General features: G+C 54.1%; 54 protein-coding genes, 3 tRNA genes and 2 pseudogenes. 26 read left to right on the top strand and 33 right to left on the bottom strand.

Features of this window, described 5'->3' with window-relative positions; all coding sequences use genetic code 11:
- Together ACOTX2_RS01485 and ACOTX2_RS01480 are read right to left on the bottom strand one after the other, a co-directional pair.
- Nucleotides 1–278: pseudogene (locus tag ACOTX2_RS01485) on the bottom strand (fumarate hydratase); the annotation flags it as partial.
- A gap of 52 nt (nucleotides 279–330) precedes the next feature.
- Complete coding sequence (locus ACOTX2_RS01480) at nucleotides 331–1,839, bottom strand: anion permease (protein WP_074133615.1); 1,509 nt, start codon at nucleotides 1,837–1,839, stop codon at nucleotides 331–333.
- A gap of 608 nt (nucleotides 1,840–2,447) precedes the next feature.
- On the opposite strand from ACOTX2_RS01480, the gene ACOTX2_RS01475 reads away from it, so the two are divergent.
- Both ACOTX2_RS01475 and ACOTX2_RS01470 read left to right on the top strand, forming a co-directional pair.
- Nucleotides 2,448–5,228, top strand: coding sequence for a flavocytochrome c (locus ACOTX2_RS01475; protein WP_063147759.1), 2,781 nt, complete (start codon nucleotides 2,448–2,450; stop codon nucleotides 5,226–5,228).
- A gap of 58 nt (nucleotides 5,229–5,286) precedes the next feature.
- Nucleotides 5,287–6,249, top strand: a complete 963-nt coding sequence (locus tag ACOTX2_RS01470) for an FAD:protein FMN transferase (RefSeq protein ID WP_063147760.1) — start codon at nucleotides 5,287–5,289, stop codon at nucleotides 6,247–6,249.
- Here ACOTX2_RS01470 and dcuR read toward each other — a convergent pair.
- Together dcuR and ACOTX2_RS01460 are read right to left on the bottom strand one after the other, a co-directional pair.
- Nucleotides 6,230–6,949, bottom strand: a complete 720-nt coding sequence (gene dcuR, locus ACOTX2_RS01465; RefSeq protein WP_063147761.1) for a two-component system response regulator DcuR — start codon at nucleotides 6,947–6,949, stop codon at nucleotides 6,230–6,232. The genes ACOTX2_RS01470 and dcuR overlap by 20 nt on opposite strands.
- Nucleotides 6,946–8,562: a sensor histidine kinase gene (locus ACOTX2_RS01460; RefSeq protein WP_045308599.1), complete on the bottom strand. Its 1,617-nt coding sequence runs from the start codon at nucleotides 8,560–8,562 to the stop codon at nucleotides 6,946–6,948. The genes dcuR and ACOTX2_RS01460 overlap by 4 nt, the downstream gene beginning before the upstream one ends.
- 153 nt (nucleotides 8,563–8,715) lie before the next feature.
- On the opposite strand from ACOTX2_RS01460, the gene ACOTX2_RS01455 reads away from it, so the two are divergent.
- Nucleotides 8,716–9,579, top strand: coding sequence for an N-acetylmuramic acid 6-phosphate etherase (locus tag ACOTX2_RS01455; protein ID WP_023300495.1), 864 nt, complete (start codon nucleotides 8,716–8,718; stop codon nucleotides 9,577–9,579).
- Nucleotides 9,580–9,634: 55 nt separating this feature from the next.
- Here the strand turns inward: ACOTX2_RS01455 and ompC are convergent, their stop codons facing one another.
- Nucleotides 9,635–10,801, bottom strand: a complete 1,167-nt coding sequence (gene ompC, locus ACOTX2_RS01450; RefSeq protein WP_023300494.1) for a porin OmpC — start codon at nucleotides 10,799–10,801, stop codon at nucleotides 9,635–9,637.
- A 284-nt stretch (nucleotides 10,802–11,085) separates the two neighbouring features.
- Here ompC and ACOTX2_RS01445 point away from each other — a divergent pair, with 284 nt between their 5' ends.
- From ACOTX2_RS01445 to ACOTX2_RS01435, 3 genes are read left to right on the top strand one after another with little or no spacing between them, the layout of a single operon-like run.
- Nucleotides 11,086–11,787: a phosphohydrolase gene (locus ACOTX2_RS01445; RefSeq protein WP_023306528.1), complete on the top strand. Its 702-nt coding sequence runs from the start codon at nucleotides 11,086–11,088 to the stop codon at nucleotides 11,785–11,787.
- 43 nt (nucleotides 11,788–11,830) lie between these two features.
- Nucleotides 11,831–13,264 carry a DNA cytosine methyltransferase gene (locus ACOTX2_RS01440; RefSeq protein WP_100148665.1) on the top strand — a complete coding sequence of 478 codons (1,434 nt, stop codon included), beginning with the start codon at nucleotides 11,831–11,833 and terminating at the stop codon, nucleotides 13,262–13,264.
- Nucleotides 13,245–13,736 (top strand): very short patch repair endonuclease, encoded by a 492-nt coding sequence (locus tag ACOTX2_RS01435; RefSeq protein ID WP_022648562.1) that lies wholly within the window; start codon nucleotides 13,245–13,247, stop codon nucleotides 13,734–13,736. The genes ACOTX2_RS01440 and ACOTX2_RS01435 overlap by 20 nt, the downstream gene beginning before the upstream one ends.
- Here ACOTX2_RS01435 and yedA read toward each other — a convergent pair.
- Complete coding sequence (gene yedA, locus ACOTX2_RS01430; protein ID WP_058646935.1) at nucleotides 13,708–14,622, bottom strand: drug/metabolite exporter YedA; 915 nt, start codon at nucleotides 14,620–14,622, stop codon at nucleotides 13,708–13,710. The genes ACOTX2_RS01435 and yedA overlap by 29 nt on opposite strands.
- A 175-nt stretch (nucleotides 14,623–14,797) precedes the next feature.
- Here yedA and ACOTX2_RS01425 point away from each other — a divergent pair, with 175 nt between their 5' ends.
- From ACOTX2_RS01425 to dgcQ, 3 genes are all read left to right on the top strand, one after another.
- Nucleotides 14,798–15,712 (top strand): DUF808 family protein, encoded by a 915-nt coding sequence (locus tag ACOTX2_RS01425; protein ID WP_169441341.1) that lies wholly within the window; start codon nucleotides 14,798–14,800, stop codon nucleotides 15,710–15,712.
- Between the two features lie 77 nt (nucleotides 15,713–15,789).
- Nucleotides 15,790–15,972 carry a YodC family protein gene (locus tag ACOTX2_RS01420; RefSeq protein WP_022648559.1) on the top strand — a complete coding sequence of 61 codons (183 nt, stop codon included), beginning with the start codon at nucleotides 15,790–15,792 and terminating at the stop codon, nucleotides 15,970–15,972.
- A gap of 84 nt (nucleotides 15,973–16,056) precedes the next feature.
- Nucleotides 16,057–17,757, top strand: a complete 1,701-nt coding sequence (gene dgcQ, locus ACOTX2_RS01415; RefSeq protein WP_063147763.1) for a cellulose biosynthesis regulator diguanylate cyclase DgcQ — start codon at nucleotides 16,057–16,059, stop codon at nucleotides 17,755–17,757.
- Here the strand turns inward: dgcQ and ACOTX2_RS01410 are convergent.
- Together ACOTX2_RS01410 and yodD are read right to left on the bottom strand one after the other, a co-directional pair.
- Entirely contained in the window at nucleotides 17,742–18,542 is an 801-nt protein-coding gene (locus tag ACOTX2_RS01410) for a mannosyl-3-phosphoglycerate phosphatase-related protein (protein WP_063146287.1), read from the bottom strand. The genes dgcQ and ACOTX2_RS01410 overlap by 16 nt on opposite strands.
- A gap of 296 nt (nucleotides 18,543–18,838) precedes the next feature.
- On the bottom strand, nucleotides 18,839–19,066 hold the full coding sequence (gene yodD / locus ACOTX2_RS01405) for a YodD family peroxide/acid resistance protein (protein WP_017383339.1): 228 nt from the start codon (nucleotides 19,064–19,066) through the stop codon (nucleotides 18,839–18,841).
- A gap of 128 nt (nucleotides 19,067–19,194) precedes the next feature.
- Here yodD and dsrB point away from each other — a divergent pair, with 128 nt between their 5' ends.
- A complete protein-coding gene (gene dsrB, locus ACOTX2_RS01400; protein WP_003859583.1) occupies nucleotides 19,195–19,383 on the top strand; it encodes a protein DsrB in 189 nt (62 codons plus the stop codon).
- Between the two features lie 98 nt (nucleotides 19,384–19,481).
- Here dsrB and rcsA read toward each other — a convergent pair whose 3' ends face one another.
- From rcsA to fliF, 14 genes and pseudogenes are all read right to left on the bottom strand, one after another.
- A complete protein-coding gene (rcsA, locus tag ACOTX2_RS01395) occupies nucleotides 19,482–20,105 on the bottom strand; it encodes a transcriptional regulator RcsA (protein ID WP_022648556.1) in 624 nt (207 codons plus the stop codon).
- 290 nt (nucleotides 20,106–20,395) lie between these two features.
- A pseudogene (gene fliR, locus ACOTX2_RS01390) lies at nucleotides 20,396–21,188 on the bottom strand (flagellar biosynthetic protein FliR); the annotation flags it as partial.
- A gap of 6 nt (nucleotides 21,189–21,194) precedes the next feature.
- Complete coding sequence (gene fliQ, locus ACOTX2_RS01385; protein WP_003859587.1) at nucleotides 21,195–21,464, bottom strand: flagellar biosynthesis protein FliQ; 270 nt, start codon at nucleotides 21,462–21,464, stop codon at nucleotides 21,195–21,197.
- A 10-nt stretch (nucleotides 21,465–21,474) separates the two neighbouring features.
- On the bottom strand, nucleotides 21,475–22,212 hold the full coding sequence (gene fliP / locus ACOTX2_RS01380; protein ID WP_022648554.1) for a flagellar type III secretion system pore protein FliP: 738 nt from the start codon (nucleotides 22,210–22,212) through the stop codon (nucleotides 21,475–21,477).
- Nucleotides 22,212–22,586 (bottom strand): flagellar biosynthetic protein FliO, encoded by a 375-nt coding sequence (fliO, locus tag ACOTX2_RS01375; protein WP_022648553.1) that lies wholly within the window; start codon nucleotides 22,584–22,586, stop codon nucleotides 22,212–22,214. The genes fliP and fliO overlap by 1 nt, the downstream gene beginning before the upstream one ends.
- A 2-nt stretch (nucleotides 22,587–22,588) precedes the next feature.
- Complete coding sequence (gene fliN / locus ACOTX2_RS01370; protein ID WP_003859592.1) at nucleotides 22,589–23,002, bottom strand: flagellar motor switch protein FliN; 414 nt, start codon at nucleotides 23,000–23,002, stop codon at nucleotides 22,589–22,591.
- Entirely contained in the window at nucleotides 22,999–24,003 is a 1,005-nt protein-coding gene (gene fliM, locus ACOTX2_RS01365; RefSeq protein WP_006811158.1) for a flagellar motor switch protein FliM, read from the bottom strand. Before fliM ends, fliN begins: the two co-directional genes overlap by 4 nt.
- Before the next feature lie 4 nt (nucleotides 24,004–24,007).
- Nucleotides 24,008–24,478 (bottom strand): flagellar basal body-associated protein FliL, encoded by a 471-nt coding sequence (gene fliL / locus ACOTX2_RS01360; RefSeq protein ID WP_003859598.1) that lies wholly within the window; start codon nucleotides 24,476–24,478, stop codon nucleotides 24,008–24,010.
- 106 nt (nucleotides 24,479–24,584) lie between these two features.
- Nucleotides 24,585–25,799 carry a flagellar hook length control protein FliK gene (gene fliK, locus ACOTX2_RS01355; protein ID WP_063147764.1) on the bottom strand — a complete coding sequence of 405 codons (1,215 nt, stop codon included), beginning with the start codon at nucleotides 25,797–25,799 and terminating at the stop codon, nucleotides 24,585–24,587.
- Nucleotides 25,796–26,239 (bottom strand): flagellar export protein FliJ, encoded by a 444-nt coding sequence (gene fliJ / locus ACOTX2_RS01350; protein WP_006811155.1) that lies wholly within the window; start codon nucleotides 26,237–26,239, stop codon nucleotides 25,796–25,798. Before fliJ ends, fliK begins: the two co-directional genes overlap by 4 nt.
- A gap of 21 nt (nucleotides 26,240–26,260) precedes the next feature.
- The gene (gene fliI, locus ACOTX2_RS01345) at nucleotides 26,261–27,631 is read right to left on the bottom strand and encodes a flagellar protein export ATPase FliI (RefSeq protein ID WP_032624018.1); all 1,371 of its coding nucleotides are present in this window, start codon (nucleotides 27,629–27,631) and stop codon (nucleotides 26,261–26,263) included.
- Nucleotides 27,631–28,338 (bottom strand): flagellar assembly protein FliH, encoded by a 708-nt coding sequence (gene fliH, locus ACOTX2_RS01340; RefSeq protein WP_022648550.1) that lies wholly within the window; start codon nucleotides 28,336–28,338, stop codon nucleotides 27,631–27,633. The genes fliI and fliH overlap by 1 nt, the downstream gene beginning before the upstream one ends.
- Nucleotides 28,331–29,329, bottom strand: a complete 999-nt coding sequence (fliG, locus tag ACOTX2_RS01335; protein ID WP_003859608.1) for a flagellar motor switch protein FliG — start codon at nucleotides 29,327–29,329, stop codon at nucleotides 28,331–28,333. The genes fliH and fliG overlap by 8 nt, the downstream gene beginning before the upstream one ends.
- Nucleotides 29,322–31,004 (bottom strand): flagellar basal-body MS-ring/collar protein FliF, encoded by a 1,683-nt coding sequence (fliF, locus tag ACOTX2_RS01330; protein WP_022648549.1) that lies wholly within the window; start codon nucleotides 31,002–31,004, stop codon nucleotides 29,322–29,324. The genes fliG and fliF overlap by 8 nt, the downstream gene beginning before the upstream one ends.
- Before the next feature lie 228 nt (nucleotides 31,005–31,232).
- Here fliF and fliE point away from each other — a divergent pair, with 228 nt between their 5' ends.
- Together fliE and yedD are read left to right on the top strand one after the other, a co-directional pair.
- Nucleotides 31,233–31,547, top strand: a complete 315-nt coding sequence (fliE, locus tag ACOTX2_RS01325) for a flagellar hook-basal body complex protein FliE (RefSeq protein ID WP_022648548.1) — start codon at nucleotides 31,233–31,235, stop codon at nucleotides 31,545–31,547.
- Nucleotides 31,548–31,622: 75 nt separating this feature from the next.
- Nucleotides 31,623–32,036, top strand: a complete 414-nt coding sequence (yedD, locus tag ACOTX2_RS01320) for a lipoprotein YedD (protein ID WP_022648547.1) — start codon at nucleotides 31,623–31,625, stop codon at nucleotides 32,034–32,036.
- 507 nt (nucleotides 32,037–32,543) lie between these two features.
- On the opposite strand, the gene amyA is transcribed toward yedD, so the two are convergent.
- The 4 genes from amyA to fliD all read right to left on the bottom strand — a co-directional run bounded on the left by amyA (nucleotide 32,544) and on the right by fliD (nucleotide 36,354).
- Nucleotides 32,544–34,031 (bottom strand): alpha-amylase, encoded by a 1,488-nt coding sequence (amyA, locus tag ACOTX2_RS01315; RefSeq protein ID WP_063843758.1) that lies wholly within the window; start codon nucleotides 34,029–34,031, stop codon nucleotides 32,544–32,546.
- A 98-nt stretch (nucleotides 34,032–34,129) separates the two neighbouring features.
- Complete coding sequence (fliT, locus tag ACOTX2_RS01310) at nucleotides 34,130–34,501, bottom strand: flagella biosynthesis regulatory protein FliT (RefSeq protein WP_006811148.1); 372 nt, start codon at nucleotides 34,499–34,501, stop codon at nucleotides 34,130–34,132.
- On the bottom strand, nucleotides 34,501–34,911 hold the full coding sequence (fliS, locus tag ACOTX2_RS01305; RefSeq protein WP_003859616.1) for a flagellar export chaperone FliS: 411 nt from the start codon (nucleotides 34,909–34,911) through the stop codon (nucleotides 34,501–34,503). Before fliS ends, fliT begins: the two co-directional genes overlap by 1 nt.
- Nucleotides 34,912–34,941: 30 nt before the next feature.
- Nucleotides 34,942–36,354, bottom strand: a complete 1,413-nt coding sequence (fliD, locus tag ACOTX2_RS01300) for a flagellar filament capping protein FliD (RefSeq protein WP_023300484.1) — start codon at nucleotides 36,352–36,354, stop codon at nucleotides 34,942–34,944.
- 269 nt (nucleotides 36,355–36,623) lie between these two features.
- Between fliD and ACOTX2_RS01295 the strand changes: the two genes are divergently transcribed.
- From ACOTX2_RS01295 to sdiA, 8 genes are all read left to right on the top strand, one after another.
- Nucleotides 36,624–37,949 (top strand): FliC/FljB family flagellin, encoded by a 1,326-nt coding sequence (locus ACOTX2_RS01295; RefSeq protein ID WP_023300483.1) that lies wholly within the window; start codon nucleotides 36,624–36,626, stop codon nucleotides 37,947–37,949.
- Nucleotides 37,950–38,112: 163 nt separating this feature from the next.
- Nucleotides 38,113–38,832 (top strand): RNA polymerase sigma factor FliA, encoded by a 720-nt coding sequence (locus ACOTX2_RS01290; protein ID WP_003859623.1) that lies wholly within the window; start codon nucleotides 38,113–38,115, stop codon nucleotides 38,830–38,832.
- A gap of 54 nt (nucleotides 38,833–38,886) precedes the next feature.
- The gene (gene fliZ, locus ACOTX2_RS01285; RefSeq protein WP_022648543.1) at nucleotides 38,887–39,438 is read left to right on the top strand and encodes a flagella biosynthesis regulatory protein FliZ; all 552 of its coding nucleotides are present in this window, start codon (nucleotides 38,887–38,889) and stop codon (nucleotides 39,436–39,438) included.
- Nucleotides 39,439–39,524: 86 nt separating this feature from the next.
- The gene (tcyJ, locus tag ACOTX2_RS01280) at nucleotides 39,525–40,325 is read left to right on the top strand and encodes a cystine ABC transporter substrate-binding protein (protein ID WP_023300481.1); all 801 of its coding nucleotides are present in this window, start codon (nucleotides 39,525–39,527) and stop codon (nucleotides 40,323–40,325) included.
- Nucleotides 40,326–40,428: 103 nt separating this feature from the next.
- Nucleotides 40,429–41,415, top strand: coding sequence for a D-cysteine desulfhydrase (dcyD, locus tag ACOTX2_RS01275; protein ID WP_063843759.1), 987 nt, complete (start codon nucleotides 40,429–40,431; stop codon nucleotides 41,413–41,415).
- A 21-nt stretch (nucleotides 41,416–41,436) separates the two neighbouring features.
- Nucleotides 41,437–42,105 carry a cystine ABC transporter permease gene (gene tcyL, locus ACOTX2_RS01270; protein WP_022648540.1) on the top strand — a complete coding sequence of 223 codons (669 nt, stop codon included), beginning with the start codon at nucleotides 41,437–41,439 and terminating at the stop codon, nucleotides 42,103–42,105.
- The gene (gene tcyN / locus ACOTX2_RS01265; protein ID WP_023306513.1) at nucleotides 42,102–42,854 is read left to right on the top strand and encodes an L-cystine ABC transporter ATP-binding protein TcyN; all 753 of its coding nucleotides are present in this window, start codon (nucleotides 42,102–42,104) and stop codon (nucleotides 42,852–42,854) included. The genes tcyL and tcyN overlap by 4 nt, the downstream gene beginning before the upstream one ends.
- A 223-nt stretch (nucleotides 42,855–43,077) precedes the next feature.
- A complete protein-coding gene (sdiA, locus tag ACOTX2_RS01260) occupies nucleotides 43,078–43,800 on the top strand; it encodes a transcriptional regulator SdiA (RefSeq protein WP_032622448.1) in 723 nt (240 codons plus the stop codon).
- 64 nt (nucleotides 43,801–43,864) lie between these two features.
- Here the strand turns inward: sdiA and ACOTX2_RS01255 are convergent, their stop codons facing one another.
- The gene (locus tag ACOTX2_RS01255) at nucleotides 43,865–44,089 is read right to left on the bottom strand and encodes a DUF2594 family protein (RefSeq protein WP_003859644.1); all 225 of its coding nucleotides are present in this window, start codon (nucleotides 44,087–44,089) and stop codon (nucleotides 43,865–43,867) included.
- On the bottom strand, nucleotides 44,076–44,156 hold the full coding sequence (locus ACOTX2_RS01250) for a hypothetical protein (RefSeq protein WP_418235935.1): 81 nt from the start codon (nucleotides 44,154–44,156) through the stop codon (nucleotides 44,076–44,078). Before ACOTX2_RS01250 ends, ACOTX2_RS01255 begins: the two co-directional genes overlap by 14 nt.
- A gap of 398 nt (nucleotides 44,157–44,554) precedes the next feature.
- On the opposite strand from ACOTX2_RS01250, the gene uvrY reads away from it, so the two are divergent.
- The 6 genes from uvrY to ACOTX2_RS01220 all read left to right on the top strand — a co-directional run bounded on the left by uvrY (nucleotide 44,555) and on the right by ACOTX2_RS01220 (nucleotide 48,107).
- Nucleotides 44,555–45,211, top strand: a complete 657-nt coding sequence (gene uvrY, locus ACOTX2_RS01245) for a UvrY/SirA/GacA family response regulator transcription factor (RefSeq protein WP_017384478.1) — start codon at nucleotides 44,555–44,557, stop codon at nucleotides 45,209–45,211.
- Nucleotides 45,208–47,040 carry an excinuclease ABC subunit UvrC gene (gene uvrC / locus ACOTX2_RS01240; protein WP_023300478.1) on the top strand — a complete coding sequence of 611 codons (1,833 nt, stop codon included), beginning with the start codon at nucleotides 45,208–45,210 and terminating at the stop codon, nucleotides 47,038–47,040. The genes uvrY and uvrC overlap by 4 nt, the downstream gene beginning before the upstream one ends.
- 56 nt (nucleotides 47,041–47,096) lie before the next feature.
- Complete coding sequence (pgsA, locus tag ACOTX2_RS01235; protein WP_003859652.1) at nucleotides 47,097–47,645, top strand: CDP-diacylglycerol--glycerol-3-phosphate 3-phosphatidyltransferase; 549 nt, start codon at nucleotides 47,097–47,099, stop codon at nucleotides 47,643–47,645.
- Between the two features lie 163 nt (nucleotides 47,646–47,808).
- Nucleotides 47,809–47,884, top strand: a tRNA-Gly gene (locus ACOTX2_RS01230).
- 51 nt (nucleotides 47,885–47,935) lie between these two features.
- Nucleotides 47,936–48,009, top strand: a tRNA-Cys gene (locus tag ACOTX2_RS01225).
- An 11-nt stretch (nucleotides 48,010–48,020) separates the two neighbouring features.
- Nucleotides 48,021–48,107, top strand: a tRNA-Leu gene (locus tag ACOTX2_RS01220).
- A 109-nt stretch (nucleotides 48,108–48,216) separates the two neighbouring features.
- Here ACOTX2_RS01220 and ACOTX2_RS01215 read toward each other — a convergent pair.
- The 5 genes from ACOTX2_RS01215 to ACOTX2_RS01195 form a co-directional block, all read right to left on the bottom strand.
- On the bottom strand, nucleotides 48,217–49,230 hold the full coding sequence (locus ACOTX2_RS01215; RefSeq protein WP_045338570.1) for a tyrosine-type recombinase/integrase: 1,014 nt from the start codon (nucleotides 49,228–49,230) through the stop codon (nucleotides 48,217–48,219).
- Complete coding sequence (locus tag ACOTX2_RS01210) at nucleotides 49,230–49,451, bottom strand: DUF4224 domain-containing protein (RefSeq protein WP_032619466.1); 222 nt, start codon at nucleotides 49,449–49,451, stop codon at nucleotides 49,230–49,232. The genes ACOTX2_RS01215 and ACOTX2_RS01210 overlap by 1 nt, the downstream gene beginning before the upstream one ends.
- Before the next feature lie 59 nt (nucleotides 49,452–49,510).
- Complete coding sequence (locus tag ACOTX2_RS01205; RefSeq protein WP_045338567.1) at nucleotides 49,511–49,753, bottom strand: DUF4060 family protein; 243 nt, start codon at nucleotides 49,751–49,753, stop codon at nucleotides 49,511–49,513.
- Complete coding sequence (locus ACOTX2_RS01200) at nucleotides 49,740–51,641, bottom strand: hypothetical protein (RefSeq protein WP_064499037.1); 1,902 nt, start codon at nucleotides 51,639–51,641, stop codon at nucleotides 49,740–49,742. The genes ACOTX2_RS01205 and ACOTX2_RS01200 overlap by 14 nt, the downstream gene beginning before the upstream one ends.
- Before the next feature lie 222 nt (nucleotides 51,642–51,863).
- A complete protein-coding gene (locus tag ACOTX2_RS01195; RefSeq protein ID WP_045340157.1) occupies nucleotides 51,864–52,136 on the bottom strand; it encodes a hypothetical protein in 273 nt (90 codons plus the stop codon).
- Nucleotides 52,137–52,387: the final 251 nt, after the last annotated feature.

Raw genomic sequence — 52,387 nt, 5'->3', positions numbered from 1 at the left:
TTGCGCAGGAATTGCAGGGCGACGTACTTATCGTTCTCGCTGGCTTCCGGGTCGCTCAGAATAGCCGCAACCTGCTTCTGGTGAGAGGTGCGCAGCATAAACGCTGCGTCGTGGAAGGCCTGCTGGGCCAGCAGGGTCAACGCCTCTGGCTCGACTTTCAGCACTTCCTGACCGTCGAACTCGGCAACGGAAACGTGCTCTTTGGTCAGCAGATAATATTCGGTGTCGTCATGCGCGAGTGGGAAGGGGTTCTGGTAGATAAAGGGTTTGTTTGACATAGCTTGCTCCACAAAAATTTAACCGCCGGAGGAAATGTCCGGCGGTCAGAAATCAGAACATCATGGACATCCACGGGTAACCAATCAGCAGCAGAGCTGCCAGGAAGATGGCGCCGAAGATAGTGCCGAGGCGCCAGTAGTCTTTGGTTGGCAGGTAGCCGCTACCGTAGTAAATCGGGCTTGGGCCAGTACCGTACGGGGTAATGATCCCCATCACGCCCAGCGAGGTCACCATCAGCAGGACGAACACTTCCATATTCATGCCCGGAATGGTGGAGGCGATGGTCAGCATCGCAGGCAGCAGCGCCGTGGTGTGCGCGGTGGTGCTGGCGAACAGGTAGTGCAGCAGGTAGAACGCCAGCAGCAGGACGATGGTGGCGACACCCGGAGAGATACCGCTCATCAGCATGCCGCCTTCTTTACCCAGCCAGCTGATAAAGCCGGTGGAGGAGAGACCATCCGCCAGTGCCACCAGGGTGGCGAACCAGACGAAGGTATTCCACGCGGCTTTGTTGCCGGTGATGTCGTTCCACTCCAGCACGCCGGTCCACAGCATCAGGCCAACGATCAGCAGGGCAGCCATGGCCGGTTCAATCCACGCCGCGGCGAAGATCCACATCAGCAGCGCGCAGCACACGAACACCAGCAGCAGGATCTCATTGCGCGACAGTTTGCCCAGTTTTTCCAGTTCGCGGGTCGCCCACAGAGGTACTTCATTGTTTACCTTCACTTCTGGCGGGTAGAACCAGTAGGCCAGCAGCGGCATGGTCAGGATCAGCAGGATACCCAGCGGCAGGAAGGCGAGGAACCAGGTCCCCCAGGAGATATCAATTCCAACGGTGCTTTTCACCAGCGCCAGTGCCAGCAGGTTAGGTGCCAGAGCGGAAAGGAACATCGAGCTGGTGATACAAGCCGCGGTGATTGCCACCCACATCAGATAGGAACCGATTTTGCGCGCGCTTGGGTCGTTGGGTTTTGAACCGTACAACGGCGGCAGGTTAGCGATAATCGGGTAGATGGTCCCGCCGCTGCGCGCGGTGTTGGACGGGGTGAACGGGGCCAGCAGCAGGTCCGCAAACGTAATGGCGTAACCGAGCGTCAGGCTGCGACGGCCCAGGTACTTCACCAGAATCAGCGCCAGGCGGCGGCCGAAGCGGGTTTTGTCGTAGCCTGCGGCGAACATAAAGGCACCGAAAATCAGCCAGACGGTGGAGTTACCAAACCCGCTCACCGCCCATTTAAAGGAGGCGCCCGCCAGCTTGAATTTCGGGTCAGTCAGCTGTTCGGGGCTAAAGAGCACCCACTGGCTGCACAGCGCAATCGCCACCACGCCGGTGAGGCCGATTACGGCGCCCGGCAGAGGTTCGAAAATCAACCCGACGATGACGCCGACAAAGATGGCGAAGTAGTGCCACGCATATGGCGGCAGCCCTTCCGGAACGGGGACAAACAACAGCAGGACGGCGACAATGACGGGCAGGGCCATCATCAGCAGGCGTTTTGCTGTTCCATTTGATGCCAGATTCGCCGCAGGAGGCGTTACAGCAGTTTTTGTTTTCATAGTTTCACGTCTTAAGTTGTCAAAAATTCGTCGTACAGCGAAAACACAAATTCGATTGCTTTATTCGTTTTGCTTTTTTTAGTTATTTAAGGTGCGTTTTTGTGTTTTCAGTAATAGCGATTTAACGCATTTTTGTTTGCGCTAAATAAAAAATGATGATGTTTTTATATTGCGCCTTTGGATGCCATTACTATTGATCGCGATCAAAAAAACAGAATTGAGGACGTAATTTTATACTTTTTATAATAACCACTCTGAGTAGTGTGGTTATTCGCTATTATTAAGCATTTTATTTATCAATTTTATAACATTATTAGTTTGGGCTGTATTTTACCTTTTGATTTTAAAGGGTTTTTGGTGTGTATGGTGTATTGGCTTTACCATTGTTGATTTAACTTTTTTTAAATTAATGTGAACGTATAAAACATTCGCGCTAACACCAATGTGTTATTAATGTTATCGCAGGGATTAAATAGTTTATTAACTAACGTAATGACTTTAGAAACTAAAAAAAGCTTTATATTAATGTCATGACATCGGCAAAAACACGAAATAAAAAATCCATACCGATAACGAATTCTTAATTTTTAAAGTTTGGAGTTTCTATTATGAGCACTAACGAACGTATTTTAAGCCCCTTCACATTACCGAATGGTACTGAACTGAAAAACCGTTTGTTAATGGCCCCGATGACAACCTGTACGGGGTATTACGATGGCACCGTGACCAGCGAGCTGGTGGAGTACTACCGTGCCCGCGCTGGTAGCATCGGCACCATTATCGTTGAATGCTGTTTTGTTGACGATCTCGGCCTTGCGTTCCCGGGCGCAATTGGTATTGATAACGACGAAAAAATCGCCGGACTGGCAAAAATCGCTGACGCCATTAAGTCCAAAGGTTCCAAAGCCCTTCTGCAAATTTACCACGGCGGCCGTATGGTCGACCCAAAACTGATCGGCGGCCGCACGCCGGTTGGCCCAAGCGCGGTTGCCGCGCCGCGTGACGGTGCCGCGACGCCGGTTGCTCTGACTTCAGAAGAAGTGGAAGGCATGATCGGCAAGTTCGGCGAAGCCGTACGCCGCGCAATTCAGGCCGGCTTCGATGGCGTCGAAATCCACGGGGCGAATACCTATCTGATCCAGCAGTTCTACTCCCCGAACTCTAATCAGCGCGACGACGAGTGGGGTGGCAGCCGCGATAACCGCGCGAAATTCCCGCTGGCGGTGCTGGACATTACCCACAAGATGGTGCGCCAGTATGCGGACGACGCGTTCATCGTTGGCTACCGCTTCTCACCGGAAGAGCTGGAAGTCCCCGGCATTCGCTTCGAAGACACCCTGTATCTGCTGGAAAAACTGGCCGCTCGTGGGGTGGATTATCTGCACTTCTCCCTTGGCGCCGCCCTGCGTCCTTCTATCGTCGATACTCAGGACCCGACGCCACTTATCGAAAAATACTGCGCCATGCGCTCTGACACGCTGGCGCAGGTACCGGTGATGGGCGTTGGCGGCGTGGTGAATGCCACGGATGTGAATGAAGCGCTGGATCACGGTTACGACCTGATTGCCGTTGGCCGCGCCACCATCGCCTATCCGGACTGGACCGATCGCATCGCGGCGGGCGAAAGCCTGGAGCTGTTTATGGACAGTACCCGACGCGAAGAACTGAGCATCCCGGAACCGCTGTGGCGCTTCTCGCTGGTGGAAGCGATGATCCGCGACATGAGCATGGGCGAATCTAAATTCAAACCGGGCACCTTTATTGAAAAAGTGCAGGACGATGCTAACGAACTGGTGATTAACGTCAGCCTCGAAACCGACCGCATCGCCGATATCGAACTGGCCTCCGGCCCGAGTGAAGACGTCGAGTTTGTCACCAGCTTCGAAGAGATCCGTACCCGTATTCTGGATGCCAATACCCCGCACGTGGATGCTATCACCGGCGCAACCAGCCAGAGCGAGGCGGTGAAAAAAGCGGTCTCGAAGGCGATGCTGAAATCCAGCAAAGCGCTGGCGGCAGAAGAGGGCGCTGACCCGAATGAGACTAAAAGCGTGGACGTGGTGGTGGTCGGCAGCGGCGGTGCCGGTCTGGCGGCGGCGATTCAGGCGCACGACGAAGGCGCGAGCGTGCTGATCGTTGAGAAAATGCCGACTATTGGCGGGAACACCATTAAAGCCTCTGCCGGGATGAACGCGGCTGAGACCCGCTTCCAGCGCGTGAAGGGCATTCAGGACAGCAAAGAGCTGTTCTACCAGGAAAGCCTGAAAGGCGGTGGCGATAAGAACAACCCTGAACTGCTGCGTCGCTTTGTCGAGAACGCGCCGCAGGCCATCGAATGGCTGGCAACGCGCGGCATTATGCTGAACGACATCACCACCACCGGCGGGATGAGCATCGACCGTACGCACCGTCCGAAAGACGGTTCCGCGGTGGGCGGATATCTGATTAGCGGCCTGGTGCGCAATGTCAACAAACGCAACATCGAGGTGATGCTGGATACCTCCGTGAGCGACATCATCTTCGAAAACGGCGAAGTGACCGGCGTGCGTCTGACCACCGAAGAGAACGAAACCCTCACCGTGGCAACCAAAAGCGTAATTGTCGCGACGGGCGGCTTCAGCGCCAACAGCCAGATGGTGGTGAAATACCGTCCGGACCTGGAAGGGTTCGTGACGACTAACCACAAAGGCGCAACCGGCGGCGGTATCGCACTGCTGGAGCGTATTGGCGCAGGCACCGTCGATATGGGCGAAATCCAGATCCACCCAACCGTTGAGCAGAAAACGTCGTACCTGATTTCCGAATCCATCCGCGGCGGCGGGGCGATTCTGGTAAACCAGCAGGGCAACCGCTTCTATAACGAAATGTCGACCCGCGACAAAGTCTCGGCGCAAATCATCGCGCTGCCGGAGAAATACGCTTACATCGTCTTTGACGAGCATGTTCGCGCCAAAAACAAAGCCGCGGATGAGTACATCGCGAAAGGGTTTGTCACCAGCGCCAGCTCGCCAAAAGCCCTGGCGGAAGCGCTGGGGATGGATCACCACCAGTTCCTGGCAACGCTGGAACGCTACAACGGCTTTGTGGAAAAACAGCATGACGATGATTTTGGCCGCACCACCGCGCTGCGTGCGCCTATCAACGAAGGGCCGTTCTATGCCATTCAGATTGCGCCGGGCGTGCACCACACCATGGGCGGTGTGACCATCAATACAGAAACCTGCGTGCTGGACAGCAACCACAACGTATTGCCGGGAGCCTTTGCTGCGGGTGAGGTTGTCGGGGGTATCCACGGCGGTAACCGCATCGGTGGTAATGCGGTGGCAGATATCATTATTTTTGGTACGCTTGCCGGACATCAGGCGGCTATGCGTTCGAAAACACGGTAAGGCTCCTGTTTCCCCGGCGGCGCGGTGCTTGCCGGGGCTACATCTGAGGACTTATGTAATGCCTGATAGCCATCGCGTTTACAGCTACAACGCCGTTCTGATGGGCTCGCCCATCCTCCTGAAACTCTTCTCCCATGACGAAGCCCTCGCGTCCCGCGTGTTTCGCCTGATCAAACAGTACGAAGATCTCCTCACCGTCAACCGTGCGGATTCGCAGGTGATGGATGTCAACCATGCTGCCGGTCAGCATCCGGTTGTCGTCAGTCGCCCGGTGTTTGACCTGATCCGCTGCGCGAAAGCGGCCAGCCTGCCTACAGACAGTGCGTTCAACCTGGCGATAGGTCCGCTGGTCAAACGCTGGAAAATTGGCTTTAAGGGGGACGCTGTACCGCCCGCGGACGAGATCGCCGCCTTGCTGAGTATCACGGATCCTGCGAACGTGGTACTGGATGACGCCAACAGCAGCGTGTTTCTTACACGCCAGGGAATGCAGATCGATCTGGGGGCTATCGCCAAAGGTTATATCGCCGACAGGGTGCGGGATTACTTGCATAAAGAGGGCGCCGAACTCGGGTTGATCAACCTTGGCGGCAACGTCCAGACGTTAGGCTCGCCGGAGGACGGCTGGCACGTCGGCCTGAAAAAACCGTTCGCCGGTGATGCGCTGATTGGCGCCATAACGGTAGAAAACCGGTCGGTTGTGACGTCAGGCACCTATGAGCGCTACTTCGAGCAGAACGGCAAACGTTATCATCACATACTTGACCCGCGTACCGGCTACCCGCTGGATAACGAACTGGACAGCGTGACGATTATTTCGCAAGACTCCCTCGACGGCGATATCTGGACCACGCTGATCTACGGCATGGGCGTGGAGCAGGGCTGCGCCGCGCTGCGTTCGCGCCCCGATATTGAAGCCATTTTTGTCACCAAAACAAAAGAAGTGGTGATCTCCTCGATGCACCACTTCCGTTTTACCCTTCTGGACGACAGCTACCGAATTACTGGCAGTACTGTTTGAGCAGGCCGACCTGTTCCGGCTGCAAACGATAGCGATATACCGGTCGACCGGTGGCACCGTAGTGAATGCTGGTGAACAGGATATTTATTTGCGCCAGCCAGATCAGGTATTTGCGGCAGGAGACGCGGGAAATGTTGACCGCATTCGCCAGATCGTCGGTGGAAAATTCTATCTCCGGATGGCTATCGATCCACTGGCAAATGGTGCGCAGCGTCTGCGGCGTTAAGCCTTTCGGTAATTTTTTGCTGTCGGCCAGCTCCGGCGCGCCGCCGTGAATCAGCCTGTCGACGTCGGCCTGTTCATAATACTGATGCGAGCCCATCAGACTGCGCTTTGCCTTCCAGCCGTTCAGCGCCTCTTCAAAACGCGGGAACTGGAACGGTTTAATCAGGTAATCCACCACGCCATAGTGCATCGACGTCTGGATCGTTGCGGCGTCGGAGGCTGACGAAATCATGATAACGTCAATCGGGCGGCCCGATGCCCGGATGATGGGCAATAGATCCAGCCCGTTATCCTGCTGCATATAGACATCCAGCAGCACCAGATCGATCGGCTGGCCTGGGTTTGTGATCAATGCTTCGGCCTGGTTGAGCGTGGAAGCGACGCCGCAGCAGTTAAAACCCTCAACGCGGTTAACATACAGACGGTTGAGGTCGGCTACCATGGCGTCATCATCGACAATTAATACATTTATCACGCGATATTCCTCTCGCTATCCCAGGGGATCTGAACAAAAAATTGGGTAAATACGCCAGGCTCCGACTCGACGGTAATATCTCCGCCCAGGTTCTGGATCTGCTGACGTGCAAGGAACAGCCCAACGCCACGGTTTTCACCTTTTGTTGAGTAGCCCTTTGTAAAAATAGCCTCCAGCCGCTCGGGATCAATGCCGGGACCGTCATCGCTGACCTCACCGCTCAGCCAGCCGTTCTGATAATGCAGCAGCAGGCCGATCTCGCCTTCCGGCTGACCTTCCATCGCATCCAGGGCATTTTCGATTAAATTGCCCAGCACGGTGATCAGAACCGCAACCTGCTCTTCATTGCTGGTGTCAGGAAGCTGACTCTCCTCGGCCAGCGTCAGGGTCACTCCCGCCTCTTTGGCGCGGTTGATTTTACCCAGCAGGAAACCCGCAATGACCGGCGATTTAACCTTGCGCTGTATCGCGCCGATATCCGTCTGATAATTCTGTGCGGTCTGGATGATGTACTCTTCCAGCTTATCGTAGCGCTTCATGTGCAGCAGGCCGAGGATCACGTGCAGCTTGTTCATAAACTCATGCGTATGTGAGCGCAGGGCATCAACATAGTTGACCATACCATCGATACGCTGCATTAACTGGCTGATTTCGGTCTTATCGCGGAAGGTGCTGATTGCCCCGATGACCTGATTCTGGCTTTTCACGGGGACCATGTTGCACAGCAGTAGCCGTCCGTTACAGCCGATCTCTTGATCCTGGCGAGCAATGCCGGTTTTCGCCACTTCCCGCAGGCTGGCCAGCAATGGTTCGCCGCTGCTCTCGGAGTGCTCACCCGAGCTCAGGAGCAAAATTTCTCTGGCGGTGTGGTTAATCATCGTCACGCGCCCGTGCATATCTACAGCCATCACGCCTTCGCGCAGGGACTGCAACATGGCCTGGCGCTGCTCAAAGAGGGCGGAGATCTCGTAAGGCTCAAGCCCGAAGAGAATACGTTTCAGAACCCGGACCAGACCCCATATCGCCACTGAGCTCATCAGAACGCTGAATAAGATGGTCCACACGGCATTGAGCCGACCGCGGGCAATCTGATCTTCAACTTTATTCAGCGAAATACCCACCACGACCACGCCGATCTGGTCGTGCCGATCGTCATAAACGGGCGTAAAGACGCGCAGTGCTTCCGCGAGTGCGCCGCGGTTCACGGAGACATTCTCTTTCCCTTCGAGGGCGGGCGTCAGATCGTCGCCAATAAAATGCAAACCTAACAGCGCTTCGTTTGGATGGGAATAGCGGATCCCACGCAGGTCGGTAACCACGGTAAACAGCAGGTCGTTGCGCTTCGTCACCGCCTGGGCAATCGGCTGGATGATGCCGGCCTGCGGCGATTCCATCAGGCCACGCTTGATCTCCGGGCTGTCGGCCAGCGTTCGGGCGATACCCAGCGCAGTATCTTTCACGTCATCGCGCGTGGCACGGGTGATCTGCACAGAGTACAGCGCGAAGACCACCAGCAGCACAGAGCCGATAATGGCGCACACCATCAGCGTAACCAGCGTATTCAGCTTCATAGGGCGCTTGCGCGTCGGGGGGAAGGGCTGCAAATCGCTCATTAACACTCCGCGATGAAAAAGAAAGGGCTAATTATCGCTGATGACGGGCATTTCATAAAGCCATGTAAAGAGAGGCGTTTCGTGAGCCTTCTCTCATGTGACCTGTATAAAACACTTTATAGTGTGGGGGTACTCATAATAAGGAGGCAGTTTATGAGCATTATGCTTACCGGTACGGCCAGGGAAAGACGGCACGCCAGCACGATGAACATCGACAGATTATCTACGCTGGATATGCTTAATGTCATACACCAGGATGACGCACAAATCTCTTCTGCACTTACCCCTCACTTAAGTATGCTGGCTCGCGTGGTGGATAACGCGGCGGCGACGCTTAGTCACGGCGGACGTCTGGTGCTGATCGGCGCAGGCGCGTCCGGAGGCGTGGCGAAGCAGGCGGCAGAAGCGTTCGCGCCGGGAAAACATCCGGTCATTGCGATGACAGCAGGCGATAACGCCGGAAGCTACGCGCGCGGCGTTGCCGACCTTCAGACGATAAAATTCGGCGAGCATGACATGATGCTGGCGCTGTCCGTCAGCGGCAAAACGCCATGGGTTTGGGGCGCGATGCGTCATGCGTGGTCTCTGGGCTCAACGGTCGCGCTCATTACGGAGGATGCGCAAAGTGAAGCGGCGCAGCTGGCGAGCATGGTTATTGCCCCCGATCTGGGCGCGGATGTGGTTGCCGGGTATACCAACGCCAAAGCGGGCATTGCGCAAAGCATGATAATGCATATGGTCACCACCGGTCTGGCGATACGGACAGGACGGGTGTACAGCAACCTGCGTGTTGATCTGGAGGCAAGCAATACCAGATGGGCCGAGCGACAAATTGCCATTGTAATGGAAGCGGGGGGATGCTCCCGGGCGCAGGCGAAGGCGGCGCTGGAAAGCTGTAACCATCAGTGTAAAACGGCGGTGCTAATGGTGCTGACGGGTATGGATGCCTGGAAAGCCCATGAATTACTGGCACAGAATAACGGGTTTGTTCGCCTGGCCTTGCAGGAAGCGCCGTAATATTTCAGCGTCAAATAAAAAAAGCCCGCGTTGCGGGCTTTGCTATTTATGGGGATCAGAACTGGTAGATCATACCGATGCCAACGATGTCATCGGTTGCAATACCGTTGTCACTGTAGAAGGCATCATCTTCGTCCAGCAGGTTGATTTTATAATCAACGTAGGTGGAGAAGTTCTTGTTGAAGCTGTAGGTCATGCCCACGTCGATGTAGTTAACCAGATCCTGGTCTACATAGTCATAACCATTGCCTGGATGATAATCGTTACCACCCAAATCGATGCCTTTTGAATAGACCCACGCCAGGGATGGACGCAGACCGAAGTCAAACTGGTACTGCGCTACGGCTTCAAAGTTCTGAGTTTTGTTGGCGATGCCATCATTGCCGTACGGAGTCATGTTGCGGGTTTCTGCATACATCATTGCCAGGTAGACATCATTCGCATCGTATTTTGCACCGATTGTCCACGCTTCCGCACGTTCACCGCCGGCATATTTGCTGAAGCGATTATAGGTACCTGCGCCGTAAGCAACCTGGTCGTTGGTACGGTCAGACGATGAATAAGCGGCACCCAGCGAAAGACCGAAATCGAAGTCATAGGTAGTTGACATACCGAAGCCGTCGCCGTTCTGGAAACGAACATCATCATGGCCGTTTTTGGTGCCTTCCTGATTTTCGTTTGCGTTAGCACCTTCATTAGCACCCTGATATTGCAGTGCAAAGTTCAGGCCGTTAACCAGACCGAAGAAGTCATTATTACGGTAGGTCGCCACACCGTTAGTACGGCCAACCATATAGTTGTCGGTCCAGGTATAGGAGTCGCCACCAAATACTGGCAGCATATCGGTCCAGGCTTCAACGTCATACACGACGCCGTAATTACGGCCATAATCGAATGAGCCATATTCGCCGTATTTCAGGCCAGCAAAGGCCAGACGGTTAAAAGAGGTGTCGCCTGCGCCTTCGGTATCGTTAGCGTAGGTTTTATATTCCCACTGGCCGTAACCAATAAGATCGTTATTAATTTGTGTTTCGCCTTTGAAACCAATCTGGACATAGGTTTCATCGCCGTCGTCGCCTGGGTTGTCGGAGAAGGTATGACGTGCATCAACTTTACCGTACAGGTCAACTTTGTTGCCGTCTTTGTTATACATTTCCGCCGCATTTGCTGCGCCAGCCATTAATAACGCGGGTACAAGAATTGCCAGAACTTTTCTTTTCATTATATATTCCCTTTAAATATAAATTGTCTGAATATATGTAATTACCCTCCGTAACTACATGGCTGATACTATTCTATGGATTATTATTTAGGTTCAAAAATAAATGTAATTAAACTGGTAAAAATATTACAAAATATTTCTTTTTATCTCTTTATTTTTCGCGTGAATTAATTCATTGAAAATATAGTGGGTAATTATTATTAAGTATTTCTAAATTCTATTTATTAAGGGTTTTGATTCGGGTGTATTATAATTCACTCTCTTTTGAGCAACAGGATGGGATGATGGAACTTGCGCAGTGGCAGCACCGTTTTGAGCGCTGGCTCGACGAAAATCATTTTACTGATGATGCGGCGCACGATATCGCCCATTTTCGCCGCGTCTGGATGACGGCGCAGACCATTATGGCTGACGGGGATTGCGATCCGCTGGTTGTGCTGACCGCATGCTACTTCCATGACATTGTCAGCCTGCCGAAAAATCACCCGCAGCGTAGTCACTCCTCGCGGCTGGCAGCGCGAGAAACGCGCCAGATCCTGAGCCGCGATTTTCCTGATTTTCCGCCCGATCGGTATGCGGCCGTTGAGCATGCCATTGAAGCGCACAGCTTCAGTGCCGGTATCGCGCCGCAAAGCCCGGAGGCCAAAACGGTCCAGGATGCCGACCGGCTGGAGGCGTTAGGCGCCATCGGCCTTGCGCGCGTCTTTGCCGTGTCCGGTGCGCTGGGCACCGCGTTGTTTGATGCCGACGACCCGTTTGCCGGGGCGCGTGCGCTGGATGATAAAGCTTTCGCGCTCGATCACTTTCAGACCAAACTCCTGCGCCTGCCGGACACCATGCAAACCGCACGGGGACGCGAACTTGCGCGTCACAATGCCGATTTCCTGATCCAGTTTATGGCGAAGCTGAGTGCTGAATTACAGGGCGATTACCTCGGAACCGACAGCCAGATATTGACCCATTTCCGTCGCAGTGTGCGATCCTGAACTGTGGTACTCTGTTTTCTGTCTTTATTGTCCGGTTAAGAGAATGCAGGAAAATCGATCAGTGACTGTGCCCGCGCCTGAGCGGGTTGAGAAATCAACGGCAGCCGTGCAGGCACTCCTGCGTCAGTTGCTGGAAATGTACGATGCTAAAACGCTGGCAAACCAGCTGGTGGCACATGGCGAGAGCCACTGGAGCCCGGCAATACTCAAGCGGCTGCTGATAAGCGACAGGGCAGGGCACCGCCTGAGCGACGGCGAGTTCCGTTATCTGCGCAACCTGCTGCCGCGGCCGCCTGCTGCGCATCCGAATTATGCCTTTCGCTTTATCGATCTCTTTGCCGGTATTGGCGGCATTCGCCATGGCTTTGAAGCTATTGGCGGGCAGTGCGTGTTCACCAGTGAATGGAACAAACATGCCGTCCGCACCTATAAGGCGAACTGGTACTGCGACCCCGACGAGCACCAGTTCAATGCCGACATCCGCGACGTCACCCTGAGCCACAAAACCGGCGTCAGCGACGAAGAAGCCGCTGAGCACATTCGCAACACCCTTCCGGCGCACGATGTGCTGCTGGCAGGCTTCCCGTGTCAGCCGTTCTCACTGGCTGGCGTGTCGAAAAAGAACGCGCTGGGACGTGCGCACGGCTTTGCCTGTGATACGCAGGGCACACTGTTCTTTGATGTTGCCCGGATTATTGATGCCCGCCGCCCGGCAATTTTTGTGCTGGAGAACGTCAAGAATTTAAAGAGTCATGACGGCGGCAAAACCTTCCGCATTATCATGCAAACGCTGGATGAACTGGGTTACGACGTGGCGGATGCAGAGGACATGGGGCCGGACGATCCGAAAATTATCGACGGCAAACACTTCCTGCCACAGCACCGCGAACGCATCGTGCTGGTGGGATTCCGCCGCGATCTCAATCTGAAAGGCGATTTTACGCTGCGCGATTTGCCCTCGCTGTATCCGGCGCGCCGTCCGACAGTGGCCGATCTGCTGGAGCCCGCCGTCGATGCGAAATTCATTCTGACGCCAGTGCTGTGGAAATACCTCTATCGCTATGCCAAAAAGCATCAGGCCAAAGGCAATGGCTTTGGGTTTGGCATGGTCAATCCGCTTAATCCTGACAGCGTGACGCGTACGCTGTCGGCGCGCTATTACAAAGATGGCGCGGAAATTCTTATCGATCGGGGCTGGGATAAGGCGCTGGGCGAAAAAGATTTCGACGACCCTCAGAATCAACAGCACCGACCGCGGCGCTTAACGCCGCGCGAGTGCGCCCGCTTAATGGGCTTTGAGGCGCCGCAGGGCTACAGTTTTCGCATTCCGGTGTCGGATACACAAGCCTATCGTCAGTTTGGCAACTCGGTGGTGGTGCCAGCCTTTGCCGCCGTCGCAAAACTGCTGGCCTCACGCATCAGCAAGGCCGTTCAGCTGCGTCAGAGTGAGGCCGTCAATGGCGGACGTTCACAATAAGGCCACGCGCAGTAAAAACATGCGTGCCATCGGCACGCGTGATACCGCGATCGAAAAAAGGATCGCTGGCCTCCTGACCTCCATCGGGTTTGAATTCAGGGTTCAGGATGCCACGCTTGCCGGGCGTCCTGATTTCGTGATCGATGCGTATCAATGCATCATCTTTACCCACGGCTGTTTCTGGCATCATCACGACTGCTATCTGTTTAAAGTCCCGGCGACACGCACCGACTTCTGGCTGGAGAAGATTGGCAGGAACGTCGAGCGTGATAAACGCGATGTTTCGCAGCTTTACGCCCAGGGCTGGCGGGTGCTGATTGTCTGGGAGTGCGCACTGCGCGGAAGAATGAAGCTGAATGACGTGGAACTGACGGAGCGGCTGGAAGAGTGGATCTGCGGCGGCGGTCAGGCCGCGCAGATCGATACCCAGGGCATTCACCCGATCACGGTTTCTCCACCTCACACGCCGTGACAATCGGTTTCGCGGGCAGTAAATATTTACCCAGCGTGACCAGCACCACGGCAAAGACAATCACGCCCAGCGCCAGCCATTCAATCGTCGACAGCACTTCGCCCGCAAAACCGGTACCCAGCAGCACGGCAACCACCGGGTTAACGTAGGCGTAGCTGGTGGCAACCGCCGGTGAGACGTTGCGGATCAGGTACATATAGGCGTTGATGGCAATAATCGAGCCAAAGAGCGCCAGATACCCGACGGCCAGGAAACCTGAGAGATCTGGCATTGCCGTCAGTTTTTCACCCGTCAACGCCGAGGCAATCAGCAGCACGATGCCTGCCGCGAGCATTTCAATGGCACCCGCCATCATCCCGGAGGGCAGCTCAATGCGGGAGCCGTAGACCGAGCCGAAGGCCCAGCTCATCGAGCCGATCATGATCATAACGGCAGCCCAGGGGTTTCCGCTCAGGTTTCCGCCGCTGTTCAGCATGATAATACCTACAAGCCCAATCGCGATGCCCAGCCATTCGAGCTTACGGGTGCGGATCCCGAACAGACGACTAAAGCAGAGCGTAAACAGCGGCACGGTCGCGACGACCACGGCGGCGATGCCCGACGGCACGTTCTGGTGTTCGGCGACGGTTACTGCACCATTGCCCACCGCCAGCAGCAGCAGGCCGATCAGGGCGGCGTTAAGCAAGGGACGCAGCGGCGGTAGCCTGTGGCCGCGCAGCAATAAAAACGCCATCAGCAGCACGCCAGCCATAAGGAAACGAATACCGGCCATCATCAGCGGGGGCCAGCTTTCCACGCCAATACGAATGACAAAGTAGGTGGATCCCCAGATGATATACAGGGAAAAAAGTGCTCCAATGAGCGGTAATAAATGCCGAAAACGCATAGTCCCTCACGACGAAATAAAAAGTTCGCTCATAGTTAACGCCAAAACTATCGGGCTGGCGAGTGCTTTAATTGTGTTGTTAATGTGAAATTTTTGTTGACGTGAGGTGCCTGTTTCCGGGCGCTGAGTTTTGTTCCATACTATTCACTTAATTAGCAAAAAAAGAAGGATAGAGATTTTGGCAGGAAGTAGCTTATTAACATTACTGGACGATATCGCCACCTTGCTGGATGACATTTCAGTCATGGGGAAACTGGCGGCGAAAAAAACCGCCGGGGTACTGGGGGATGACTTGTCACTTAACGCGCAGCAGGTCAGCGGCGTACGGGCGAACCGTGAGCTGCCGGTGGTGTGGGGCGTAGCGAAAGGGTCCTTTATTAACAAGGTGATCCTTGTTCCGCTGGCGCTTCTCATTAGCGCCTTTATACCCTGGGCCATTACGCCATTGCTGATGATTGGCGGGGCGTTCCTGTGCTTCGAGGGTGCCGAAAAAGTGTTGCATATGTTTGCCGCACGCAAAGAGAAAGACACCCCGGAAATGCGTCAGCAGCGTCTGGAAGCGCTGGCCGCGCAGGATCCAAAAACGTTCGAGCGCGATAAGGTCAAAGGTGCGATCCGTACTGACTTCATCCTTTCGGCCGAGATTGTGGCGATTACGCTTGGGATCGTATCCGAAGCACCGCTGATGAATCAGGTCATGGTGCTTTCGTTGATTGCCATTCTTGTAACGGTTGGGGTGTATGGGCTGGTCGGTCTGATCGTCAAGCTGGATGATATCGGCTTCTGGCTGGAAAAAAAATCCAGCGCCATTGCCCGCGTTATCGGCAAAAGCCTGCTGGTGCTGGCACCGTGGCTGATGAAAAGTTTGTCGATAGTGGGAACTCTGGCGATGTTCCTGGTCGGCGGCGGTATTATCGTGCACGGCGTTGCTTCGCTGCATCATGCAATTGAACATCTGGCGTCGGGACATGGTTCGGTGATCGCCGCCATTCTGCCGACGCTGCTTAACCTTGTGTTGGGCTTTATCGTAGGTGTCATTGTGGTGGCAGTGGTCAAGCTGGTAGAAAAAGTACGCGGAAAATCGCATTAATTTTTGCTGACCCCGGATGCAAAAAGACCATTCCTCGTCTAAATTGAAAACGTTTCACCCTGATACAGGAGGCAGGTATGGTCTTTTTGGTCAGTGATGAAGTTAAGCCAAAGAATGGTGGTCCATGCATGATTGTCACCGGTTATTCCAGTGGAATGGTGGAGTGCCGGTGGCATGACGGATACGGCATTAAGCGGGAGGCTTTTCGTGAAGATGAGCTTCAGCCTGGTGATAAAAGGCAAAAACGCGATAAGGCTTAATCACACAACGCCCGGCCTTGCCGGGCGTTTTTACTGGCAGAAGACTTATCATATCGGATGGTGAGCGACACTCAGGGAGTGCGTGTGCAGCACAATACCTTTGTTGTAAAACAATCTTTTTTGCAGTGGCTGCATAAGCGTAGCAATCCCCGTTTGGTTGTTAACCTCTGTTTTATCGTTGTCCTGATCTTTTCCACCCTCCTGACCTGGCGCGAAGTTGTGGTACTGGAAGATGCCTATATCTCCAGTCAGCGTAACCATCTGGAAACGGTTGCCAGTGCGCTGGACAGACAACTCCAGTTCAGCGTCGATAAAATGCTGTTTTTTCGCCACAGCATGCGTGATGCGCTGGAAACGCCGCTGGCGTTTGGCGTGCTACATGATGCGGTAAAGCGTTTTGCCCGTTTGCGCACATCCCCCACCTGGCAAATTGAGGTTGATAAACAGCGCACATTGCCGATCAACGGTGTGTCGGATGCCTTCGTTGAAAAGACCACCCTTCTGAATCGCGATGATGAGTTTCTTGATAATGAACTGTCCGCCGCGCTTGAAGTGGGGTATTTATTGCGTCTGGCATCCAGTTCTTCCGGCAACGAAGAGCGCGTGATTTATGTCTCTCGCGCCGGATTCTTTCTGGAAACGGATACGCCGGAAAATGCCAGCGATATCGTGCAGCGTTACTACCATCTGGTCACTCAGCCCTGGTTTACCCAACAGTCCGAGCGTGAGAACCGTGCGCGTGCCGTGCGCTGGTTTATCTCGCCTCCTTCCTCCTTTGTGGGCAAAAAGCCGCTGATCACCGCCAGTGTGCCTGTTTATTACAATCACGTCTGGTATGGCGTGGTGGCGATGGATTTCACCTTTGCCACCCTGCGTCGTCTGCTGGTGGAGGCCATAGGCGATAACCCGGAAGGGGAATACCAGCTGTATGACAGTCGTCTCACCCTGCTTGCGACGTCTGGATCATCTGCTGCGGACGTTAATCATTTTGACGCGCCCGAACTAGCGCAGATAGCGCACGCAATAGAATCGGATTCCGAAGGCGGCATTCGCCTGGGGAGTCGTTTTGTCAGCTGGGAGCGTCTCGACCACTTTGATGGCATCGTCCTGCGCGTGCACACCCTGGATGAAGGGGTGCGCGGCGATTTCGGCAGCATCAGTATTGTGCTGGCATTGCTTTGGGCGCTGTTCACCGCGATGCTGCTCATCTCATGGCTGGTGATCCGGCGCATGGTCAGTAATATGTATTCGTTGCAGAATTCGCTGCAATGGCAGGCCTGGCACGACCCTCTGACCCGGTTGAATAATCGTGGGGCGCTGTTTGAGCGGGCGAAAATACTGGCGAAGCAGTGTGAACAGCAGGCGCTGCCTTTCTCTGTCATCCAGATCGATCTTGACTGCTTTAAGAGCATTAATGACCGGTTCGGGCACCAGGCGGGTGATAAGGTGTTGTCCCATGCTGCGGGGCTGATTGCCAGTACCCTGCGCACTAAAGATATTGCCGGGCGCGTCGGCGGCGAAGAGTTCTGTGTGGTGCTGCCCGGCATGACGCTTGAAGAGGCAGCGGAAGTTGCAGAGCAGATCCGTGAGCGTATCGACAGCAAAGAGATCCTGATTAAGAAAAGTACTACCCTGCGCGTGAGCGCGTCGTTTGGCGTCTCTGGCGCGCAGGAGAAGGGCAATTATCACTTCGAAAATCTGCAATCCACCGCCGATGCGCGTCTGTATGAGGCGAAACAGCGCGGGCGTAACCGGGTCATCTGGCAGGATCACGTTAAAAAGTAATCAAGCCCCTCGCGCCAGCCGGCCGGTCCGGTGTGCTGAGTGCGATAAACCCGTGTGGGATCGTTGTTCTTAAGGCTGACCCCCTCCCGGTTGAAGCCTTTCACCACCACGGCGAAGGCTACGCTGTCCAGCAGAGGGGCATCATTGGGGCCGTCGCCCAGGCCCAGCGTTGTCGGGTCAAATCCGTCGTGCAGGCGATACTGTTCCACAAGCCAGTGCACCGCCACGTCTTTGCCACAGCTCGTGTCCAGAATATGCCAGAAGCGAGCACCCGGGACGATCTTCAGCCCCTGCCGGGCCAGTTCGGCTGCGAAGCGTTTCATTTGTTCATCACTGTCACGCCAGATCAGCGTCACGGAAGCCTCGTGTTTACGTGCAAGCGCCGCACGGGGACGGCTTAGCCCGGTCCATTCGGCGACCACGCGCTCATCCACATCGTCGAAGGTGGTGAATTTCAGATGCATCTCCTGGCGTACCCGGGCAATAAACTGCCGGATATCGTCATGCTTCTTTTCTGAGGTGAACCGTGCGGCGTTTTCCCACCGTACGTCAGGCTGGATCACCGCGCCGTTTTCCGCAATGTAGGGCAGCCCGCCAAGGCCAAGTTCCTGCTGGATGTCACGCATTTCGGACGCGGTTTTGCTGCTGCACAGAATGACTGGTACCTGTTCATCCTGTAATCTCTTCAGCCAGGAAGCGGCAGGCTGCCAGTCGAGAGTGTGAAAATCCAGCAGCGTACCGTCGAGATCGGTAAAGACGAGCAGAGTCTCCTTTAGCGAAGGCATAACGTCTCCTGAATAATGATGTTCATCTAAGAAAAGTCTTAAAAAAACTCAGCATTGATGTCCCGTTGAAGTGGAAACGATCCCGATAAACCCACACGCGGCGCATGTTTATACTCATAACCAAAATTCACATGTATAAAATATAATATTCGCTAAGAGAATATATGCTTGTAAGACAAATCTGTTGGGGATAATGTCTTACCTGCATCAGATTTCCTGGTGTAACGAATTTACAAGTGCTTCTTGCATAAGCAAGTTTGATCCCGGTCATCCCCATGACCGGGATTTTTTTCGCCTTAGCGGTTCGTTTCCGAGACGCTAAAGTCATGGATATCCAGCTCGAATGCTTCAGCCAGTTCACGGTAGGTATGGTAATCACGACCATTGACCACGACACGGTCTGAATTATCCTCCGCGCGATGAACTTCGGACTCACTGATTTCATTAATGGCGGCAAGCAGGGCATCGACATCCACTTCCACCTCACGCTTAATGGTGTCGCTGTACTCTTTGTCAGTCTTCATGGCGGGCTCCTCATTTAACCGTCTCAACAGCTAAGTATAGACCGCACACAAAAACGCCATTCGCGTCAGGCGGCGATGCCAGCCAGGGTAATTTGTTCTACACTGGCTCAAAACCACAGGAGGAATGTATGAAGGTCAACGATCGGGTAACCGTCAAAACGGACGGTGGGCCGCGCCGCCCGGGCGTGGTGCTGGCAATAGAAGAGTTTAATGAAGGCACAATGTATCTGGTGTCGCTGGAAGATTACCCGCTCGGCATCTGGTTCTTCAACGAACTGGGGCACCCGGATGGGATCTTTGTGGAAACGGCGGAATAGGGCGGCGTCGGGGGCGTCTTCTCCCCGGCCCGGCTGCTGAAAAGCAAAATCTCTGGCCAGGCCAGAGATCAAGGTAGGGTACAACATGGCCGTGCAAATTAGCGCATATTAACGAAAATCCCATTCGTCACATTATCTGTCAGGCGTACGACATGATATATCACTTGCTTATTATGCGTTTTAATTTTCCTTTTAATATTTCCTTTGTGTGACGATACTGTTTTTGCCTTGATATTCATCTGGTCTGAGATCTGAATTGTCCCTTGTCCAGCCATCCACATTCTTAGCATACTTGATTCAGTTCTGCTTAATGATAGGGTGGGTAAGTTAACCGCCCCTACATTCTTAACTTCTTTATTCAAATAATCGCCCAGAATGTCATCAAGCGACTCTGGTTTAATCGATTTCGAACTGATTAATAAGTTTTTACGCACCAACAAATACTCATCGAAATGAATATTGGCGATCGCCATAAAAACAATAAACAGGGTTCTGGGATGCTGATTAATGATCTGCTTAATGTGCTGACTGTTAGCGGGGTCGTGAATGAAACAGTCCTCATTAATAAACACCACGCCGGGCTTGTGAGTCTCACAAGCGGCTGCGAGTTCTTCAACGGTGTGTGCATCGTTGATGTCTCTCTTTCTTACCCCTCTGCTTGCTAAGTACCCGGTTAACCCTAGCCGGGTGTAGCTGCATAAATCCATAATGATCGTTGACATGGCATACCCTCACTCAATGCGTAACGATAATTCACCACCTGCCTGAGAGCTCATAAACAGCCATACGGGATGGAAAAAATCTAATAAAACCTGTGAGCATGACAAAGACTTTCAGGCGAACTCACTATCCCGTAAAGTTACGTATAATTTGCCAGGAATCATCTTAAAGTAAAGTAAATATTAAGTATTGTGAGGTGGTTAGAAACATTTAAACCGCGTCAGATATATCCTGGTAGATGTTTTTCAAGATTATTTTTAGGAATATCCTCAGAAAGACATTGCAAACACTGCGGGTTATTATTTGCGTGGAAGTTCGCTGACAATATCCGCTAAGAGATTGAATATCTCGCTGAATAAATGCTCGCAGAAGGGGGCGATAAGTGGCATCAATAATGACATTAATAAAAGGCCAACCGTCAACGTCACCGGAAAGCCGATGACGAATACCGACAGCTGCGGGGCCATTCGGTTGAGTAAACCCAATGCGAGGTTAACGGTGAGCAACAGGGTTATGACAGGCAGCGCCAGCATCAGCCCGTTGAGGAAGATCAGCCCGGCAGCCCGCACCAGCGCCAGAAAAGCGTTACTGTTCACCGGGTTGTCGCCAATCGGCAGCGTGTGGAAGGTGTCCACCAGCATAGAGATGAGCCACAGGTGGCCGTTGAACGAGAGAAACAACAGCATCGCCAGCAGGTCGATAATACGCGCCAGCACGGGCATATTCAGATGGCTGCCCGGGTCAACGAACGTCGCGAAAGAGAGACCCATCTGCAAACCGATCAGTTCGCCCGCCGTTCGTACCGCGGCGAAGGCGAGCTGCATCGTAAATCCGACCGCCACGCCAATCATCACCTGTTGCAGGGCAATCCAGATCGCATTCGGGGAAAAAATCGGAATATCCACCGCCGGCAGGGAAGGGGCAACGATAATGGTGATAACCATGCCCAACCCAATTTTGATGCGTTTAGGCACCGACTTTTCACTGAGTATGGGGGCGGTGGAGATCAGCGCCATGATGCGCAGCATCGGCCAGAAATAGATCCCGAGCCACTGAACAAACTGATCGCTGGTGAATTGCAGCATCGTCCGTCAGCCGATGATGTAAGGCAGATTGGTGAACAGGTTGCGCATGTAGTCCAGCAGCAAATTGAGCATCCAGGGCCCGGCAACGATAATCGCCACGAAGACGGCGATGATCTTCGGGATGAACGACAGGGTCATTTCGTTAATCTGCGTGGCGGCCTGAAGAATACTGATAATCAGACCGGTTACCAGCGCAACCAGAAGCAGGGGCGCGGCGACGGCAATCGCGACTTTCATCGCTTCCGTGCCCATCATCATGACCGACTCAGGCGTCATTGCGTGCTCCTCAACTGTAGAAACTCTGCGCCAGCGAGCTGACCAGCAGTTGCCAGCCATCGACCAGCACGAACAGCATGATCTTAAAGGGCAGGGCAATAGTTGCGGGCGGGACCATCATCATCCCGAGCGCCATCAGGACGCTGGCGATCACCAGGTCAATAATCAGGAACGGAATGAAAATGGTGAAGCCAATCTGGAACGCCGTTTTCAGCTCACTGGTCACATACGCTGGCAGCAGAATGCGCATCGGCACCGCTTCCGGTCCCTGTAACTCGCCCGTGTTAGCGAGACGGGCAAACAGGGCCAAATCCGCTTCGCGCGTCTGGCGAAGCATAAATTCACGTAATGGCTGAGCCCCCTTTTCCAGGGCAACCTGCATGGAAATTTTATCTTCGCTGAACGGCTGGTACGCCTCGGTGTAAATCTTGTCGATCACCGGCGACATAATGAAAAAGGTCAGGAACAGGGCTAAACCCAGCAGCACCTGATTGGGCGGCGCGGACGGCGTGCCGAGCGCATTTCGCAGCAGACCAAACACAATGATGATGCGGGTGAAACTGGTCATCATCAGCAGGATCGCCGGGATAAAGGTCAGTGAGGTGATGAACACCAGCGTCTGCACGGAGAGGGACCAGCTTTGTCCCCCGTTCGCCAGCGGCGTGGAAACCAGCCCCGGCAGCTGCGCATACACAGAAGGCGCGAACAGGCCCAGACCTGCCAGCGTAAGCAATAACAAACGGCGCATCAGGATCTCCCGGAACGCTTGAGCAAACTCTTCATAACGGACTGAAAATCCGCAGGGGCCTGGGCGTTAGCCTCCACCGTGACAGGCGCAGGGGGCAGCGTGTGAAGAACGTTAATGCTGGAGGCGGTCACGCCCAGCACCAGTCGCGCATCTTCCACTTCCACAATGACCACGCGCTCGCGTGGGCCGAGTGTGGTGCTGGCGCTGACCTTCAGTCCGCGCGTGCCGGCCGTTTTCCCCGCCAGCCCGAAACGCTTTGCCAGCCAGGCGGCGATAAGGATAAAGGCAATAATACCGAACAGCGCGCCGCTCACCTGAAGCAGCGGGGAGCCGGGTACGGCGGAGGGCGCGGACAGTGTTGCCTGGGTTTTCATACTTAACGGCTCAGGCGACGCATACGTTCGGAAGGGGTAATGATGTCGGTGATACGTACGCCGTATTTATCGGCCACCACCACTACTTCGCCCTGTGCAATCAGGTAGCCGTTGATCAGAATATCCAGTGGCTCACCCGCTAAACCGTCCAGGGCTACCACGGAACCCTGCGTCAGGCGCAGCAGCTCTTTAATAGTCATGCGGGTGCGGCCCAGCTCAACGGTCAGCTTGACCGGAATGTCCATAATCAGGTCGATGTCCTGTAACGTCCCGCTGACGTCGCCGCCGCCTAACTGCTGGAAGACCGCGTCTGCCGCGCTTTTCGTCGGCGTCGTTTTTTGCTCGTTTAACGCGTCAGCCCACAGATCGTCCAGTGCTCCGCTGTTTTCATCGGACGGATTGTTCATGTCACTCATTTGGGCTGTTCCTCATTCAGCGAATTCAAAATCGGGTTGATCAAGTGCTCAACGCGTAACGCATACTGGCCGTTAATTGTGCCGTACTGGCTTGTCAGCACGGGTACGCCATCCACATGGGCAATAATGCGGTCGGGTTTATCTATCGGCAAAACGTCGCCGGGTTGTAATTTCAGGATCTGCGATAACCGCATGGAGATGTCGGCAAAGTTAGCCACCAGCTCCAGCTGCGAGTGCTGAACCTGGCGCACCAGGTTCTCACGCCAGTTCTGATCTTCATGGCGTGAGTTCTCCAGCGGCGGGTTCACCAGCAGTTCGCGCAGCGGTTCAATCATGCTGAACGGCAGGCAGATGTTGAACTCGCCCGTCAGGTTGCCGATCTCGACGTGGAACGGGGTGTTCACCACGATGTCATTCGGTGAGGTGGTGATGTTGGTAAACTTCACCTGCATCTCGGAACGCACGTACTCCACTTCCAGCGGGTTAATCGCTTTCCACGCGTCGCTGTAGGATTCCAGCGCCAGCTTCAGCATGCGGTTAATCACGCGCTGTTCGGTATGGGTAAACTCGCGGCCTTCCACTTTGGTCGGGAAACGGCCATCGCCACCGAACAGGTTATCCACCGCGATGAACACCAGGCTTGGCGAGAACACCACCAGGCCGGTACCGCGCAGCGGTTTCAGATGGATCAGGTTAAGGTTGGTTGGCACCGGCAGATTGCGGGCAAACTCATGATACGGCTGAATGCGGATCGCACCGACGGTGATATCCGGGCTACGACGCAGCAGGTTAAACAGCCCCATTCGGAACTGACGTGCGAAACGTTCGTTGATGATCTCCAGCGCCTGTAAACGCTCGCGCACCACGCGACGCTGGGTATTGGGATCGTAGGGACGAATATTATCGTCGCCGGTCAGACCCGGCTTCGGATCGTCACTCTTATCGCTGTCGCCATTGAGCAGCGCATCGATTTCTGCCTGAGAAAGAATACTGTCGCCCATGTCGTTACCGCAGAATGAAGGCTGTATACAGAACGTCAGTGACTTCCTGCTTAGGTTGGCCATTGACCAGCGGGGTCGCCAGCGTCTGTTTGATCGCATCCACCAGCTTTTGCTTGCCCACATCGGTGGCGAGCGCGGAGGCATCCTGACGAGAAAACAGCAGCAGCAGACGGCTACGCACTTCTGGCAGGTAGTCGTTCAGACGTGCACGGGTCGCTTCATCTTTCAGACGCAGCGTAATGCCCACGTAAAGCACGCGATCCGCATCGCCGAGGTTCACGGTGAACGTATCCAGCGGGTAGAAGACCGGCGCCGGTGGAGGCGGCGCTTCAGCTTTGGCGGCTGCGCTGGAGGGTTCCTGCTGCATACGCCAGTAACTGTAGCCTGCGGTGGCGCAGGCCGCGAGGGTAATCAACACCAGCAGCGGGATCCAGATGGAACGCTTGCTTTTTTTGGTGATAGCGGAGTCTGTCATCTGATACGAGCTTCCTGTTTCGGTACAGCTTAATACGGTGATTATCCCGTGTCCGGCTTAGGTCAAAGCGTGGAAAAGACGGGGATAATCACGTTACCTCTGGCGTTTAGGCAAAGATGTCTACGGCACGGCTGCCGCGCGCGGCGGATTGCAGGGCGGCAGGGGCAGGCAATAACTCTTCGCTCTCCTCGTTAAACCCGCCATGCTGGCCTGAACGCGAAGCGTGCTGTTGTTGCCCGGATGAAGATTGCTGCTGCCCGGCAAAGCCTTCGCTGCTGACGCTGCTTTGGGAAAGCTGTATGCCGTTTTCCGCAAGCTGCGTGCGCAGGATCGGCAGGGCCGCTTCCAGCGCCGCACGAACGTGGCTGTGGGGCGAAACCATCTGCAACTGCGCCTGGTTGTCATCCAGCTTAAGCGAAATTTGCACCTGACCCAGATCTTCCGGGTGCAGGCGTAGCTCTGCGGTCTGTTGGCCCTGTCTGGTGAACAGGGTGATGTGCTGGCTTAGATTCTGCTGCCATTCGTGCGTGCCCAGCGGCTGGCTTAACACCGGCGCGGTCGCAACGGTAGCGGCAGGCTGGGGGGGGGCCAGGTGACTAACGATCGGGGCCAGCGTCGCGGTTGGGCTGGCGGCAGACGACGCCGTGCTCACTACGTCCTGCTTCTCCGCGACGGCGGCAACAGCTGGCGTAACGGCTGCCGTGGCGGGCAGCGACGTGTCGCTGTCCTGAACCGACGTTTTTTCCTGACCCGTTAACGCATGGCTAAGCGGCTGATGCTGGCCGTTGTCCGTCTGGGCTAGCGCAGAGGGGAGGGCGGCACGGGGGGCGACCTCCCCGGTGCTTGCTGGCTGCGTCGCCATTGGGGTGGTAGTCTGCTGGTGCGGTAACATCGCCATCAGCGCGCTTAACCCGGCCAGCTCCTCTTCTTCAGTCGTGGTCTCGCTGTTTGCTTTCGCGTCCATCCGGGTCAGCGCCTTCAGCGCATCCGTATTCGCTGCGGGTTTCAGACCGGAGACAAGGCTTTGCAGGGAGACGGCGGTATCTTCACCGGTCAGCGTCTCCTGGCGGGAGAGCAGCTCGGCGATTTTGGCCTGGAGCGTGGTATCACCGTTTTTTTCCTGTGCCGCTGTCGACAGCTTGCTTCCCGCCGCTTTCAGATCGGCCAGCGTCAGCGGAGCATCTTTGCCTTTGCCGGTGGTCTCGGTCAGCGCGCCCGCCAGCAGAGAGAGAAAATCTTGCGCGCCCTCAGCGCCTTTTCCGGTCAGCGTGCCGCCGGACGGGTCGCTGTCGGTCATCAGCAGTTGTTGCAGTGTGATCATTCTGGTTTCCTCATTGATGCGCGCTGGGCAAACTCATCCATTTTTTTCTGATCCAGACGGTTTTCCGCCAGGGTCGAGGCTGCAATCTGCCGGTCCTGTAAGGTTTGCCAGGCCTGCAACCGCTGTTTTTTCTCGCGCCAGAAATTCAGCGCGGTATCGACTTTTTGCGTCCACTGGTTAAGCTGCTGGCGATGCTGCTCAATCGCCTTTTCCAGCGTCTGGATAAACTGCTGATAGTTAATCCAGCGCTGGCTACCAATGCCCTGCGTCATGTCGGTGTTAAGGTTGGTGCGATATTCATGCTGATAGTCGATTAACATCTTCAACTGTTCTTCAGCCTGTTGGCACCCGCGTCGCATTGCGCCAAGTTGCAATGCGGCATCATCAACTTCTTTTTCAGCCAGATCTTTCAGCGTTGATAACGCGCTGTTCTGCGCCATGACCTTCGCCCTCCACCTGTGTTACACCTGCGGGAAAATCAGCTCCAGTGCCTGGAGGGAATCTTCCCAGTCGGCGCGTTCAAAAATACCCTGTTGCAGAAATGCCTCCAGCTGCGGCCAGAGGGCAATCGCTTTATCGAGCATCGGATCGCTGCCTTTGGCGTACGCTCCGACGCTTACCAGATCGCGGTTGCGCTGGAAGCTGGAGAGCAGTTGTTTGAAGTTACGCACGCGGGCATAGTGTTGCTCAGTGATCAGGGCCGTCATCGCACGGCTGATCGAGGCTTCAATATCAATCGCCGGGTAGTGCCCGGCTTCGGCCAGACGGCGCGACAGCACGATATGGCCGTCGAGGATCGCGCGCGCAGAATCGGCAATCGGGTCCTGCTGGTCATCGCCTTCGGTCAGTACCGTATAGAACGCGGTGATGGAGCCTCCGCCGCTGATGCCGTTCCCCGCACGCTCAACCAACGCCGGGAGCTTGGCGAAGACCGACGGCGGGTAACCTTTGGTCGCGGGCGGCTCGCCGATGGCCAGCGCAATCTCACGCTGCGCCATCGCGTAGCGGGTCAGGGAGTCCATAATCAGCAGCACGTGCTGGCCCCGGTCGCGGAAATCTTCCGCGATACGCGTGGCGTAGGCGGCACCCTGCATACGCAGCAGCGGCGACACGTCCGCCGGGGCGGCGATCACCACCGAGCGGGCGCGACCCTCCGCACCAAGAATGTTTTCGATGAAATCTTTGACTTCGCGACCACGCTCACCAATCAGGCCGACGACGATAACGTCCGCCTGGGTATAACGCGCCATCATGCCGAGCAGGACCGATTTACCCACGCCGGAGCCGGCAAACAGCCCCATACGCTGGCCGCGTCCCACGGTGAGTAGGGCGTTAATTGGCCGCACGCCGGTATCCAGTACGTGCTCGATTGGCGTGCGTTGCAGTGGGTTAAAGGGTTGGGTGATCAGCGCGCCGGTTTCGGTGGTATCAGGGGAGGGCAGGCCATCGAGCGGTTTGCCGCTCCCGTCCAGCACGCGGCCCAGCAGCGCCGGACCGAGCGGGAGCTGTTTGCCGCTTTGCAGGCCGTCACCGCTGATGTTTTTCGCGTAGACGCGGGCGCCGGGCAAAATCCCTTCCACTTCCTCAAGGGGCATGAGGAACAGTCGCTGGCCGTTAAACCCGACCACTTCACTTTCCACTTCACGCGTCTCACTCCCGTCCTGACGCTCAATCACGCAGGTGGCGCCGAGCGGAAGTTGCAGACCCGTGGCTTCCAGGACCAGACCGGTGGCACGCGTCAGGCGTCCATAACGACGAACGGATGGCAGCTGCGCCATCTTCGTTTCAAAATTATCGAGCGTGTTAAGCCAGCGCGTAAGGCGTGCGGTCATCAGACGACTCCCGGTGCCGCCAGGCGGCACAGTTCCTGCCAGCGGGTCGCGACGCTGGCATCCAGATCGCCCTCATCCGCCGAGACCTTACAGCCTCCGTGATGGAGCGACGGATCGCCGCGCAGCCGCCAGCCGTGCAGGCTCAGCGTCGCGCCGAGGCTCTCTTCCACGCGCTGCAAATCATCAGGATGCACGCGCAGCTGCGGTTTGCCGCTGAACAGCGGCTCCTGCTGGAGCAGCCCCTGGATTTGCTTAATCAGCGCGGCGTTATCCACGACCGGCGTCTGGCCGATCACCTGACGGGCCGCCTCCAGCGCCATCTGCATCAGGCGCGAGGCAATCACGCTGTCCAGCGCATCCAGCGTGTGCTGAAACTCGCTCACCAGCTGCTGCATGCGGGCATGCAGCGGCGCCTGCTGCTGGCGCGCCTGCTCAATGCCCTGCTCTAAACCTTTCGCCAGCCCTTCCTGATAACCCTGTGCGTGCCCGGTCTGACGGCCTTCGTTCATCCCGGCGTTGAAGCCCTGCTCGTGCGCCTGCATTTGCATCTGGGCCAGCATCTGGGCGCGCTGTTCCTCTTCACTCAGCTCGGGCACGCCCGCCCCGGCGTCGCCCTCATCGGACGACACTATGGCAGGGGTGAACTCTGCGGTGGGAGGGGAGAGGTCGTCAGGCGTCCAGCGCTTCCACGACAGTTCATCAGACATAGGTGTCGTCTCCGCTGCCAATCACCATCTCGCCGGTTTCTGCCAGACGACGAACAATAAGCAGGATCGCTTTCTGTTCGTTCTCCACCTGAGACAAACGCACCGGGCCACGGTTGGCCAGGTCGTCGCGCAGGATATCGGCCGCACGCTGGGACATGTTGCGCAGGAACTTCTCGCGCAGCGGCTGCTCGGCGCCTTTGAGGGCGATAAGCAGGGACTCCGAATCCACTTCCTGAAGCAGGCGCTGAATGCTGCGATCGTCCACTTCGACCAGGTTTTCGAACAGGAACATCTCGTCGATAATTTTCTGCGCCAGTTCGCCGTCGAACTCGCGCACCGCCGTAATAACCGCCTCTTCCTGCTGCGTTTTCATCAGGTTGATGATTTCCGCTGCCGTTCTCACGCCGCCCATTTTGCTGCGCTTGAGGTTCTGGCCGTCGAGCAGGTTGTTCAGCACTTCGGTCAGCTCCGCCAGCGCGGCTGGCTGGACGCCGCCGAAGGTGGCGATACGCAGCATCACGTCGTGGCGCAGGCGCTCGTCGAACAGCGCCAGAATATCGGCCGCCTGCCCCCGTTTGAGGTGGACCAGAATGGTGGCGATAATCTGCGGGTGCTCGTCGCGAATAAGATCGGCGGCGCTTTGCGGCTCCATAAAGTTGAGCGTTTCGATCCCGCTGGCGGTGTCGCGCGTTTCGAGAATATCTTCCAGCAGGCTGGCGGCGCGTTCTTCGCCCAGCGCCTTAACCAGCACGGAGCGCAGGTATTCGTTGGCGTTGACGTTGAGCGCAGCAAACTGCTCGGCTTCCTGCTCAAACTCCGCCAGCACTTCGGTCAGCTGCTTGTTGGAGATCTGGCGCACGTTGGCCATCGCCGCGCTGAGGATCTGCACTTCTCGCTGAGAGAGGTGTTTAAACACCTCCGCCGCGCGATCTTCGCCAATGGTCATCAGCAGGATGACGCTCTTATCGGTGCCTGTAAGCGTATTACTCATGTTCGTTACCCATCCAACCGCGGATGACCAGCGCGACGACGCGCGGATCGTTATCTGACATTTCGCGAATGCGCTGGCTCATCACCTCTGCGCCCATACGCTGGTTAGCACGACGCTGCTGCATCTGTTCATCTTTGCTGAGACGAACTTCAACCGCTTCTTCCTCGTCCGGACGCGCGTTCTTCTGTTCCAGCGCAGCTTTTTCGGCTTCAGCGCGACGCTGAAGCTGAGGACGGACACCCTTACGCCACAGCAGCCACGCGACAATCAGCACCAGCAGCCAGCGGCCTGCGGACATCAGCTGATCGAAGAACGCCTGCTGTTGCCAGAACGGCAGTTCGCCACCGGTCTCATCCACCGGGTTGAACGGTGAGTTCACAACGTTGAGGGTATCGCCACGTTTTTCAGAGAAGCCCATCGCTTCGCGGGTCAAATCTTCGATCTGCTTCATCTGCTCTGCCGTGAGCGGCAGCGGTTTACCGTCCGGCAGCGTTTTGTAGTTCACCACCACGGCAACAGAGAGACGCTGAATATCGCCCGTGTTCAGTTTGGTATGGCGGATAGTCCGGTCGACTTCGTAGTTGGTCGTTTCGTTACGGCTGCTGTTACGCGGGCCGGCACTGTTCGCGGTTGAGGTCGTCTGCTGATTCGTTTGCTGACCGTTCTGCGGGTTGGCCGGCGGCGTGGAGATTGGCGCGGCGTTGGCAGGCGCAGGCTGGTTAGAGAGCGCACCCGGCACACCGCCAGGATACTGGCCACCGACCTGTTCCGTCTCATTGATCTGACGCGAGCGTAACACGGCGCGAGAAGCATCCCCGTTCGGGGCGTACTGCTCTTCGGTCTGTTCTTTATTCGAGAAATCAATCTGCGCGGTGACCTGCGCATGCACGTTGCTGTTGCCCACCACCGGGCCCAGAATCGCTTCGATGCGACGCTGGAGACGGCCTTCCACGTCGGCAGCGTATTTCAGCTGGGCGTCGTTGAGATCGCGCCCGGCGGTGTTGGACTGCGTCAGCAGGTGACCGCTCTGATCCACCAGCGTAACGTTACCCGGCGGCAGACCGGCTACCGCACTGGAGACCAGGTGCGTGACGGCGCTGATCTGCCCTTCATCCAGCGCACGACCGGGTTCGAGGTTAACCGTCACAGAGGCAGAAGGGGACTTTTGTTCGCGGACAAACAGGGACGGCTTAGGCATCGCCAGGTGCACGCGGGCACTTTTCACCGGGCCTAAGGTTTCAATCGTACGGGCCAGCTCACCTTCCAGCGCGCGCTGGTAGTTAACCTGCTCGCTGAACTGGCTGATGCCGAATTTTTCCTGATCCAGCAGTTCAAACCCAACCGCGCCGCCTTTCGGCAGCCCCTGCTGGGCGAGACGCAGGCGAAGCTCGTGCACTTTATCTGCCGGCACTTCAAGCGCACCGCCGTTATCGGCAAAGCGATACGGGATGTTCATCTGGGTCAACTGGGTGACGATGGCACCGCCATCCTGGTCGGAAAGGTTGCTGTAGAGCGTGCGGTAATCCGGGCTTTTTGCCCATAAGACCATCGCGACAACGATCGCAATGGCGGCAGCGCCTGCCACAATCAACGGGATCTTAGGGTTGGCGCGAAGGCGGTTCATCCACTCGAGTGATTTATTCTGCGGCGCTGTCGATGCTGCTGTCGCACTCATTGCGCACCTCTTAAATCCTGGTGGTTTACGTTATTCGTGTAGAGAAACAAAACTGACTCCCGGGTCGGCAAACACGACAAAAGTTCCATACTGATGGCCCTGCCATTATTTGATGATTCGGGATTTTCTATGCGTCAAATAACCTGGTTTTTTAACGCTATTTACCGCCATTATCTTATTGACAAGCTGTTAGTCTTGACCTCGTAAAAAACCATCCAGGGGAGAGTCATGGCTATACAGGGCATTGAAGGGGTACTCAGTCAGTTACAGGCAACGGCGATGACCGCCCGTAATCAGAGCGTAACTGACCAGCCGCAGGGCATTAGCTTCGCCGGTCAACTGCATGCGGCGCTGGACCGGATCAGCGATAAGCAAAACGCGGCCCGTACCCAGGCTGAGAGATTTACCCTCGGTGAACCCGGCGTGGCGCTCAACGATGTGATGGCCGATCTGCAAAAAGCGTCGGTGTCATTGCAGATGGGGTTGCAGGTGCGTAACAAGCTGGTGTCGGCGTATCAGGACGTGATGTCGATGCAGGTGTGAAACCTTCCAATCTTACGCTGGCAGCCTGATGGCTTTAATGCCACAATATTTTTTTCTTCGCATGCAGGAAAGATGATGAAAAAAGTAGCAATTGTGGCTGCAATGCTGACGTTAGCGGGATGCGTTCAGGTCGAAAACTATCAGGAAGTGGTTAAGCATCCGGCACCTTCGCATCTGGCAGGTTACTGGCAGTCGAAAGGGCCGCAGAGCGCGATGGTGAGCCCGGAGGCGATTGCCACGCTGGTGGTGACGCCAGAGGGTGATACCCTGGACTGCCGTCAGTGGCAGCGCGTTATCGCGGTGCCGGGTAAGATCATGCTGCGTTCAGATGATTATTATAACGTGACCGAAAAACGAGACGTCTATCCGCTCGATCGTGATGGGGCGGCGCTGGAGTATGACGGCATGGAACTGTACAAGGTTGACCGCCCAACGGTGGAATGCGCAGATTACCTGAGCAAGAATCCGCTGGAGAGTAAGCTTCCGTAACCGTTTTGGAGTTTGCGCCCTCTACCCGTGGTCTGAGGGATCTCCACAAAATAATGCCTTCACCGTCGGCCCCCTCTCCCTGGAGGGAGAGGGCTGGGGGTGAGGGGGAACATACGGCTCTGGTGATCATTCCGTTCACTTTATGTTCCTTGCTACTCTGTAGCGACATGAGCGGTGAACGTGCCAGGGTGGCTCAGTCGCCACCACCCTGGCGACCCGGGCTCCCGGCGGAAAATCGCCGCTTCGCGGTACCCTCAGCTTTTTCCTTCAGGCTATCGGGACGGGCATGAGCCTGCATCCATGCAGGCCACGCCCTCTCGGCGCTTCCCTGCGCCTCGCCCCGGCCTTACGGAAACGCTTCGGCGATTTACAGCCGGACCAGGGCATTGCTGAAAGTCCTCAGTTATTATGAAGGCAACGTTATTGCTTCTGCTTTCAAATTACTGGGGATATCTCTCCCTGTGGGAAAGGGTCGGGGTGAGGGCATCAGGCCGCACCTTTCCCGTACTACAGCGCGTCTTCAATCACCCAGACGCTGACGCTTCCCCCGTTACAGAAGAACGTCCCTTCGCCATCCGCCGCCGTGGTCACGGTTTCCTCGCGGTTGCCTAAAAAATCACGCCAGGTCTTATTGCCGTAATTCTCGCCGAGGCAGATCGTCTTCTCACCGTCATCACCATTCGACAGCACCACCACACAGCCCGGGTTCTCCTCTGTCCCGCTGCGGCTAAACGCAATGCAGTTTGGATGATCGAAAAAAAGGGTTTGCACGCCGTGGGCAAAACGCTGCCGGGCGAGGATCAGCTCGTGGAGCTGTTCAATCACCGGCATATCAATGTGATACGTCTCACCATCCCCGCCAGTGTCGTCATAGCTGGCGCCAAAAAGATCCGGGTAGAACACGCTCGGCACGCCGTTTTCACGCAGCAGGATGAGCGCGTAGGCCAGCGGTTTGAACCAGGCTTCAACCGGGGCTTCCAGCGCCTGCAAGGGCTGGGTGTCATGGTTGGCCACCAGCGTTACGGCATGGAACGGATCGGCTTCCACCAGCGTACCGGTGAAAATCTGGCTCATATCGTAGTCGCGTCCCTGGCGTGACGCTTCGTGAAATTTCATTTGCAGTGGCGCATCAAACAACATGGTTTTGCCGTCCACCTGATTGATGTAGTGCTGCAATTTATCTACTTCGTGAGACCAGTATTCCGCCACAATAAATAGCGGCTGCGGGGCCACCTCCTGGACGTGTTCAATCCACTCTTTATAGAACCAGGCCGGAATGTGTTTTACCGCGTCCAGGCGGAAGCCGTCGCAGTGGGTTTGCTCCATCACCCAGCGCGCCCAGTATTTGATCTCCTCCGTCACCGCATGGTTGCGAAAATCAATATTTTCACCCATCAGGTAATCGAAATTGCCCATCTCGTCGTCGACCTGATCGTTCCAGCCTTCGCCGGTGTAGTCGTTAACGATTTTGAAGATACCGTCCTCATTGGGATTTTCAATGTGGTCGATACCGCTAAAGCATTTGTAATCCCAGATGAACTGCGAATACTGCCCGGCCCGAACGGGGAAGGTGTAGCGCGTCCAGGCTTCACATTCGATGATCTCATCGCTGATTTGGGTGCGATCCTGAGCATCCACGCGCTGCACGCGGACGGGTTCCTTTTCATCGGCCCCCATTTTATGGTTGACCACCACGTCCAGAAGCACCGCAATCTGGTTGCTTTTTAAGGCGTTGATGGCCTCCAGCAGCTGGGCTTTATCGCCGTATTTGGTGGCGACACTGCCTTTCTGGTCAAACTCACCGAGGTCGAAAAGGTCATAAGAGTCATACCCGACGGAATAGCCGCCGGATGCGCCTTTGTAGGCCGGGGGTAACCAGACCATATTAATGCCGATTTCGTTCAGGTTGGGGGCTAATGCCGTGACTTCTCGCCACAATTCACCGCCGGTGGGGTAGTACCAGTGAAAACATTGTAAAAGTGTTGGGTTGCGCATGCACCATCTCCATGAGGTCGCGAAACTCAAGTATGGAGCAGGTTTGGCAGAAATGCCTGGCGAACGAAACGGTTAACGCTTGCCCGCCAGTTAAATGGCTAATTAATATCGCTATTACTTTGCGGAACAAGGACATGACCGCCCTGGTTACCGTAGGTGGAGAGAACGGTTTTCTGGATGGAGGATTGCCCAACCAGCTTCGCCAGCTCATCCATTCTGGCTTGCAGCAATGTTTTTACCTGGCCTTCGTTGTCCAGGATCACCCGCAGCGTCGGGCGAAGCTGCTCCTGAATCTGCATCGAAGGTTCACTTTCCTGAGTGAGACGAGCCAGTGAGTGCACCGCATTAACATAGTCGGTTTCACAGATGATCAGATCATCCCATAGTCCCTGCCGCGCCAGTCGCAACATCAACTGGCTCTGCTCAAGGAGTTGCTGATAAAGGGCATAAAGTTGCGGTGCGTTACTCATTAGACGGCGTCCTGCATCAGTTGTGGCGTACCGGCAACCTCCTTCCACCCGTCAGCGATATTGCGCAGCAGGTTTTCCACCTCTTCGATGGCGCTGGCGTCGTTATTCACGTTGGCGTGCAGGAGGCGACGTACCATATAGGCATAAAGGGCAATCAGGTTTTGCGTAAGCTCATCACCGTTATTTTCCACCAGGCCAACCTTCAGCCCGTTTTCGATAATGTTGATGGCTTTTGAGAGCGCCAGCCCTTTAGCAGGAATATTACCGTCTGCCAGGAACAGACGCGCGCGTACCAGCGCGCTGAGGGCTCCATCAAATAGCATGATTACCAGCTGCTGCTGGCTGGCGCTCATCACCGCGCTTTCAACTTCTATCTTTGCGTAGGCCTGCGTGCCTTTTGCGCCGTACATGTTATCCCCCTCGGGTCTGATTAGCGTTTACTACTTGTTGCTGGACGTATTTTCGAACTGCTGCGTCAGGTAGCTGCTGGTGTTGTTCAGCGAGGTCATCAGTACGTCCAGCTGGGTAAACTGGGCTTTGTACTGCGCCACTCTTGCATCAATACGTTCGCTCACGGCGTTATATTGATCCGTTAACTTGTTCAGCGTTTTGCTGACGCCATCTTTGGCCGCCTGGATAATGCCTTTACTGGAAAGCCAGTCAGTCAGATGGGTGGCCATGGTGGTGGTGATCCCGGTGGTTTTTCCGTCACCTACAACCAGATCTTTCACCGCAGACGGGTTATCCGTCAGCGCTTTTTTCAGCTTTTCGCTGCTCAGCTCCAGCTTGCCCGTGCTTGGATCTGAGGTAATGCCAACCTGAGACAGCGTTTTATAGGCGGTTCCGCCGACGGTGTTGCTCAGCATGGTTTTCAGCTGCGTCTGGATAGTACGCAGCGTAGTGTCTCCGAGCAGGGCGCCGTTGCTGGAATCCTGCGCATCTGTGCCCGCATCAACCGCCGTATATTTGGTTAACGATGCAAAGCTGTCCTGAAGGGTGTTGTAGGCATCCACCCAGGCTTTCATCGCCGTTTCCGCTTTAGACGTATCTTTAGTAATCGTCAGCGTCTGGTTACCGGTGGTGACGTCGTTCAGGTTCAGGGTGATATCTTCCAGCGCATCGCTAATGGTGTTGCTGCTGTTTTCGATATCTACGTTATTCACCTTCAGCTTCGCGTTTTGCGCGGTAACGCTTTCCATCATACCGTTGCTGGCATCGGTGCTGGTGCCGTTGTAACCCATAAAGGATTGCAGGGCGCTATCGCCGCTTACGCTGATGCTGACCGCGTTGTCCGCTCCGGTTTCGGTGGAGGTGATGGACAGACGATATTGACCATTACCGACGTTAATAATACTGGCGGTCACGCCGGCGTCAGCTTTGTTAATCGCATCGCGAATGCCGGTCAGCGAGGAATTTGCCGCGCTGATATCGATGGTCACCGGATCTTTACCGTTTCCGGCGGTAAAGGTGATCTTGCTGTCAGCCGTGGCAATGGCCGTTTTGGTATCCGGCTGTGCGTTTTTGGTCGTCAGGGTTTGCGCCTGCGCCAGCTGCGACACGCTGATGGTATATTTACCGGCAATCGCGCTGCCGGTAGTGGTGGCGCTGAATGCCGTGGAGCTGCTCGACGTGCTGGTCGCCGTAAACAGGTCGGCTTTATTCAGCGCGGTGTTTGCAGTCTGAAACGCTTCCAGCGAACTCTTCAACGTGCCGTAAGCGCTAAGCTTGGCGGTATAAGATGACTGTTGTTTGGTTATCGGCGTCAACTGTGCTTTTTCGGCCGTGGTCAGACTATCCAGAATGTCTGCTAACTTAAGACCCGAACCGATCCCCAATGATGAAATACTTGCCATATTTATTCCTTAATCTATCGACACGTAGAACGAATAGTGGGGTTATCGGCTTTTATGGGGGAAAGTTTACGGTTAATTTCTTTTTTTTAATGGCGGGAATAACGGTAATAGAGAAGAGCTTTTCCGTGGCTAAAAAAATTAACGCGATCCTGAAAAAAAATCTAAAGGTTGGTTTGGACCAGACGATAACACCTTTGACGGCGATGAAGCCGAAGGGTGGAAACCCAAATCTAACCAAACAGATTTGATGAACAACAGGAATCGAAATCATGGCACAAGTCATTAATACCAACAGCCTCTCGCTGATCACTCAGAACAACATCAACAAGAACCAGTCCGCTCTGTCTTCTTCTATCGAGCGTCTGTCTTCTGGTCTGCGTATCAACAGCGCGAAAGATGACGCTGCGGGCCAGGCTATCGCTAACCGCTTCACCTCTAACATCAAAGGTCTGACTCAGGCTGCACGTAACGCTAACGACGGTATCTCTCTGGCACAGACCACTGAAGGCGCGCTGTCTGAAATCAACAACAACCTGCAGCGTGTTCGTGAACTGACCGTTCAGGCAACTACCGGTACTAACTCTGATTCTGACCTGTCTTCAATCCAGGACGAAATCAAATCCCGCCTGTCTGAAATCGACCGCGTATCCGGTCAGACTCAGTTCAACGGCGTGAACGTGCTGGCTAAAGACGGTACCATGAAGATTCAGGTTGGTGCGAACGATGGTCAGACTATTTCCATCGACTTGCAGAAAATTGACTCTTCAACTTTAGGTCTGAACGGATTCTCCGTTTCTAAAAACGCGCTGGAAACTGGCGAAGCGATTACCCAACTCCCGAATGGTGCTGGTGCGCCAATCGCTGTGAAGATGGACGCGTCTGTTCTGACTGACCTGAACATCACTGATGCTTCTGCTGTTTCTCTGCATAACGTAACTAAAGGCGGTAATGCGACTTCTACCTATGTTGTTCAGTATGGCGATAAGAGCTATGCAGCTTCTGTTGCTCAGGATGGCACAGTCAAACTGAACAAAGCAGACGTTACATATAATGACAAGGCAAATGGTGTTGCTGACGCAACGCAGACTGGTAGCCTGGTTCAGGTCGGTGCTGATGCTGATAACAATGCAGTGGGCTTTGTAACTGTACAAGGTAAAAATTACGTTGCAAATAACTCATTAACAAATGCCAATGGTGCGGATGCAGCGGCAGCAGCTACCTCTGTAACAATTGATGGTGGTACAGGTAACCAGGCCAAGATCGAGCTTAGCCAAAATGGTACTACTGCTGCAACTACTGAGTTCGCTGGTGCTTCTACAAATAATCCACTGGCTCTGCTGGACAAAGCTATCGCGTCCGTAGACAAATTCCGTTCTTCTCTGGGTGCGGTACAGAACCGTCTGAGCTCTGCGGTTACCAACCTGAACAACACCACCACCAACCTGTCTGAAGCGCAGTCCCGTATTCAGGATGCCGACTATGCGACCGAAGTGTCAAATATGTCCAAAGCGCAGATCGTTCAGCAGGCCGGTAACTCCGTGCTGTCCAAAGCTAACCAGGTTCCTCAGCAGGTTCTGTCTCTGCTGCAAGGCTAATCGCCTGATTACGCTTAAACCCCGCTTCGGCGGGGTTTTTTCTATCCATGCACAAGCGTAACCCCCCAAATAACCCCTCATTTCACCCACTATTCACCCGATTAAAACCCCTCCAGAATCGGATAATCATGCCGATAACTCAACTAACGCAGGGCTGTTTATCGTGAATTCACTCTATACCGCTGAAGGTGTAATGGATAAACACTCGCTGTGGCAGCGTTATGTTCCGCTGGTGCGTCACGAAGCATTGCGCCTCCAGGTGCGTTTGCCGGCGAGCGTGGAACTGGACGATCTGCTACAGGCGGGCGGTATCGGGTTATTGAATGCAGTTGACCGGTACGACGCTCTGCAAGGAACGGCATTTACGACTTACGCAGTGCAGCGTATTCGTGGTGCGATGCTGGACGAGCTGCGCAGCCGCGACTGGGTGCCGCGCAGCGTTCGCCGCAACGCGCGCGAAGTGGCGCATGCGATGGGGCAGCTGGAACAGGAACTGGGGCGCAACGCGACGGAAACCGAAGTGGCGGAGCGTCTGGGCATTCCTGTTGAAGAGTATCGCCAGATGTTGCTCGATACTAATAACAGCCAACTCTTCTCTTATGATGAGTGGCGCGAAGAGCATGGCGATAGCATCGAGCTGGTGACGGATGAACATCAGCAAGAAAACCCGTTACACCACTTACTGGAAGGGAATTTACGCCAGCGCGTGATGGAAGCGATTGAAGCTTTACCGGAACGTGAGCAACTGGTGTTAACCCTCTATTACCAGGAAGAGCTCAATCTCAAAGAGATTGGCGCCGTGCTGGAGGTGGGCGAGTCACGGGTGAGCCAGCTGCACAGCCAGGCCATTAAACGCCTGCGCACAAAACTGGGTAAGTTATAGGTGAGTCATTCGCCTTGGAAATGCCGCACAACGTATTGACAACCAGGAGTTATCATGACGGTGCAGCAATCTAAAAGACGGCCTTTAAGCCGCTACCTGAAAGACTTTAAACACAGCCAGACGCATTGCGCCCACTGTAAAAAATTACTCGACCGCATCACGCTGGTTCGTCGCGGTGAAATCGTGAATAAGATTGCGATTTCCCGCCTCGACACGCTGATGGATGAAGCCGCCTGGCTTGAAGAGCGAAAAGAGTGGGTAGCGCTTTGCCGTTTCTGTGGCGATCTCCACTGCAAAGAGCAAAGCGACTTCTTCGATATTATCGGCTTCAAGCAATTCCTGTTTGAACAAACGGAGATGAGTCACGGCACCGTGCGTGAATACGTGGTTCGCCTGCGCCGCCTGGGTCAGCATTTGACCATGCAAAATATCTCCCGCGATCTGCTGACGACCGGATACCTGGATGAAAATCTGGAGCCCTGGCTGCCCGCCACCAGTACCAACAATTACCGCATCGCGCTGCGAAAGTACGCTCAATATAAAGTCCAGATGCCGGGCGTCATAAAGCAGAAAGTCCACGCCGGAACGACTTCTGATATATATTAAAAAAGAATAAGATGTAGCGCAGCCGCCTTTGACGTTGCAGGCGATTTCTCTACACTACTCAAAAATTCCACTGTATCGGAGTACTTATGAAATTAGCAGTTCTGGGTCGTCAGGCGCTGATGGGGATGATGGCCGTTGCGCTGGTCGCGGGGATGAGCGTGAAAACGTTCGCGGCAGATAATCTGCTCAACAAAGTCAAAGAGCGCGGCACGCTGCTGGTTGGGCTGGAAGGAACCTATCCTCCGTTCAGCTTCCAGGGCGACGACGGTAAGCTGACCGGTTTTGAAGTGGAGTTTGCGCAAGAGCTGGCCAAGCATCTCGGCGTCAAAGCCTCCCTGAAACCGACCAAATGGGATGGTATGCTGGCGTCACTGGATTCCAAACGTATCGACGTGGTGATTAACCAGGTAACCATTTCTGACGAGCGTAAGAAGAAGTATGACTTCTCTACGCCGTACACCGTGTCCGGTATCCAGGCGCTGGTGAAGAAAGGTAACGAAGGCAGCATCAAATCCGCCGCGGATCTGAAAGGTAAGAAAGTCGGCGTCGGTCTGGGCACCAACTACGAAGAGTGGCTGCGCCAGAACGTGCAGGGCGTGGACATCCGCACCTATGATGATGACCCGACGAAATACCAGGATCTGCGCGTAGGCCGTATCGACGCCATTCTGGTTGACCGCCTGGCAGCGCTGGATCTGGTGAAGAAAACCAACAATACCCTGGCCGTCGCGGGCGATGCATTCTCCCGTCAGGAGTCCGGCGTGGCGGTGCGTAAAGGTAACGAAGATCTGCTGAAAGCCATTGATGCTGCCATTGCTGAAATGCAGAAAGACGGCAGCCTGAAGGCGCTTTCTGAGAAGTGGTTCGGCGCAGACGTGACGAAATAAGTCTCTGACCGACAAAAAAAGGCGCTTTTAAAAGCGCCTTTTTTATTTCTCGCGCGTCTGCGTGCATAATGAAATAACAATTGTTTGCGTGACCGGAGGAACCATGTCACTACAGAATTTAACGCGCTTTCCCCGTCTGGAATTTATCGGCGCACCCACGCCGCTGGAGTATCTGCCGCGATTTTCTGACTATCTGGGGCGCGATATTTTCATTAAGCGTGACGATGTGACGCCCATGGCGATGGGCGGGAATAAGCTGCGCAAGCTGGAATTTCTCGCCGCCGATGCCCTGCGCGAGGGCGCGGATACGCTGATCACCGCCGGGGCAATTCAGTCTAACCACGTTCGCCAGACGGCGGCAGTGGCGGCGAAGCTGGGCCTTCACTGCGTAGCCCTGCTGGAGAACCCGATTGGCACGCAGGCAGAGAATTACCTGACTAACGGTAACCGCCTGATGCTGGATCTGTTCAACGTCCAAGTTGAAATGGTTGACGCGTTGACCGACCCGGCTGCACAGCTTGATGAACTGGCGACGCGCCTGGAAGCGCAGGGCTTTCGTCCGTACGTCATCCCGGTTGGCGGCTCGAATGCGCTTGGTGCCCTCGGCTATGTTGAGAGCGCGCTGGAAATCGCCCAGCAGTGCGAAGGCGCGGTGAGTTTGTCCTCGGTGGTAGTGGCGTCCGGCAGCGCGGGTACCCATGCCGGTTTAGCGGTCGGGCTTGAGCAACTGATGCCGGACGTAGAGTTGATTGGCGTGACGGTTTCCAGAAGCGTTGCGGATCAAAAGCCGAAAGTCGTCACCCTGCAACAGGCGGTGGCAGAACAGCTTGCGCTTCAGGCGAAGGCGGAAATATTGCTGTGGGATGACTACTTCTCGCCGGGTTATGGCACCCCCAATGATGAAGGGATGGAGGCCGTTAAGCTGCTGGCTCGCCTCGAAGGTATTCTGCTTGACCCTGTCTATACCGGTAAGGCGATGGCGGGCCTTATCGACGGTATCGCCCGCAAGCGCTTTAAGGATGAAGGACCCATTTTGTTTGTTCATACTGGCGGGGCGCCTGCGCTGTTTGCCTATCATCCCCATGTCTAAAAATCAGGTAGAAAAATAATAATGCAAGAAAGTATTCAACTGGTTATTGATTCGCTGCCGTTCTTGCTTAAAGGCGCGGTGTTTACTTTACAGCTCAGTATCGGCGGGATGTTCTTCGGGCTGGTGCTCGGGTTTGTGCTGGCATTGATGCGCATGTCGAACGTCTGGCCGGTGCGGTGGCTGGCGCGGTTTTACATCTCCGTGTTTCGCGGAACGCCGCTTATCGCCCAGCTGTTTATGATTTACTACGGGCTGCCCCAGTTCGGTATCGAGCTGGATCCGATCCCGGCGGCGATGATTGGCCTGTCGCTGAATACGGCGGCGTACACCTCTGAAACGCTGCGTGCGGCGATCTCGTCCATCGATAAAGGACAGTGGGAAGCGGCGGCCAGTATCGGGATGACCCCGTGGCAGACGCTGCGCCGGGCGATCCTGCCCCAGGCGGCGCGCGTGGCGCTACCTCCGCTGAGCAACAGCTTTATCAGCCTGGTGAAAGACACCTCGCTTGCGGCGACCATTCAGGTGCCGGAGCTTTTCCGTCAGGCGCAGCTGATCACCTCGCGCACGCTGGAAGTGTTTACCATGTATCTGGCGGCCTCGCTGATTTACTGGGTGATGGCGACGGTGCTGTCCGCCCTGCAAAACTATTTTGAAAACCAGCTTAACCGCCAGGAGCGAGATCCAAAATGAGTGCAATTGACGTCAAAAACCTGGTGAAAAAATTCCACGGGCAAACGGTGCTGCACGGCATCGACCTTGAGGTTGAGCAGGGCGAAGTGGTGGCAATTATCGGCCCGAGTGGGTCAGGGAAAACCACGCTGTTGCGCAGCATTAATTTGCTTGAGCAGCCCGAAGGTGGGACGATCCGCGTGGGCGATATCACCATTGATACCGGGAAACCCATCAGCCAGCAAAAAGGGCTGATTCGCCGCCTGCGTCAGCATGTTGGCTTCGTATTCCAGAGCTTTAATCTCTTTCCGCACCGTACGGTGCTGGAAAATATTATTGAAGGCCCGGTCATCGTAAAGGGTGAACCAAAGGAAGACGCGACGGCCCGCGCCCGCGAGCTGCTGGCGAAGGTTGGCCTGGCCGGGAAGGAGACGAGTTATCCGCGTCGGTTATCTGGCGGACAGCAGCAGCGTGTCGCCATTGCGCGCGCGCTGGCGATGCGCCCGGATGTGATCCTGTTCGACGAACCCACATCCGCACTCGATCCTGAGCTGGTCGGGGAAGTGCTTAACACTATCCGACAGCTGGCGCAGGAAAAACGCACGATGGTGATTGTGACGCATGAAATGAGCTTCGCTCGCGACGTTGCCGATCGGGCAATTTTCATGGATCAGGGGCGAATAGTAGAGCAGGGGCCAGCTAAGGCGCTGTTTGCCAATCCTCAGCAGCCTCGAACCCGCCAGTTCCTTGAAAAATTCTTAATGCAGTAGCATTTTCACGCTCAATTTGCTCCAGATGTCGCTTCTGGAGCAAATTATCCTCCCATAAATTCAGTTTTGGTGATTTTTTATTCCACCCGATGTGGATAAGCCATCGCTAAATTAAAGATAATCCGTCTGTGGTCGATATTTTATATAAATAATCCTGCTTTATGTGTTAGGTTATATTCACCATAATAATGATTATCTTTATCAGAGGCTTCATTCGGCAAGTATGAGGGATATAGACTTTTTCACCTGGCGACGGGAATGCGTCCTCCGGTTTCAGGAAATGACCTGTGCTGACGAGGTATATCAGGAACTTCAGCGACAAACGCAGGCGCTTGAATTCGATTATTATGCGCTTTGTGTTCGACACCCTGTGCCATTTACCCGCCCGCGAACATCCGTCCATTCAAGTTATCCGCAACAATGGATGGCGCAATATCAATCCGAGAATTATTTCGCCATTGACCCGGTACTGAAGCCGGAGAATTTCATTCAGGGTCATTTGCCCTGGACGGATGAATTATTCACGGATGCCCAGCAATTATGGGACGGCGCGCGGGACCACGGTTTACGTAAGGGAATAACCCAGTGTCTGATGCTGCCAAATCATGCGCTCGGCTTCCTCTCCGTGTCATGTACTAGCTTACAGGCACACTCGATATCCAGTGAAGAAATTGAGCTGCGTTTACAAATGCTGGTTCAGATGGCGCTCACTACACTGTTGCGCTTTGAACATGAGACGGTGATGCCGCCGGAAATGAAATTCAGCAAGCGTGAACGGGAAATTCTGAAGTGGACCGCAGAAGGGAAGACGTCGGCAGAAATTGCCATCATTCTTTCCATCTCGGAAAATACCGTCAACTTCCATCAGAAGAATATGCAGAAGAAATTCAACGCGCCGAATAAGATCCAGATAGCGTGTTATGCCGCGGCGACTGGGCTTATTTGACTGATATCACGTTCTGCGTGTCAGACGAGGAAAAGGCTGAATGCACTGCATCCAGCCTTTTTTGTTACTGGCGGTAGGCTTGTTTAATTTGCTTAACTGTATTGGCAAAAACAGCGGATTCCGCCTGATCTTCCATCTGCGCGATCTGTTTTTCCATTTTAATGATCACACGTCCAGCATCAGCCTGGCCCATCGCCTGTAGCATAAGCGTCAGCAGCGACTTCAGGCAGTTTACTTCCTGTGCCAGTTCCTGGTTATTCTCGGCAGTGGCAAATTCAGGTGTGCTCATTTATTTTCCTCATTATAAAACAGCGCATGAGCGCGACGATGAAAGTTAAGGCGGCGGAGTATACCACAAGCTGCGGCAAAAAATGCAGTGGTTGTTTTTTATACTTTTACGCGTATTGATTATTGGCCGGTGCGGATTATGAAGGTAATCTGCCCAATATGTTAGCGACAATTAAATGTTTATCGCCGGTACGCCATCCGTTAATTGTTGTTACAAAAAAATGAGAGCATTTTTTAGTTTACGTTAACAAATGTTTTGGTGGCTTTTTGAATGCTGGTGCTAAAAAAATAGCGGTAAAGCCCAGTACACATGGGTTTTCTTTCCACTTACTGTACAGCCTAATTTCCAAAAACGAGACCCGAATCGTATAGCCGATTTTTTAGCGTTTTAATCTTGCATGGAAAACCGTTAATATAAACCCAATTAGCAGTCAGTAGCGTTATCCCTATTCTGGAGACATTTCCTTTGATCAACGTCCTTCTTGTTGATGACCACGAACTGGTGCGCGCAGGGATACGACGCATTCTTGAAGATATAAAGGGTATTAAAGTAGCCGGCGAGGCGTGCTGTGGCGAAGATGCCGTCAAATGGTGTCGCGCGAACTCCGCAGACGTGGTGCTGATGGATATGAACATGCCCGGTATTGGCGGGCTTGAAGCCACGCGCAAAATCGCGCGCATGTTCGTTGATACCAAAGTCATCATGCTGACCGTCCATACCGAAAATCCGCTGCCCGCCAGGGTCATGCAGGCGGGGGCTGCGGGGTATCTCAGTAAAGGCGCTGCGCCGCAGGAAGTCGTCAATGCGATCCGCACCGTTCACGCAGGGCAGCGCTATATCGCTTCTGATATTGCTCAACAGATGGCGTTGAGTCAGATTGAACCGGAAAAAACGGAATCTCCGTTTGCCAGTTTGTCTGAGCGCGAATTGCAGATTATGCTGATGATCACTAAAGGTCAGAAGGTGAATGAGATTTCTGAACAGCTGAATCTCAGCCCGAAAACGGTCAACAGCTATCGCTATCGGATGTTCAGTAAACTGAACATTCACGGTGATGTCGAACTGACTCACCTGGCCATTCGCCATGGTTTGTGCAATGCGGAGTCGTTAATAAGTCAGTGAGTGAAGCGTTCGATTCAAAAGCATTTCTGAAAACCGTCACCAGCCAGCCAGGCGTCTACCGGATGTATGATGCTGGCGGTACGGTTATCTATGTCGGTAAGGCGAAAGATCTGAAGAAACGCCTTTCAAGTTATTTCCGCAGCAACCTTGCCTCCCGTAAAACCGAAGCGCTGGTCGCACTTATACACAACATTGATGTCACCGTAACGCACACGGAAACGGAAGCGCTGCTCCTTGAGCACAACTACATTAAGTTGTATCAGCCGCGCTACAACGTTCTGCTGCGTGATGACAAGTCCTATCCGTTTATCTTCCTGAGCGGCGACACGCACCCGCGGCTGGCGATGCATCGTGGCGCTAAGCATGCGAAAGGTGAATATTTCGGCCCCTTCCCGAATGGTTATGCCGTGCGGGAAACGCTGGCGCTTTTGCAAAAAATCTTCCCTGTTCGCCAGTGCGAAAACAGCGTCTATCGCAACCGCTCCCGGCCATGCCTGCAATATCAGATTGGCCGCTGCCTGGGACCATGCGTTGAAGGGCTGGTGAGCGAAGAAGAGTACGCGCAGCAGGTGGAATATGTCCGCCTGTTTTTAGCCGGGAAAGACGATCAGGTGCTGACGCAACTGATTACCCGCATGGAAAAAGCCAGCGCGGCGCTGGAATTTGAGGAGGCCGCACGCATCCGCGACCAGATCCAGGCGGTGCGCAGGGTGACCGAGAAGCAGTTTGTTTCCAATACGGGCGACGACCTCGATGTCATCGGCGTTGCCTTTGACGCCGGCCTGGCCTGCGTTCACGTGCTGTTTATTCGTCAGGGCAAAGTGCTCGGCAGCCGCAGTTACTTCCCGAAAGTGCCGGGCGGGACTGAGATGGGTGAAGTGGTGGAGACCTTTGTCGGCCAGTTTTATTTGCAGGGCAGCCAGATGCGTACGCTGCCCTCGGAGATCCTGCTCGACTTCACGCTGGACGATAAAACCCTGCTGGCGGACTCACTTTCAGAGCTGGCAGGTCGCCGGGTGAATGTCCAGACGAAACCGCGCGGCGATCGTGCGCGTTATCTGAAGCTGGCGCGAACCAATGCCGCCACGGCGCTGACCACCAAACTTTCCCAACAATCGACCGTCAGCCAACGTTTAACCGCGCTTGCTACGCTGCTCAAGCTGCCGGAAGTGAAACGCATGGAATGCTTCGACATCAGCCATACGATGGGTGAGCAGACCGTGGCGTCGTGTGTGGTCTTTGATGCCAATGGCCCACTGCGGGCAGAGTATCGTCGCTATAACATCACCGGCATTACGCCCGGTGACGATTATGCCGCCATGAATCAGGTGCTGCGTCGTCGCTATGGTAAAGCGATTGAAGAGAGTAAAATCCCGGACGTTATCCTTATCGACGGCGGGAAAGGGCAGTTGGGGCAGGCGAAGGCGGTATTCGAATCGCTCGACGTGGAGTGGGATAAGAACCATCCGCTGCTGTTAGGGGTAGCGAAAGGGGCAGATCGTAAGGCTGGCCTGGAAACGCTGTTCTTTGAGCCGGAAGGCGAGGGCTTTAGCCTGCCGCCAGATTCCCCTGCACTGCACGTGATCCAGCACATCCGAGATGAGTCGCACGATCATGCCATTAGCGGACACCGCAAAAAACGGGCGAAAGTGAAAAATACCAGTACCCTTGAGACGATTGAAGGCGTCGGGCCAAAACGTCGCCAGATGCTGTTGAAGTATATGGGCGGATTGCAAGGATTACTCAACGCCAGTATGGAAGAAATTGCAAAAGTGCCGGGTATTTCGCAAGGGCTGGCAGAAAAGATCTACTACTCGTTGAAACATTGAGGGCTCTGTAGCAACATAGAGCTAAATTTTACTGACAACAGACAGTTACCGTCATCATGCGATTTAATATCCCTACGTTGCTTACTCTCTTTCGCGTTGTGCTCATTCCGTTCTTCGTCCTGGCATTTTACCTGCCGGTCGTCTGGGCGCCTTTTGCCTGTGCGCTCATTTTCCTGATTGCCGCCGTGACGGACTGGTTTGACGGTTATCTGGCGCGTCGCTGGAACCAGAGTACCCGCTTTGGCGCGTTCCTCGATCCGGTTGCGGATAAGGTGATGGTGGCAATCGCGATGGTGCTGGTGGCGGAACATTATCATACCTGGTGGGTGACGCTGCCTGCCGCGACCATGATTGGCCGTGAGATTATTATCTCTGCCCTGCGCGAGTGGATGGCGGAGCTGGGTAAACGCAGCAGCGTGGCGGTGTCCTGGATCGGTAAAGTTAAAACCACTGCGCAGATGGCGGCGCTGGTGTGGATGCTGTGGCGTCCGAATGCTTGGGTAGAGTGGGCCGGCATTGGTCTGCTGTGGGTTGCGGCGGTGCTGACATTGTGGTCAATGTTGCAATACTTGAACGCTGCGCGCGGTGATTTGCTTGAACAGTGATCGTTTCGGCTTAATTTTCAGCAAACGATCCTGAGATGCAAAAAATAACGTTGACTCATAACGTCATATCAGTAGAATGCAACGCATCGAACGGCGGCACAGTAAGCCGGACGATAATGAAATCAAGTGCTTAGCAAGTCGTTAAATAGTTACTTGATAACATGCGGGAATAGCTCAGTTGGTAGAGCACGACCTTGCCAAGGTCGGGGTCGCGAGTTCGAGTCTCGTTTCCCGCTCCAGATTAATGCATCGGCAGTTTGCGGGTGCAGGTCGAAAGACAAAAGATTTAAGGCGCGTTAGCAAAGCGGTTATGTAGCGGATTGCAAATCCGTCTAGTCCGGTTCGACTCCGGAACGCGCCTCCACTTTCTTCCCTGGCCGGATGGTGGAATCGGTAGACACAAGGGATTTAAAATCCCTCGGCGTTCGCGCTGTGTGGGTTCAAGTCCCACTCCGGCTACCATGGGAAAAAGCAGAATAATCAAAGCAATAAGCAGTGTCGTGAAACCACCGAAAGGTGGTTTTTTTGTGCCTGAAATCCAGTTTCCTAACATCCTTCCTAACATCATTTCTTATTTTTGCCCGCCTACCACTGGCACAATTTTTACTTTTCGATCGTAACGCGCCGTTTGCGTGATAGTTTTGTGTCCGGAAATTTGCTGTTTCTCCTGTAGGCTTCCTTCAAGATCCGATACACCCTTGGCCTTTAGATCGTGGAACGTAAAATCAAAAAGCATGTGAGGATGTTTTTTTTGAGCTTCTTCTTTCGCTTGTTGCCAGCGACTATTAAAGCCGTCACGTGTGTAGCGGCGACCATTAAACTGATGGATCAAGTAAACACTGGACATTCCATTTTTAAGCGGTAATGTTTTTGCAAGCTCTACAGCTGCTAACAAACGTTCAGACCAGGCTTTGATCTGCTTTGCTGCGGTTTTACCCTGGCGGATAAAAATCCCTTCTTGTAATAGCTGGTTTTTTTGCACAGCGAGTACATCCCCCTGACGTGCCAGGCAAAGATAAGCCAATTCCATGGCTACTTTGACGACCGTCGGCGATACTTCATAAAGCGCATAGTATTCTTCATCGGTAACGTATCTTTCACGTTCTTCCTCTTTGAATTGCCTTACTCCCTTACAAGGGTTGCCTTTCACCATGCCTCTTTCGTAAGCCCATCCGTAGACCCTGCTTAGAAACGCTTTTTCCCTGTTCGCCTGCACGGGTGCGGCCACGCCTCGTTTATCCATGTATTGCCTGATGTGCTGGGGCTTAACGCTATCTGGATCCATTTTCCCAAACACCGGGATCAGCTTGCGTGAGTATTTTTTATAATCTTTACGGGTTTCATTGCCTAATTTGTGATAATCGGCGCTGGCAAAAAAATCATCGATTAGTCCAGACAGATTCTTTTTCTCTTCGATACCTTTCAGCGCTGCCTCATACTTGGCCCAAATTAAAGATACTGGTGAATCCAGAGGACACAAGTTTATGGATCCACCCGTAGCCGGGTGGAATTCGTATTTTGATTTCCCCCGGTAGACACGCGGGGGGAGAATTGCATCAGAAGGATTTTTACGTTTACCGGCCATTACATTGCATCAAAGTTTGGAGTATTTAACTCAGTTTTTACGTCAGGTACCATCCTCAATGCGATCGGATTGTTCACATGGTTCCAGGTGGTTCTGGGATAACCGTTGCGATCTTCTTTAAACCAGATCCCGGCTGAGGCAAGCCATGCGCATTGTTTCTTGGGTTGTTTGTACCCGGTCAGCTTACGAATTGCATCGTTAGTTAAAATGTCATCAGTCATAACCATTACTCACGATGACCAGCTGCATAATAGACATTGCAGCTGGAGAGAGTTGAATTTTAGAAATCACCCAGATCAGCCATTCGTTTTATGCTCCGGGCTCCTAGCATCGCGGTGGCAACATAGCTGCGGCGTCTGTTAATTACCTCTACGATCACTTTCTGTTTGCCTACCATTACTGTGTAAAACGTTTGGGTATGGCTGCGTCCATGATTTCCGAATTTCTCATAATGCGATTTGAGTGCGGCGGCGCATGCTGGCCCGCCTATGCTGTCGTTCGCGCTGCGATTAATCAGTAGCACGTGAACCTTCCTGCTGGATGATGCTTTCAACACTTCGCGCAAGCTCTGTTGCCATGATCGGCAAGTCATCGTACTGATTGCAGTAAGCGGGGTTAGCACACAGGCCCTGAAGAGCTGCAATCGTTAGCTGTTGCTGGTAGGAGAGGGATGTCTGCTGACTGTTTGCTTCAGGCTGCTGTTCAGATGTCTGTTGAGGTTTTGCAGTAACAATCGGTGGATCGAGCACTACCGGTTTTGGCAGTTCAGGGCGACGGTATTCCACGATCGCATCAAGCGCGATTTTCTGACGCACGCTGATATCGTCAGACCAACTATCGAGCAGCGTCGTTGCCACGTCGTGAATTTCTTCGTCAGAGAAATCAGGTGAGAGGCAATATTCAGTTGTGGCTATATCAGTCATCAGCAATGGTATTACGTCGGAAACACTATGGCCGGTGCACTTCACTACGCCTTCTGCTTCTTCTTTTCCGATGATATTGGTACGCCCGGAAATCAGATCGTTAATCGCCTGAGCAATTTCAGTTTCGCGGGCACTTAATGCTGGTGGTATTTCTTCTTTTTCGACCTCATTTGAGGTGTTGATCAAAGTATCAACTGAAAAGATACCATCGCCCAGGTTCTCTACGCGCGGCTGCTCGTTGGCCTGCGGCGCTGGCTCTGCATTCTGTGTGAATGCCTCTTTAAGATCTTTATCGAACTGCGCAGCTTTTCCCGGGCAAACTGCTGGTGGCAGAGTTTTGCTCTGTATTGACGGTTGGGCTTTATCATCTGTCTTTTCCTCCGGGATAACGCGGGGTTTCGCTTTGCATGCAATATCTATGATTTTCTGATCTGGCTTCGCATGATTCGATTCAACCAGTTCGCGATTGATGTACTCACGTAATTTGATCGGGTTTAGCCAGAGGTCCTCAGGCGCAGATTTGATCAGGGCGATTATGGCCGCGCGGGAATAGTCCAGAATGCCAGGTGTGCCGCGCAGTTGTGCCCACCATGCAGTGAACTGGGGATCCTGCGCTGCTTCTGCCATTCCTTTCGCGGCCATCATGAATCTGTTAGGGATCCAGTAAATGTCGATCTCGTCGTACATGCTCAGAATTGCAACCGCTACTTCGATACGCAGTGTCGAAAGGTTATGAACCAGATCAGGGCTACGGTCGGTCTTGTTGCCGCCTCCAAGAGTGGCGCCCGAGTCTGTGTGGCTTTCTTCGGAGATGGTGGTAGCTTGTGGGCGCTTATCTACTGGCGTGTCGAGCCACTTGGCGATCTGCTTTTTAATGTCAGGCCATTGTGATGATTCTTTTGTGTTCTCTCGTACCCAGGCCAGTAATTGCTCCTGGCGTTCCGGCGCCAGCGACAGAGCGCGGGGTTCTTTCGTCAGTGCTTCTGTCAGTTCACGGGTAAAGCTTCCAGCATCATCATTAACCAGGTCTACAATCTGGCCGTACTGCGCCTCAGTGATTCCAGGAACCGGGCCGAACAGTGCCAGGCAAGCTGCCCGGGATGTCTGGTCGAGCCGCGCAACGGTTTTAACTTCTTCCTTTGCCTGGTTGTCTTCCCGATCGGCTTTTTCATCAGTTTCTGATTGGGGGGCCGCAGCTGGTTCACCTTCGTTTACATTCCAGACGGCGACCGTGCTAAAAAAATCAGTAGAGAATGCATCCAGCTCCGGACAGGGTAAATCTTCACGGTGCTCCCAGATTTTCACCTTAAAGAAATCATCAATATGTTCAGGATGTTCAGCCGCCAGCTTACCGAAAATAACAGCTTCAGCGATGGCTTTTGTGGACGCGTTTACCGCGATGGCAAGTGGTTTTAAATCAGGGTGTTTTTTTAATGCTTTATCTTTTGGGAAGTAAGCACCACCAAATACTTTTAACTCAACAGCCATAATGACCTCGCTTAATATTTAAAAAATGAAGTTGACTGAAATGATTTGCGAGTAACGCGTTTAGCATTTTTTAACGCGTTACGCCTTTCTCTTTTTTCATTGCATTGCTCACATAAATAAATCGTGCGCCTGAAGGGATATATGTCTGTTTTCCTTTCATGCATTTCCGATTTTTTATATTCGTGACAGCAAACAGCGCAATAGCAGGTGTTGTCATCCATATCAGTTAAGATATTGGCGCTTGTGGTCGTAATAAGACATGCCGCAGACGTTCTGTGCTTCTGCAAAACTCGCAGACAGCAAGCTAATGTCCTTTACAGCACAAGCCGGACAATGAAACTTTCCGAGCACGTACCCACCGTCAAGCACAACGGTTACAGGGCCAGTGGATGGCAAATGAACCACGCCTGAAATAGCACCATTAACATTAAATGTGGCAAAGTCTTTATTTACGGTTGCCAAGCTCAATTCTACGGTAGTAATAGTTGATTTCATTTCATGATCCTTAATTTAAGGTGTGAAAACCCCTGCCGTTTAAGGCATCGATTTCTAACTGATTGCAATTAAATATCTGTCGGATTACGGCGTCAGCTTTGACGCGTAAAAATTCAGAGTTCAGGGTTGCCTTTCTGAGCCAGCAAATAACAAAGTTGTCGAAGTTTTATTTCAAACCAGTTAAGGCGGACTGCCTGTTGCCGTGATGGTTGACGATTAAAGTCTGTCATAATGAATCCCCTATGAAGGTT

The sequence above is a fragment of the Enterobacter cloacae complex sp. IR5412 genome (assembly GCF_049237385.1).
GTDB lineage: Bacteria > Pseudomonadota > Gammaproteobacteria > Enterobacterales > Enterobacteriaceae > Enterobacter > Enterobacter intestinihominis.
Note: the sequence above shows the minus strand (reverse complement) of the source record. Positions and strands in the feature narration are given on the sequence as shown.

Coding starts and splice junctions, on each gene's coding strand:
- ACOTX2_RS01480 (WP_074133615.1), bottom strand. CDS start 1,839: ATGAAAACAAAAACTGCTGTAACGCCTCCTGCGGCGAATCTGGCATCA.
- ACOTX2_RS01475 (WP_063147759.1), top strand. CDS start 2,448: ATGAGCACTAACGAACGTATTTTAAGCCCCTTCACATTACCGAATGGT.
- ACOTX2_RS01470 (WP_063147760.1), top strand. CDS start 5,287: ATGCCTGATAGCCATCGCGTTTACAGCTACAACGCCGTTCTGATGGGC.
- ACOTX2_RS01460 (WP_045308599.1), bottom strand. CDS start 8,562: ATGAGCGATTTGCAGCCCTTCCCCCCGACGCGCAAGCGCCCTATGAAG.
- ACOTX2_RS01455 (WP_023300495.1), top strand. CDS start 8,716: ATGAGCATTATGCTTACCGGTACGGCCAGGGAAAGACGGCACGCCAGC.
- ompC (WP_023300494.1), bottom strand. CDS start 10,801: ATGAAAAGAAAAGTTCTGGCAATTCTTGTACCCGCGTTATTAATGGCT.
- ACOTX2_RS01445 (WP_023306528.1), top strand. CDS start 11,086: ATGGAACTTGCGCAGTGGCAGCACCGTTTTGAGCGCTGGCTCGACGAA.
- ACOTX2_RS01440 (WP_100148665.1), top strand. CDS start 11,831: ATGCAGGAAAATCGATCAGTGACTGTGCCCGCGCCTGAGCGGGTTGAG.
- ACOTX2_RS01435 (WP_022648562.1), top strand. CDS start 13,245: ATGGCGGACGTTCACAATAAGGCCACGCGCAGTAAAAACATGCGTGCC.
- yedA (WP_058646935.1), bottom strand. CDS start 14,622: ATGCGTTTTCGGCATTTATTACCGCTCATTGGAGCACTTTTTTCCCTG.
- ACOTX2_RS01420 (WP_022648559.1), top strand. CDS start 15,790: ATGGTCTTTTTGGTCAGTGATGAAGTTAAGCCAAAGAATGGTGGTCCA.
- ACOTX2_RS01410 (WP_063146287.1), bottom strand. CDS start 18,542: ATGCCTTCGCTAAAGGAGACTCTGCTCGTCTTTACCGATCTCGACGGT.
- yodD (WP_017383339.1), bottom strand. CDS start 19,066: ATGAAGACTGACAAAGAGTACAGCGACACCATTAAGCGTGAGGTGGAA.
- dsrB (WP_003859583.1), top strand. CDS start 19,195: ATGAAGGTCAACGATCGGGTAACCGTCAAAACGGACGGTGGGCCGCGC.
- rcsA (WP_022648556.1), bottom strand. CDS start 20,105: ATGTCAACGATCATTATGGATTTATGCAGCTACACCCGGCTAGGGTTA.
- fliQ (WP_003859587.1), bottom strand. CDS start 21,464: ATGACGCCTGAGTCGGTCATGATGATGGGCACGGAAGCGATGAAAGTC.
- fliP (WP_022648554.1), bottom strand. CDS start 22,212: ATGCGCCGTTTGTTATTGCTTACGCTGGCAGGTCTGGGCCTGTTCGCG.
- fliO (WP_022648553.1), bottom strand. CDS start 22,586: ATGAAAACCCAGGCAACACTGTCCGCGCCCTCCGCCGTACCCGGCTCC.
- fliN (WP_003859592.1), bottom strand. CDS start 23,002: ATGAGTGACATGAACAATCCGTCCGATGAAAACAGCGGAGCACTGGAC.
- fliM (WP_006811158.1), bottom strand. CDS start 24,003: ATGGGCGACAGTATTCTTTCTCAGGCAGAAATCGATGCGCTGCTCAAT.
- fliL (WP_003859598.1), bottom strand. CDS start 24,478: ATGACAGACTCCGCTATCACCAAAAAAAGCAAGCGTTCCATCTGGATC.
- fliK (WP_063147764.1), bottom strand. CDS start 25,799: ATGATCACACTGCAACAACTGCTGATGACCGACAGCGACCCGTCCGGC.
- fliJ (WP_006811155.1), bottom strand. CDS start 26,239: ATGGCGCAGAACAGCGCGTTATCAACGCTGAAAGATCTGGCTGAAAAA.
- fliI (WP_032624018.1), bottom strand. CDS start 27,631: ATGACCGCACGCCTTACGCGCTGGCTTAACACGCTCGATAATTTTGAA.
- fliH (WP_022648550.1), bottom strand. CDS start 28,338: ATGTCTGATGAACTGTCGTGGAAGCGCTGGACGCCTGACGACCTCTCC.
- fliG (WP_003859608.1), bottom strand. CDS start 29,329: ATGAGTAATACGCTTACAGGCACCGATAAGAGCGTCATCCTGCTGATG.
- fliF (WP_022648549.1), bottom strand. CDS start 31,004: ATGAGTGCGACAGCAGCATCGACAGCGCCGCAGAATAAATCACTCGAG.
- fliE (WP_022648548.1), top strand. CDS start 31,233: ATGGCTATACAGGGCATTGAAGGGGTACTCAGTCAGTTACAGGCAACG.
- yedD (WP_022648547.1), top strand. CDS start 31,623: ATGAAAAAAGTAGCAATTGTGGCTGCAATGCTGACGTTAGCGGGATGC.
- amyA (WP_063843758.1), bottom strand. CDS start 34,031: ATGCGCAACCCAACACTTTTACAATGTTTTCACTGGTACTACCCCACC.
- fliT (WP_006811148.1), bottom strand. CDS start 34,501: ATGAGTAACGCACCGCAACTTTATGCCCTTTATCAGCAACTCCTTGAG.
- fliS (WP_003859616.1), bottom strand. CDS start 34,911: ATGTACGGCGCAAAAGGCACGCAGGCCTACGCAAAGATAGAAGTTGAA.
- fliD (WP_023300484.1), bottom strand. CDS start 36,354: ATGGCAAGTATTTCATCATTGGGGATCGGTTCGGGTCTTAAGTTAGCA.
- ACOTX2_RS01295 (WP_023300483.1), top strand. CDS start 36,624: ATGGCACAAGTCATTAATACCAACAGCCTCTCGCTGATCACTCAGAAC.
- fliZ (WP_022648543.1), top strand. CDS start 38,887: ATGACGGTGCAGCAATCTAAAAGACGGCCTTTAAGCCGCTACCTGAAA.
- tcyJ (WP_023300481.1), top strand. CDS start 39,525: ATGAAATTAGCAGTTCTGGGTCGTCAGGCGCTGATGGGGATGATGGCC.
- dcyD (WP_063843759.1), top strand. CDS start 40,429: ATGTCACTACAGAATTTAACGCGCTTTCCCCGTCTGGAATTTATCGGC.
- tcyL (WP_022648540.1), top strand. CDS start 41,437: ATGCAAGAAAGTATTCAACTGGTTATTGATTCGCTGCCGTTCTTGCTT.
- tcyN (WP_023306513.1), top strand. CDS start 42,102: ATGAGTGCAATTGACGTCAAAAACCTGGTGAAAAAATTCCACGGGCAA.
- sdiA (WP_032622448.1), top strand. CDS start 43,078: ATGAGGGATATAGACTTTTTCACCTGGCGACGGGAATGCGTCCTCCGG.
- ACOTX2_RS01255 (WP_003859644.1), bottom strand. CDS start 44,089: ATGAGCACACCTGAATTTGCCACTGCCGAGAATAACCAGGAACTGGCA.
- pgsA (WP_003859652.1), top strand. CDS start 47,097: ATGCGATTTAATATCCCTACGTTGCTTACTCTCTTTCGCGTTGTGCTC.
- ACOTX2_RS01215 (WP_045338570.1), bottom strand. CDS start 49,230: ATGGCCGGTAAACGTAAAAATCCTTCTGATGCAATTCTCCCCCCGCGT.
- ACOTX2_RS01210 (WP_032619466.1), bottom strand. CDS start 49,451: ATGACTGATGACATTTTAACTAACGATGCAATTCGTAAGCTGACCGGG.
- ACOTX2_RS01200 (WP_064499037.1), bottom strand. CDS start 51,641: ATGGCTGTTGAGTTAAAAGTATTTGGTGGTGCTTACTTCCCAAAAGAT.
- ACOTX2_RS01195 (WP_045340157.1), bottom strand. CDS start 52,136: ATGAAATCAACTATTACTACCGTAGAATTGAGCTTGGCAACCGTAAAT.